Origin of the sequence: Phascolarctobacterium sp. ET69, assembly GCF_023336935.1 — a bacterium.
Lineage (GTDB): Bacteria > Bacillota > Negativicutes > Acidaminococcales > Acidaminococcaceae > Fusicatenibacter_A > Fusicatenibacter_A intestinipullorum.
Genome location: NZ_JAMBLR010000002.1, coordinates 346,030 through 403,700 on the forward strand (window position 1 = coordinate 346,030; position 57,671 = coordinate 403,700).

42 protein-coding genes, 1 tRNA gene and 1 riboswitch (2 of these 44 only partly in view) are annotated in these 57,671 nt (G+C 46.2%); of the genes, 35 read left to right on the top strand and 8 right to left on the bottom strand.

Going from position 1 to position 57,671, the window contains the following annotated elements; all coding sequences use genetic code 11:
• From M3079_RS04480 to M3079_RS04540, 13 genes are all read left to right on the top strand, one after another.
• Nucleotides 1-193 carry the end of a sodium:proton antiporter gene (locus tag M3079_RS04480; RefSeq protein WP_249077490.1) on the top strand. The gene continues 1,229 nt to the left of window position 1, outside the view, so 193 of the gene's 1,422 nt are visible here — the last part of the coding sequence; its start codon lies beyond the left edge, outside the window; it ends in the stop codon at nt 191-193.
• A 127-nt stretch (nt 194-320) separates the two neighbouring features.
• A complete protein-coding gene (locus M3079_RS04485) occupies nt 321-1,202 on the top strand; it encodes an EamA family transporter (RefSeq protein WP_249077493.1) in 882 nt (293 codons plus the stop codon).
• 166 nt (nt 1,203-1,368) lie between these two features.
• Nucleotides 1,369-1,764 carry a helix-turn-helix transcriptional regulator gene (locus M3079_RS04490; RefSeq protein WP_249077495.1) on the top strand — a complete coding sequence of 132 codons (396 nt, stop codon included), beginning with the start codon at nt 1,369-1,371 and terminating at the stop codon, nt 1,762-1,764.
• Between the two features lie 54 nt (nt 1,765-1,818).
• A tRNA-Thr gene (locus M3079_RS04495) sits at nt 1,819-1,894 on the top strand.
• Nucleotides 1,895-2,131: 237 nt separating this feature from the next.
• Nucleotides 2,132-2,566 carry a universal stress protein gene (locus M3079_RS04500; protein ID WP_021715193.1) on the top strand — a complete coding sequence of 145 codons (435 nt, stop codon included), beginning with the start codon at nt 2,132-2,134 and terminating at the stop codon, nt 2,564-2,566.
• A gap of 296 nt (nt 2,567-2,862) precedes the next feature.
• Nucleotides 2,863-3,288: a thioesterase family protein gene (locus M3079_RS04505; protein WP_249077497.1), complete on the top strand. Its 426-nt coding sequence runs from the start codon at nt 2,863-2,865 to the stop codon at nt 3,286-3,288.
• On the top strand, nt 3,288-3,932 hold the full coding sequence (locus M3079_RS04510; protein ID WP_249077499.1) for a coenzyme F420-0:L-glutamate ligase: 645 nt from the start codon (nt 3,288-3,290) through the stop codon (nt 3,930-3,932). Before M3079_RS04505 ends, M3079_RS04510 begins: the two co-directional genes overlap by 1 nt.
• Nucleotides 3,933-3,944: 12 nt before the next feature.
• The gene (locus M3079_RS04515) at nt 3,945-4,469 is read left to right on the top strand and encodes a hypothetical protein (protein WP_249077501.1); all 525 of its coding nucleotides are present in this window, start codon (nt 3,945-3,947) and stop codon (nt 4,467-4,469) included.
• A gap of 186 nt (nt 4,470-4,655) precedes the next feature.
• Nucleotides 4,656-5,339, top strand: a complete 684-nt coding sequence (locus M3079_RS04520) for a response regulator transcription factor (RefSeq protein ID WP_249077504.1) — start codon at nt 4,656-4,658, stop codon at nt 5,337-5,339.
• Nucleotides 5,329-6,597, top strand: coding sequence for a HAMP domain-containing sensor histidine kinase (locus tag M3079_RS04525; RefSeq protein ID WP_249077506.1), 1,269 nt, complete (start codon nt 5,329-5,331; stop codon nt 6,595-6,597). The genes M3079_RS04520 and M3079_RS04525 overlap by 11 nt, the downstream gene beginning before the upstream one ends.
• A gap of 100 nt (nt 6,598-6,697) precedes the next feature.
• Complete coding sequence (locus M3079_RS04530) at nt 6,698-8,308, top strand: glycosyltransferase family 39 protein (RefSeq protein ID WP_249077508.1); 1,611 nt, start codon at nt 6,698-6,700, stop codon at nt 8,306-8,308.
• 102 nt (nt 8,309-8,410) lie between these two features.
• Nucleotides 8,411-8,893 (top strand): YopX family protein, encoded by a 483-nt coding sequence (locus tag M3079_RS04535; RefSeq protein WP_249077509.1) that lies wholly within the window; start codon nt 8,411-8,413, stop codon nt 8,891-8,893.
• A 55-nt stretch (nt 8,894-8,948) separates the two neighbouring features.
• A complete protein-coding gene (locus tag M3079_RS04540) occupies nt 8,949-9,818 on the top strand; it encodes an EamA family transporter (protein WP_249077511.1) in 870 nt (289 codons plus the stop codon).
• Between the two features lie 70 nt (nt 9,819-9,888).
• On the opposite strand, the gene dtd is transcribed toward M3079_RS04540, so the two are convergent.
• The 4 genes from dtd to M3079_RS04560 form a co-directional block, all read right to left on the bottom strand.
• Entirely contained in the window at nt 9,889-10,350 is a 462-nt protein-coding gene (gene dtd, locus M3079_RS04545; RefSeq protein WP_249077513.1) for a D-aminoacyl-tRNA deacylase, read from the bottom strand.
• Nucleotides 10,351-10,379: 29 nt separating this feature from the next.
• Nucleotides 10,380-11,207, bottom strand: a complete 828-nt coding sequence (locus tag M3079_RS04550) for an alpha/beta hydrolase (protein WP_249077515.1) — start codon at nt 11,205-11,207, stop codon at nt 10,380-10,382.
• 148 nt (nt 11,208-11,355) lie between these two features.
• Entirely contained in the window at nt 11,356-12,579 is a 1,224-nt protein-coding gene (locus tag M3079_RS04555) for a dicarboxylate/amino acid:cation symporter (protein ID WP_249077517.1), read from the bottom strand.
• A gap of 135 nt (nt 12,580-12,714) precedes the next feature.
• Nucleotides 12,715-13,251, bottom strand: a complete 537-nt coding sequence (locus tag M3079_RS04560; RefSeq protein ID WP_249077519.1) for a phosphatase PAP2 family protein — start codon at nt 13,249-13,251, stop codon at nt 12,715-12,717.
• Nucleotides 13,252-14,164: 913 nt separating this feature from the next.
• Here M3079_RS04560 and M3079_RS04565 point away from each other — a divergent pair.
• The 8 genes from M3079_RS04565 to M3079_RS04600 all read left to right on the top strand — a co-directional run bounded on the left by M3079_RS04565 (nt 14,165) and on the right by M3079_RS04600 (nt 22,183).
• Nucleotides 14,165-15,829, top strand: a complete 1,665-nt coding sequence (locus tag M3079_RS04565; protein ID WP_249077521.1) for a hydantoinase/oxoprolinase family protein — start codon at nt 14,165-14,167, stop codon at nt 15,827-15,829.
• The gene (locus tag M3079_RS04570) at nt 15,826-17,145 is read left to right on the top strand and encodes a histone deacetylase (protein WP_249077524.1); all 1,320 of its coding nucleotides are present in this window, start codon (nt 15,826-15,828) and stop codon (nt 17,143-17,145) included. Before M3079_RS04565 ends, M3079_RS04570 begins: the two co-directional genes overlap by 4 nt.
• Nucleotides 17,146-17,166: 21 nt before the next feature.
• A complete protein-coding gene (rdgB, locus tag M3079_RS04575) occupies nt 17,167-17,757 on the top strand; it encodes an RdgB/HAM1 family non-canonical purine NTP pyrophosphatase (protein WP_249077526.1) in 591 nt (196 codons plus the stop codon).
• A complete protein-coding gene (locus M3079_RS04580) occupies nt 17,754-18,242 on the top strand; it encodes a YfcE family phosphodiesterase (RefSeq protein WP_249077528.1) in 489 nt (162 codons plus the stop codon). Before rdgB ends, M3079_RS04580 begins: the two co-directional genes overlap by 4 nt.
• Before the next feature lie 85 nt (nt 18,243-18,327).
• A complete protein-coding gene (locus M3079_RS04585; RefSeq protein ID WP_249077530.1) occupies nt 18,328-19,554 on the top strand; it encodes an NADP-dependent malic enzyme in 1,227 nt (408 codons plus the stop codon).
• Between the two features lie 9 nt (nt 19,555-19,563).
• Nucleotides 19,564-20,409: a fumarate hydratase gene (locus M3079_RS04590; RefSeq protein WP_249077532.1), complete on the top strand. Its 846-nt coding sequence runs from the start codon at nt 19,564-19,566 to the stop codon at nt 20,407-20,409.
• A gap of 12 nt (nt 20,410-20,421) precedes the next feature.
• Entirely contained in the window at nt 20,422-20,985 is a 564-nt protein-coding gene (locus M3079_RS04595; protein ID WP_021716126.1) for a Fe-S-containing hydro-lyase, read from the top strand.
• A gap of 202 nt (nt 20,986-21,187) precedes the next feature.
• Nucleotides 21,188-21,272, top strand: a riboswitch (SAM riboswitch).
• Between the two features lie 98 nt (nt 21,273-21,370).
• Nucleotides 21,371-22,183, top strand: a complete 813-nt coding sequence (locus M3079_RS04600) for a MetQ/NlpA family ABC transporter substrate-binding protein (RefSeq protein ID WP_249077534.1) — start codon at nt 21,371-21,373, stop codon at nt 22,181-22,183.
• Nucleotides 22,184-22,274: 91 nt separating this feature from the next.
• Here M3079_RS04600 and M3079_RS04605 read toward each other — a convergent pair whose 3' ends face one another.
• Nucleotides 22,275-23,669 carry a PAS domain-containing protein gene (locus M3079_RS04605; RefSeq protein ID WP_249077536.1) on the bottom strand — a complete coding sequence of 465 codons (1,395 nt, stop codon included), beginning with the start codon at nt 23,667-23,669 and terminating at the stop codon, nt 22,275-22,277.
• The gene (locus tag M3079_RS04610; protein ID WP_249077538.1) at nt 23,662-24,372 is read right to left on the bottom strand and encodes a response regulator transcription factor; all 711 of its coding nucleotides are present in this window, start codon (nt 24,370-24,372) and stop codon (nt 23,662-23,664) included. The genes M3079_RS04605 and M3079_RS04610 overlap by 8 nt, the downstream gene beginning before the upstream one ends.
• A 238-nt stretch (nt 24,373-24,610) precedes the next feature.
• Here M3079_RS04610 and M3079_RS04615 point away from each other — a divergent pair, with 238 nt between their 5' ends.
• From M3079_RS04615 to M3079_RS04655, 9 genes are all read left to right on the top strand, one after another.
• On the top strand, nt 24,611-26,284 hold the full coding sequence (locus tag M3079_RS04615; protein ID WP_249077540.1) for a ShlB/FhaC/HecB family hemolysin secretion/activation protein: 1,674 nt from the start codon (nt 24,611-24,613) through the stop codon (nt 26,282-26,284).
• Nucleotides 26,285-26,299: 15 nt separating this feature from the next.
• Nucleotides 26,300-43,408, top strand: coding sequence for a hypothetical protein (locus tag M3079_RS04620; protein ID WP_249077542.1), 17,109 nt, complete (start codon nt 26,300-26,302; stop codon nt 43,406-43,408).
• A 62-nt stretch (nt 43,409-43,470) separates the two neighbouring features.
• Nucleotides 43,471-43,902 carry a hypothetical protein gene (locus M3079_RS04625; RefSeq protein WP_249077543.1) on the top strand — a complete coding sequence of 144 codons (432 nt, stop codon included), beginning with the start codon at nt 43,471-43,473 and terminating at the stop codon, nt 43,900-43,902.
• Nucleotides 43,903-44,147: 245 nt separating this feature from the next.
• Nucleotides 44,148-45,836 carry a carbon starvation protein A gene (locus M3079_RS04630; protein WP_249077545.1) on the top strand — a complete coding sequence of 563 codons (1,689 nt, stop codon included), beginning with the start codon at nt 44,148-44,150 and terminating at the stop codon, nt 45,834-45,836.
• A gap of 144 nt (nt 45,837-45,980) precedes the next feature.
• Nucleotides 45,981-46,538, top strand: coding sequence for a hypothetical protein (locus M3079_RS04635; RefSeq protein WP_021715968.1), 558 nt, complete (start codon nt 45,981-45,983; stop codon nt 46,536-46,538).
• A gap of 144 nt (nt 46,539-46,682) precedes the next feature.
• Entirely contained in the window at nt 46,683-47,540 is an 858-nt protein-coding gene (locus M3079_RS04640) for a DegV family protein (protein ID WP_249077547.1), read from the top strand.
• Between the two features lie 58 nt (nt 47,541-47,598).
• Nucleotides 47,599-49,230: a DAK2 domain-containing protein gene (locus M3079_RS04645; RefSeq protein WP_249077549.1), complete on the top strand. Its 1,632-nt coding sequence runs from the start codon at nt 47,599-47,601 to the stop codon at nt 49,228-49,230.
• Nucleotides 49,231-49,280: 50 nt separating this feature from the next.
• Entirely contained in the window at nt 49,281-49,571 is a 291-nt protein-coding gene (locus M3079_RS04650; protein WP_249077551.1) for a LysO family transporter, read from the top strand.
• Complete coding sequence (locus M3079_RS04655) at nt 49,571-50,170, top strand: lysine exporter LysO family protein (protein WP_249077554.1); 600 nt, start codon at nt 49,571-49,573, stop codon at nt 50,168-50,170. Before M3079_RS04650 ends, M3079_RS04655 begins: the two co-directional genes overlap by 1 nt.
• Nucleotides 50,171-50,274: 104 nt before the next feature.
• Here the strand turns inward: M3079_RS04655 and M3079_RS04660 are convergent, their stop codons facing one another.
• Nucleotides 50,275-50,871 carry a DUF4274 domain-containing protein gene (locus M3079_RS04660; RefSeq protein WP_249077556.1) on the bottom strand — a complete coding sequence of 199 codons (597 nt, stop codon included), beginning with the start codon at nt 50,869-50,871 and terminating at the stop codon, nt 50,275-50,277.
• A 315-nt stretch (nt 50,872-51,186) separates the two neighbouring features.
• Nucleotides 51,187-53,352 (bottom strand): Tex family protein, encoded by a 2,166-nt coding sequence (locus M3079_RS04665; protein WP_249077558.1) that lies wholly within the window; start codon nt 53,350-53,352, stop codon nt 51,187-51,189.
• Between the two features lie 190 nt (nt 53,353-53,542).
• Here M3079_RS04665 and M3079_RS04670 point away from each other — a divergent pair, with 190 nt between their 5' ends.
• From M3079_RS04670 to M3079_RS04690, 5 genes are all read left to right on the top strand, one after another.
• Nucleotides 53,543-53,968: a Fur family transcriptional regulator gene (locus tag M3079_RS04670; protein ID WP_021715960.1), complete on the top strand. Its 426-nt coding sequence runs from the start codon at nt 53,543-53,545 to the stop codon at nt 53,966-53,968.
• Nucleotides 53,969-54,160: 192 nt separating this feature from the next.
• Nucleotides 54,161-55,528 carry a C4-dicarboxylate transporter DcuC gene (dcuC, locus tag M3079_RS04675; RefSeq protein WP_249077560.1) on the top strand — a complete coding sequence of 456 codons (1,368 nt, stop codon included), beginning with the start codon at nt 54,161-54,163 and terminating at the stop codon, nt 55,526-55,528.
• 14 nt (nt 55,529-55,542) lie between these two features.
• Nucleotides 55,543-56,664, top strand: coding sequence for a M20 family metallopeptidase (locus M3079_RS04680; RefSeq protein WP_249077563.1), 1,122 nt, complete (start codon nt 55,543-55,545; stop codon nt 56,662-56,664).
• Between the two features lie 165 nt (nt 56,665-56,829).
• Nucleotides 56,830-57,480: a deoxyribose-phosphate aldolase gene (gene deoC, locus M3079_RS04685; protein WP_249077565.1), complete on the top strand. Its 651-nt coding sequence runs from the start codon at nt 56,830-56,832 to the stop codon at nt 57,478-57,480.
• Nucleotides 57,477-57,671, top strand: partial view of an MBL fold metallo-hydrolase gene (locus M3079_RS04690; protein WP_249077567.1) — the beginning only. Its footprint extends 582 nt past the window's final position; only the first 195 of its 777 coding nucleotides appear in the window; it begins with the start codon at nt 57,477-57,479; its stop codon lies beyond the right edge, outside the window. Before deoC ends, M3079_RS04690 begins: the two co-directional genes overlap by 4 nt.

Here is a 57,671-nt window from a genome sequence, read left to right on the forward strand (position 1 = left end):
TTTAATGGCTATTTCCATGGGCGCGGTATTTATGGGTGCCAACAGCTATATCGGCAATGCGCCTAACTTTATGGTGCTTTCCATTGTGCAGGAACGCGGGCTGAAAATGCCTACCTTCTTCGGCTACCTGTTATGGTCTGGCTGCATTTTAATCCCAACCTTCCTGCTGCTTACCTGGCTGTATCTTTTGTAATAAAGTATTATTAACGGCATAACAAACTGCACCGCAAGGGTTATGGCAAGTAACTTTTGCAGTGCAGTTTTTGTAATTTGGCGCAATTTATTTTATAATATAGTTAAGAGAGTTAAGGAGATTAAACTTGTCATTTAAAAGCGGCGTCATATTAATTCTGCTGTCGGCAGCGGCCTGGGGGCTGGGCGGCGTATGCGGGCAGTTTTTGTACCAGTTTCACAGCGTTACGGCACCGTGGCTTATTGCGGTGCGGCAGGTGCTGGCAGGGTTCATTTTTTTAGGTTATCTGCTTTTGCGTGGCGAAAATGTTTTCCGCATTTTTGCGGATAAGCGCGATACTAAAGACCAGCTCGCCTTCAGCTTCTTGGGGCTTTTGGGCGCGCAGTTCGGTTTTTATTACACCATTTCGCTGTGCAATGCGGCAACGGCAACGGTGCTGCAATACACTTCGCCGGTGTTTGTTATGCTGTGGATGAGTTTTAAAAGCCGCCGCCTGCCGGAAGGGCGCGAATTTTTAGGCATTATTTTTGCACTTGTGGGCGTGTTTTTAATATCCACCCACGGCGATATCAATAATGTGGTGCTTTCGCCGGAGGCTTTGGTAATCGGCCTAATATCGGCCGTATCGCTGGCGTTTTATACGGTGCAGCCCATGCGCCTTCTGCAAAAATTCAGCACCACGTTGGTGGTTGGCTGGGGGCAGCTTCTTTCGGGAACACTTTTGTGCTTTTTTGTAAACCCGTTTGAACCTACCGGCAGCTGGGATACCGGCGCGGTAATTGCCTTTATTTATCTTGTTATAGGCGCTACGGTTTTAAGCTATTCGCTGTTTTTGGTGGGGCTTAAAGTTGTAGGCTCTACCAAAGCAAGCCTCATCAGCTGCGCCGAGCCGCTGGCGTCAATTATAGCCGTTGTGCTGTGGCTTAAAACTCCGCTTACGGCGGTAGATTTAATCGGCATGGCCTGCATTATTATTACCGTTATACTGCTTTCTATACCTAAAAAATAAAATATTACAACAAATTTATAAATTTATTAATTTAACCATTGCCTAATGGTAAATATTAGGGTATAATGTAATAAGCTTTAAGAATTACTATTTTACTTAAATTTAAACCACATGTTTATCCTGATAGAAGGTACGTGTCGGAATTAAATACAAAGGAGTTGGGAATATGGATATCAATTACAAAGCGATTGGGGTAAGAATTAAAGCTGCGCGTGCACGTAAAGGCGTTACTCAGGGCTACATCGCCAATCTCATTGGTCTGTCCACCCCTCATATCAGCAACATTGAAACCGGCAATACCAAACTGGGATTACCGACCATTATTCATTTGGCTAATGTACTTGATGTATCGGTGGATGAACTTTTGTGCGATAACATTAAACGCAGCGAAAAAATCTTCCAGAATGAACTGGCTGACCTCTTAAAAGACTGCTCTGCCCAGGAACTGCATTTTATTACCGAACTTATAAAAGTAGTTAAAAAGAACGGCTATGCAGGCGAACCGAAACGCCGCGGCCGCAAACCCAAAAAATTGCTTGAAGCAGAAAAAGCTGCCGAATAATTTAAAATACCGCTTGCCAATTAAGCAGTGTTTATATTATAATATTGCCGTTAAGCCATCATAGCTCAGCTGGTAGAGCATCTCATTCGTAATGAGAGGGTCGCAGGTTCGAATCCTGTTGATGGCTCCAATAAAAAATTAAGGCGTGGATTTTATCCGCGCCTGTTTTGTTTTTATAGGTAAAAATTGCAGAATATTATATTTGGCAAATCCTTTTGAAAAACACTTTATGCAAAATTAAAAGTACAAATATTTTCTTTTTATTTTTTTGACAAAAATGTAAAATGGTGTTACATTATAAGTGAAAACAGGAGTTGTCCTGTTGGGGGATTAAAAGCGCTGTACCTTTTTAAAGGAGGCATTTACTATGAAAAAGATTTTTGTTGCAATTGACGGCAGTGAACACGCATGGAAAGCACTTGATTACGCAGCAGAACTTGCAAAAGGCATGAAATGCAGCCTGTTTGTTTATACGGCTTTAAAACCCAGCGACAGCGGCGCTTTGCTTGCCATGTATGATATGGACGACCCGATGCTGGCAACAGAAGTTTCCGGCCTTGATGATTTGGGCGACAAACTTTTGGCTCAGGCTAAAGAACGTATCGGCGGTTCCGTTGAAGCAGAATATGAATACCAGGTTGGCTATCCGCCTGAAATGATTTTGAGCGCAGCCGAAAAATCCGGTGCCGGTATGATTGTTATGGGCTCCAGAGGCCTTTCCGGCATTAAAGAACTGCTGCTTGGCAGTGTAAGCAACCACATTGTACACTATGCCAAGGTGCCGGTAGTAATTGTAAAATAAATTTTGCTGTGCTGTAATAAAACGTGAAACTATTGCTGCCTTATAAAACATGGGCATAAAAACCGGGAGATATTGCTCCCGGTTTTTAATTTTGCCTGGGAGCAGATGAAAAACATATAATGAAGTAAATAATGAAGTAAAGTACAGATTTTGCTCTATATAGCAGTAAAGAACCGGTTAATTCAGCATAAGTAAATTTTTTAATACACTGCATAATTGCACCTTAAATTTAACAGTGGTATAATAAAATATCTGTAAGATGAATTTGAAATAACTGAAATATAAGGAGCGTTTATATGGTAAGAATTTGTGACCGTGTACGTTATGTAGAAACTGATATGATGGGCGTTGTGCATCACAGCAACTACTTCCGCTGGTTTGAGATGGGGCGTGTGGCCTGGCTGCGCGCTGCCGGCGTGGAGCTGTGGGAGCTGATGAACGCCAACATAATTTTTCCTATTACTCATGTAGAAGCCAATTATAAAGAATCGGCGCTGTATGATGATGAAATTGAAATTTGCGCAGAAATGACCGCTTTCAGCCGCGCCAAAATGGATTTTACTTACCGCATCGTCCGTAAAAAAGACGGCGCACTCTTGGCAGAAGGCTGCTCGCGCAATGTGTTTACAGATAATAACGGGCATATTATCCGCCTTAGCGGCGATTTTTATGACAGAATTAATGCTTTTTACCAAAAAGAGCAGGCAGAGGAGAAACACTGATGGAAGCAAAATATGAAATTATACCGGTGCCGACCCGTATTTTGACGCACCACGATAATATAGTTGACGCCATTTTGGAATATGGCAAAGACAAAATAGGCCCGCATGACGTTGTGTGCGCGGCAGAAAGCGTTGTTGCCATTACGCAGGACGGCGCCAAACGCTGCGAAGATTTTAAACCCGGCTTTTTAGCCAAAACTCTGTGCCATTTGTTCCCCGCCAAAGGCAGCATCAGCGGCTGGTACAGCATGCAGGCTCTTTTGGACGCCGAAGGCGCAATGAAAGTAATTATTGCCGTTATCTGCGGTTTTGCCGCCAAATGCGTTGGCAAACGCGGCGTGTTCTACCAGATGGCAGGCTACCAGGCGCGCCTGATTGACGATGTTACCGGCACCATGCCGCCGTACGACAAGCACATTGTTTACGGACCGTTTGAACCCCATAAAGTAAGCGAAAGCATTAAAAAAGCCACCGGCGCTTACGGTGCGGCCATTGCCGACGTTAATGACCTTAAGCGTGCCGCGGTGCTTGGCTGGAGCGAAGGCGTTGACCCAGACAAGGTTGCCAGAATTTTAATTGACAACCCGTTCGGCAACGGCAGCCAGAAAACACCTGTTGTTATTATTAAAAATTACGCCAAATAAGGAGGGCTTGTGATGCTGTTTATAATTGAAATTATCGCCGGGCTGTTCCTGCTGGGCGTTGTGGTTGTGGCAGTGTTTATTATGATGCAGCCCAAACACAGATTTGTATTTGATGTTAAAAACCGCACCAAAGCGGAACTTACGAATAAAACCGACAATAAACTTTGCTTCAGCGTTGATGTGCCGTTTACCAACGAAGGCGGCGACGAAGGGCTTGTGCTTGACGCTTTTATGCGCATTTACCTGCCGCAGGAGCAGTATGACAAAGCGTTGGTGCGCGGCAAAATTAATTTAAAAGATGTACCGCGCGACGACGATTATTTTGAAGCGCTGGTAATGCCCAAGGGCGGCAATAAAACCATGACTGCCAAATTTGAGCTTACGCCCATGTACGGAGCAAGCCTTAAAGAAGCCGTAAACGGCCTGCCCGATTTTGACGTTGCCCTGTTCTGGGAATGCCGCGGGCGCGAAAACCTGTATACCGTTAAAAAGTTTATAACCATCAGTGCGGACGAAGTAAAATCGCTGCTGAAATAATTAAAGCCCTGCCTTTTGGCGGGGCTTTAATGTTTACCGGGGGCTTTTTTGCAGTTATAATAATATTAAAATAAAAAACGGTGCTATCAGAAAGGTAAATGACGTTAAAAACGGAAAATTAAGGTTTATTTCAGTTTATTTTAAGATTATATGGTTATAGTGCTTATAAAAAGCAGGTGATATATAATGAAAATTTTACTGGCCGAAGACGATTTGCGCCTCGGAAAAATGCTGAAAACAATTTTAAGCAAAAATGGCATCAATGTAAAATGGGTTACAAACGGCGAATCGGCATACGATGAATGTTATGCCGACGGTTATGACGTTTTGGTGCTGGACTGGATGATGCCGGGCATGAGCGGCATAAAACTGTGCAGTGTTTTGCGCAGCGAAGATTATCAGGGCAAAATTTTAATGCTTACCGCGCGCGACAGCTTGGATGACAAAGTAAACGGGCTTAACGCCGGTGCGGATGATTATTTAGTTAAGCCTTTTGCCGTTGCCGAACTTCTGGCGCGTTTAAATGCGCTTGTTCGCCGCCAGGGCAGCTACATGGAAGAAAATGTTGAGTACAAGGGCTTTGTTTTAAACAGCGGCGATTACACAATCAGCTACGGCGGCAGCAAAGTGCAGCTGCGCCCGCGCGAATTTAAGCTGATAGAACTGCTTTTGCGCAACGCAGGCAAAATAATTCCGCGCGATGTAATTTTGGAACGTGTCTGGGGCATTGAAAGCGATATTACCGAAAACAACCTTGATGTGCATATTGGCGCGTTAAGGCGCAAGCTTAAGGAAATAAAGGGCGAAACACTTATAAAAACCATCCGCGGCGTTGGCTATCTGGCAGAGGCAGACGATAATGTTCGATAAATTAAAAAAACGCCTGACCCTTATTTATACAGGTATTTTCAGTTTAATAATGGTGTTTGTCGTTGCAGTAACGGTGGCTATCGGCTGTATTTCCGTTTTAAGAACGGAAAAGGACATGCTTATTGCCGATATTTACGACGAATGGCGCGAATGGATTGGCAGCGGCGAACTGCCGGTAGACCCGGCGCTTGTAAAAAAAGGCGAAATGATGTCGCTGATGTATGACGCTGACGGCAATATCATTATTGACCAGATGACGGACAGCCCTTACGCAGCGGCATTAACTGCAATCCGTGCCTCGTGGCCGGAGCCTGAGAACGAAACGGAGCTGCTGTATTTCAGGGATAAAAAGGGCACCTTGCACTTCTTTCTGGCAGGCGGCTGTACTTTTTGGGAAAACGGGCAGATTCAGGCACGCCTGTACACCTTTTTAAATTTGGAAGATTATTACGACATGGCCGTGGACGGCATGTACTTTTTATTTTTGCTGTGTGCTGTGTGCATTATGCTGGCGGCGGGCGGCGGCTATTATATGGCTGCCAAAAACATTAAGCCGCTGGAAATTTTATTTGCGCGTGAGCATGAATTTGCCGCCGACGCCTCGCATGAACTGCGCACGCCGCTTACGGTGCTGAGCCTTGGCGTGGAGAGTTTGCAGAATGACGACGAAAGCAAGCTGAGCGGCTTTGCGCAGGAGGTTCTGCGCGATATGCAGCACGAAACAAAGTATATGTCGAGGCTTATTGAAGCGCTATTGGCTTTGGCGCGCGGCGATGAAGAAAATACGCCGCTGGCCCGTGCCAAGGTAGATTTAACGGAAGTTGCCGTTAAAGTATGCAATAAAATGCGCCCGCTGGCAGCCAAAAAAGGGCTGGGGCTGGAATATGCTGCAGGTGACGCGCCGCAGGTGTTCATACTTGGCGATAAGAATAAAATGGAGCAGCTGCTTATAATTTTTATCGACAATGCTATTAAGTATTCGGAAAGCGGCACAATCACGGTTACGGTTGACGCCGATTCCATGCACGCCGTTATAAAAGTAATGGATGAAGGCATAGGCATCAGCGAAAGCGATGCGCAGAAAATTTTTGAACGCTTTTATAGAGTCGATAAGGCACGTTCGCGCGCGGCAGGCGGTTTTGGGCTTGGGCTTAACATTGCCCGCATAATTGTGGGGCGCCACGGCGGAACGGTAAGCGTTAAGCCGCGCAGCCCGCACGGAAGCATTTTTACGGTACGTTTGCCGTTGTACCGCTGAAATTTAAGATTGGTTTCATATAACTAACTCCCTGTTTCAGTTTTGTTTAATTGGCTTTAAGTACAATTAAGACAAGCTGAAGTTAGGGAGTTGATTTTTTATGAGACGTTATGGATGGTGGTTATTTTGGGGCCTGGCGGCGCTGCTTTTGTTTTTTTGCAACGGGCAGCTGTGGATTACCGATTCCGTGGAATCGAATTATGCGCTGACGGCCAAAGAAATGGTTTTGAGCGGCGACTGGATTTCGCCGCAGATTTACGGCAATTACTGGTATGACAAGCCGGTATTTTTTTACTGGCTTACGGCGGCAGGCTTTAAAATTTTTGGCTTTAACGAATTTGCCGCACGCTTTTTCCCGGCGCTGTTCGGCATGGCAGGGCTTTGGCTTCTGGTTTACGCCGCCAAAAAACTTTACGGCGAAAAAACTGCGTTCTTGAGCGGCGTTATTTTAATGACCAGCACGGAGTTTTTCCTCATCAGCAAATCGGTTATTACCGACAGCACGCTGTTTTTCTTTTTCAGTATGGCGCTGGTGTTTTTTTACCTTGGGTACAGCACGCAGCAGAAAAATTACTATTACGGAATGTATACAGGCATGGCGCTGGCAACCTTAACCAAAGGGCCGATAGGCTTTTTGCTGCCGGGGCTTATTATGGTGCTGTTTCTGGTTTTTACCCGCGGCTGGCGCGAAATTAAAAACATGAAGGTTTTCAGCGGCGGGCTGCTGTTCTTTTTAATTGCCGCACCGTGGTATGTGGCTATGTATAATTTGCACGGCAGCGCGTTTATAGACCAGTTCTTCGGCACGCATAATTTTTTGCGCGCCACTGTTTCCGAGCATCCGCGCGATAACGTGTTTTACTATTATACTCTGGTGCTGCTTCTGGCACTCTTTCCGTGGAGCGGGCTGCTGCCGCGCTTTTTGTGGCGCACCCTGCGGGAAGACGGCAAATGGCGCAGGCCGGATGAAAAAACTGGCTTTCTGCTCATCTGGGCGGCAACGGTGTTCTTTTTCTTCCAGAACATGGCAACCAAGTATTTAACTTATACCTACCCAATGCTGTTTCCGCTGGCATTGCTTTTGGGCAAATACCTGTCGGAAAAGAAATGGAACGCCGTAACGGCAGGCACTTTAATTGTGCGCGACCTTATTTACATTGCTTTGTTTGGCGGCGCGCTGTGGTGCTGGTGGAACAGTATCATCAGCATTGGTACGGTAATTTTAATCGGTGCGGCGGTGCTTGCCGTTATCGGTATCAGCTGGATAAGCATCAGTCTTGAAAACGGGCTTACGGCCGCAGGCGTTATCGCTGTAACGGCGCTTGCCTTTAACCTGCTGCTTATTAACGAAGTGGCAGTGCCGTTCAGCAGCCTGCGTTCCGATAAGGAAATTGGGCTGGAACTTGCACAGAGCTACCGTGCGGTTGATGAAATTGGCGTGTATGGCAAATATTCCACGTCGGCAGTGTTCTATTCCGGCAAAAAAATTATTAAGCTGGTGCCCGATGAAGACCTGGCAAACTTTGCGCCCAAAGCGTACAGCTGGAAGGTAAAAAACGTAATGCCCTTTGAAGGCATTAACTCGTTCGGCAGGCGCGGGCAGCTGCTTTTGGTAAAAAAGAACGAAGCCGGCAAATTTTTAAACGGCAGTAACGGCAAATGGCTGGTAACCGGCGAAAAAGGCGGCTGGTATATTTTAAAAAGCGCCTGACAGGCAAAACTTAACATTGTTTTAATATAAATTTCAGCTTTTGCCGTTACAATAAAATCGTAAAAAGATAACTTAAATTTGTTTGTGAATGGGGGAACAGCCATGGATAATTTTTACCGCGCCAAAAGAACTGACAACGGCAGCTGGGTTTACGGAATTTACCTGCCGCTGCTGGACGGAGCGTGCATGATTCCGGACGACGCTGCAATCTGCGAGATGAGTAAAAAAGTAGATGGCGTTGACATAAAAGGGCATCTTATTGAAACAGTAGGCATTGAAAGAAATACGCTGGGGCTTTGCACCGGCGTGGAAGACAGCGAAGGCATGCCGGTGTTTGCAGGTGATTATGTACGGTTTAATGTACCGGTTGCCAAAAAGCAGACGGCAGACAACGCCTGCGCGCATGACGTTGTGCTTATTGAAGAAACCCATGAAGGCTTCAGTGTGGCTGCTGACGGTATTTTTACCATTAACGCCGTGCAGTTTCTGGATAACCTGCGCGCCAACGGCAACGGCTTTACGGTTATCGGCAATATTTACGATAACCCGGAATTTGCCGAAGCGGCGCGCCACAACATAGCTTAAATTACAGGCGGGTGCGTTTTTTTGCGCACCTGCTTTTTGTTTTGGGGCGGATATTATGTGGATTTTATTTGCGGCGGCATCGGCATTGTTTGCCGGGCTTTCTGCCATTTTTGGCAAATACGGCGTGCAGGGCGCCGATTCGGATATTGCAACTGCCGTGCGGACAATAATTGTGCTTGCTTTTGCATGGCTTTTGGTTTTTATAACCGGGGCGCAAAGCGGCATTGGCGGTATAAGCTGCCGCACCTGGTTGTTTTTGGTGCTTTCGGGGCTGGCAACCGGCGCTTCGTGGCTGTGCTATTTTAAGGCGCTGCAAAAAGGCGATGTTAACAAAGTGGTGCCGGTTGATAAGTGCAGCACAGTTTTAACCGTTGTGCTGGCGGTACTTTGCTTTAATGAACCTTTTACTTTAATTACGGCAGCGGCAGTGGTTTTAACCGGCGTCGGCACGCTGCTGATGATAGAAAAAAAGCAGGTTGCAAAAAGCACGCCTCAAAATAAAAGCTGGCTTTTTTACGCCGCAGGTTCGGCAATTTTTGCCAGTTTAACCGCAATTTTAGGCAAAATAGGCATCGAAAACATCAATTCCAACCTTGGTACAGCTATCCGCACGGCGGTGGTGCTTGTAATGGCGTGTGGCATGGTTGCCGTAACGGGCAAGCGCAAACTGCTGGGGAAGATAAAAGCAAAAGAAATGGTTTTTATTTGTTTTTCGGGCCTTGCAACCGGCGCCTCGTGGCTGTGCTACTACCACGCCTTGCAAAACGGGCTGGTATCGGTTGTTGTAGCGGTAGATAAATTAAGCGTGCTGGTAACAATAGCTTTTGCGTGGCTTGTTTTTGGCGAAAGGCTGACGCTGCGCAGCATGGCGGGGCTGGTGTGCATAGTGGTTGGCACGCTGCTGCTGGTGCTGCTTCCAGCTTAACATAAAATACATACAGGCATAAATAAAAGAGGGCATATCCTTTGCGGTATACCCTCTTTTTGCTGTGTACTTATTTTGTTTTTGCCAAATCGGTATCGCTGTCCAAAATTATGGTAACAGGCCCGTCGTTGTGTATTTCTACCAGCATTTCCGCACCAAATTCGCCGGTTTGTACGTTTACGCCTTTAGCGGCGGTAATGGCGTTAAATTCATCATACAGGCGGGAGGCAAGCCCCGGTTCTGCGGCGCCGCTGAAGCTTGGGCGCCTGCCATGGCGGCAGGAAGCGTACAGCGTAAACTGCGATATGGAAAGCACGCTGCCGCCTACATCCAGCAAACTTAAATTCATTTTGCCCGCGTCATCTTCAAAAACACGCAGGTTCAGCATTTTATCTGCCATGGGCGCCAAAACGCTGCTGTCATCATTCGGGCCAAAACCCACAAGTGCAACAAAGCCGCAGCCAATGCTGCCTTTAATTTTTCCGTCAATGGCAACACTGCCTTTTTTAACACGCTGTAAAACTAATTTCATTATCAATCTGCGGCGCTGCCGCTAACCTCCTATGCGTTGCATTTAGTAACAAAATCGCGCACTAATGTGTTAAATTTAGCTACTTCTTCATAAAACAGCATATGCCCGCTTTCCGTAAAGGCTTCAAACTGGCCGTAGGGAAGCTGCGCTGCAATGTGCTGCCCCTGTTTAATGCCGGCGGTAAATACCGGGCCGTCGGCGTTCATAACAATTACGGGCACGTCAATGGTAGGCAGTACACCCGTAAAATCGCTGGAAAGGTAATCCGAATAAATTGCTGCCGAAATCCATGGCGGCAGTTTTCTGAATTCCTCAATTACCCAGTCTGTTCCGGCAGGGCGTTTGCCGTCTTTAAAAATATTGTTGGCAAAGGTTTCAAAATATGCTTCGCGGTCATAAGCAAGGCGCTGGGCAATAACGTTAAAGCCGTCCATGTTGTAGCCGTGCAGCCCCTGCGTATTCCAAGGTTCGGGGCTGAAGGGGAACGGCGTCATGTCAATCAGGCCAAGGCCTTTAATCTGTTCCTGCCCGAACTGGTCAAAATACGAAAGCACAATCGGCCCGCCCATAGACCAGCCCATAACAACGGCGTCTTTTAAATCGAGGTAGTTAATTAAGTCATAAACATCACAGGCAAACTGTTTAATGGTAATGCCGTGCAGTCCTTTGGAGGAGTTGCCGTGCCCGCGCAGGTCAAGCGTAACAACGGTAAAATCTCTGGAAAGTTCATCCACGTTGCGCTGCCAGAAAACGTGCGAGCACTGCCAGCCGTGAATTAATACCAGCGGGCGCCCTGTGCCGCGCACTTCGTAATACAAATGGGCACTGTCGGCCGTATTAAAATAACCCTGTTTCATAATTACACCTCACAATCGTAAAAATTATTGCTACTGTAATACTTCGCCGTGCGCAGCAAAAAGCCTGCCGCCGCTGCGGATGAAAATTTTGCCTGCAAACAAAAAGGCATGGACGTAAAATCCATGCCTGAATTTTTAACTTGCTGTATTAATGTACCAATTTAACGCCGGTGCGCGCTTCAATATCTTTTTCGCCCTTGTCTACAAGGAAGGAAACTACGGCGTCGCCGGTGATGTTAACGCAGGTACGCGGCATATCAAGGATACGGTCGATACCGGCGATAAGGGCAGAGCCTTCAAGCGGCAGGCCAACGGCGGTTAAAATCATGGTAAGCATGATAAACCCTGCGCCCGGTACGCCTGCGGTGCCGATAGATGCCAGTGTGCCGGTAAGCACGATGGTAAGCATTTGGGCAGAGTTAAGGTCTACGCCGTAAAGCTGGGCAACAAACAAAGCGCATACGCCCTGGTAAACTGCGGTGCCGTCCATATTAATGGTTGCGCCGAGCGGCAGCACAAAGCTGGAAACTTCTTTGGAAACGCCCATTTTCTGCACGCAGGCAAGGTTTACAGGTAAAGTGCCGTTGGACGAGCAGCTGGTAAAAGCAAGCAGCTGCGCCGGTGCAAGGCCTTTAAAGAATTTAAGCGGGCTGAATTTGCCGATAACTTTCAGCATGCCGCCATATACAAATACAGCATGCAAAAAGCAGCCAAGGTAAACGGCAACGATAACTTTTAACAGCGGCAGCAGTACGGCCGGGCCGTTGGAAGCAACTACCGGGGTAATCAGGCCGAATACGCCAATGGGGGCAAAGTCCATAATAATGCCTACAATTTTGTAAGATACTTCGGCAAGGCCGTTGATGGTGTTTTTAAAAGTATCGGCAGGTTCGCCAACCATGGAAATGCCAAGGCCGAGGAACAGTGCAAAAACGATAATTTGCAGCATATCTGCCTTAAGCATGGATTCTATCGGGTTGGTGGGGAAAATATTAACAATAACCTGCATTAAAGGCGGTGCGTCTTTGGCGGAGGCAACAAGCCCTTCGGCGGGCAGGTTCATGCCTGCGCCCGGCTCAATTACACTGCCCAAAATAAGGCCCAGCACAATGGCAAAGGCTGTTGTTACAAGGTAGTAAATAACGGTTTTCATACCGATGCGGCGGATTTTTTTAATATCGCCCAGGCTGCACATGCCCATAACTAGTGAAGCAAAAACCATCGGCACGATTGTCATTTTAATCATGTTCATAAAAATAGCGCCGAAGGGGGCAATCCACGTTTTGGCAAATTCGGCCCCGTCTGCGCCAAGCAGCAGCCCGGCAACAACGCCAAGCACCAGTGCTGCCATAATTCTTGTTGATAACTTCATTATAAAGCCTCCTAAATATGTAAAAAATATATTATAACAAATTTGTATTATATCAAAAAAATAATAAAAAACAAAATTGTATACAATATTTTTGATAGAGGAAGCCAAAATAAAAAAAGCCGCCGGAGCGGCATTTTAATTTTGTTTGAAGCGGTGCAGCGATTTAATTGCAAGCATACTGCCAAACCAGGCTGTAACAATGCCGCCCAAAACATCAAGCGGGTAATGCACGCCGAGGTACAGGCGCGAAAAGGCAACCATTACAGCCAGCAGCATAATGGGCAGGCCGAAAAATTTGGGCAGCAGTTTATAATACACAAAGGCGCAGGCAAAGGCGGCGGTGGTGTGCCCGGAAGGAAAGGAGTAGCCCGAAGCGTGCGTAATGAGCGGAATAATCTGCGGCAGCACCTCAAACGGGCGCGGGCGCATAACGGCGTTTTTTAAAATAACGTTGCTGATAAACGTGCTTAACATAAGTGCGGCAATGGTGGTTATGCCTGCGGTGCGCGTTTTGGAATTAAGGGCAAGAAGAATGCCGGTAAAAATCCAAAACCAGCCCAAATCGCCCAAAAAGCTGATGCCGCGCCAGAAGCTGTGCAGCGGTTCATAACGCAAAGCATCCTGTATGTAAAGCAAAAGGCGTGTGTCAAGTTCTGCCAGGTAAGCCATCATTCTTCCTCCTTTCCGGCTGCGCCTTGTTTTTATTTTTCTTTATTATAAGTTTAACATATAGGGATTAAAATAAAATGAGAGGGGGGAGTTTTTTTCTTTTTTTGTTTTAATTCTTTGTAGTTATGTTATTATATTTTTATTTACGGCTTTATTCATGTAACTTTTTGAAAAGACCAAAAAGTTACCAAAAAGTCTCTGCTCCGCAAAAAACTTAACGGCTCAATATTAAATCAGTTTGCCACTTGCAGCGCCTGCGGAACTCGTTTGCTGCGCAAACTCAAACAGTCCTCGGCTATTGCTGCAAGTGCCTTGTTATTTAAAGTTTTCGCCTGTTTTTTGAAAGTCGCGCTCCGCCCAAATTCGTACGTTGCTAATTTTTTAGTTAGATAGTATTGTTGCCGTAAGTTTTTATCACTGTAATAATTGTAGTTTACATATATTTTTTATAATAAGCAATCGTAATGTATGATACAAAAACAAAGTATACTGAATTAAGCAGTTAAAAAGTACGGGTTAAGTGCAATCGCGGCATTAAAAATTTAGCGGTATTTACTGAAAGAAAATAAAATTTTCCCGGTGTTTGAGCGCAGCGAGTTCAGTGGAAAATTTTATTTTTTGCTAAAGTGCCGCGTTAAAAATTTTTTCAGCCGCAAAACTTTCTTGGTTCGTTCTTTGGTTACAAAGAATGAACATGAGTAATAAAGTAAATTAGAATGATAAACCTTTAATCAAAGATGAATTGTAAATAATGAAGATAACATAAAAAGTAAATTAGAAATAATAAAGTACAATTAAAGACAAAACGTAGATAAAAACTACAACCCTATGCTCAAAAATAAAAAACAAAATGCAGGTATTTTTTGCCTGCATATTGAATTATTACACGTTGAGTCTTACGGAAAGAGGTGAGATTATGCTTTTAGGTATAGATGTTGGCGGCACTTTTACGGATGCCGTTTTGGTAGATAACGGTGCTGTGCATGCGCAGGCCAAGCGCCCTACAACGCACGGCGAGGTGCTGCGCGGCATACTGGCGGCGCTGGATGCCGTTATGGACGGCGCGGACGCGGCAAAGATTGAGCGTGTGGTTATAAGCAGCACCATTGTTACCAATGCGCTTACGGAAGGCAAAACGCAGCCGGTATTTCTGGCAGTAATGACTGGCCCCGGCATGAACGTAAAGGGGTGTTTTCCGGTAGAACCTTATCTGGTAAGCGGCTATGTTGACCACCGCGGCAAAATTGCAGCGCGTAGTGAGTTTAACAAACACTACGGGCTTTTGGATAAACCTTCCGGCGTGCAGGCAGCGGCAGTAAGCGGCAAGTTTGCGGTGCGCAACCCCGAAAACGAATATGTGCTGGCGCACGAATTAAAAAAGAGCGGTTATAAAAAAGTATTTTTGGGTTCGGAACTCAGCGGCGAGCTGAATTTTATCCGCCGCACCAACAGTGCTTATTTTGCGGCGGCGGTAGATAAAACCTTTGAAGCCTTTGGCAAGCAGGTGGAATGGGCGCTGAAGGAGCGCAATATTACCGCGCCGGTGCAGATTTTAAAGGCTGACGGCGGCACGCTGCCTTTGGAGGCGGCGCTTAAACAGCCTGTTGAAGCGGTATTTACGGGCCCGGCGGCAAGCGTGCTGGGCATTGAAGCGCTCGGCGCGGCGCCGGAGGGCAAGTGCATTTCGCTTGATGTTGGCGGCACTACAACCGATATTGCCTTTTGGGATAACGGTGAGCCTCTTTTGGCGAAAAAAGGCGCAATGATTGGCAAATACCCGACAGCGGTGCGTTCTTTCCATATGCGCAGCGTGGGCATTGGCGGCGACAGCGCTATAACCAAACTGCCGCAGGGCTTTAAGGTTGGGCCGGAACGTGCAGGGCGCGCGGCAGCGTTAGGCGGCGCGGCGGCAACTTTGGCTGACGCGCTGATTGTGCTGGGGCTTGCTTCGTTTGGTGATGCCGGTGCTTCCTTTAAGGCTTTGGGCGCATTGTGCCACGAAGGCGAATCGCCTGAGATGGCGGCGCAGGCTGTTTTGGATGCGGCACTGGACGTTATTGAAAACGCCATTAAAGATATGCTGCACGAGTGGAGCATTCAGCCTGTTTACACGGTAAGCGATGTTTTAAGCGGCAGCGATTTTGTTCCGCAGCAGCTTGTAGGCGTCGGCGGCGGTGCGCCGGGGCTTATTCACGCGCTTGGCAGGCGCATGGGGCTGCCGGTTGTAATTCCGCCCGGCGGCATGGTGGCAAATGCCATCGGTGCGGCACTGGCAAGGCCGACAGTAGCGGCAAGCCTGCGCGCCGATACTACCGAAGGTTATTATTTAATTCCGGAAAGCGGCAAACGGGAACGCCTGCCCAAACGCTTTAACATGCAGGCGGCAGAAGAAATTTTAAGCGCCTGGCTGCACGAAAAAGCAGGCGGCTGGCAGATGGAAAGCAGCGAAACCGAAGTTATCAGCCGCGAATATTTCCGCACGGTGCACGGCTATTATGATACCGGCGAAATTATTTACCTGCGCATGCAGCTTAAACCCGGCATTTTGTATAAAATTACCGGCAGGGAGGTGGCATTTTGAAACAGGCAAATTTAGGACTGATATTTTTCCCGGCTTTTGACTGGATGATCAGTCCCGGGCACCCGGAGCGCCAGGAAAGGCTGTTATATACGCGCGACCAGCTGACGGAAGAAGGGCTGTTTGACCGTCCGGAAATACGTGAATACCGCCTGCGCATGGCGGAAATTAACGATTTGCAGCGCGCCCACGTTGGCGTGCCTTCAATAGCCAAACTTATTACGCCTGCACATCTTGCCTCTGCCGGAGGGTGCATGACGGCGGCCGACGCTGTAATGAGCGGCGAAGTTAAGCGCGCGTTTGCGCTTGTACGCCCGCCGGGACACCACGCCATGCGTATTGTGCATGGCATCCGCGGTTTTTGCACCATTAATATTGAAGCCGTAATGGTTGAATATTTGCGGAGCCGCTACGGCATTAAAAAAATTGCCGTTGTCGATACGGACGTACACCACGGCGACGGCAGCCAGGATATTTTTTACCACGACCCAAACGTGCTTTATATTTCGTTCCATCAGGACGGGCGCACGCTGTACCCGGGCACGGGCTTCCCGGATGAAGCAGGCAGCCCGGCGGCGTGGGGCTATAACATCAACCTGCCGCTTTTACCCGGCAGCGGCGATAAGGAAATACACCGCCTGTTTGACGGGCTGATAAAACCTATTCTTGACGATTTTGAACCGGAACTCATCATTAATTCTGCCGGGCAGGATAACCATTTCAGCGACCCGCTCGCTTCCATGAGCGTTACGGCGCACGGCTATGCGGCACTGGCAGATAAGTTAAAGGCGGATATTGCCGTTTTGGAAGGCGGCTATTCTATCGAAGCGGCGCTGCCCTATGTTAACACCGGCATAATTCTTGCCATGGCAGAGATGGATTACAGCAAGGTTATTGAGCCGGACATCAGCGCCCTGCGCAGGCCTGACCAGCGCTGCATGACGCGCGTGGAGCAGCTTATTGAGCAGGTGGGCAACATCTGGCGTACGCGCAGGGAAGTTGGCAGAATGCTGCTTGATAAATGCGGCGGCAAATGGCAGCGGCGCAAGGGAGTTTATTATGACGAAGAAGGCATCCGCGAGGAGCAGCTGGAAACGGCGCACTACTGCAAAAACTGCAGCGGTTATATAACTGTTGCCACTAATGCGCGCGGCACCCGTTACGGCGACCAGAGCGCTTATGTGGTATGCCTTTTGCGCGATACCTGTGAAAACTGTAAAAAAGCGGCTTATGATGACGCACTGCGCGCCAAACAAAGCTGTGAATATAAATATATTTTACTGCAGCACCCCGATACGGGCGTTGTGGAAACAATTTAACGGAAGATTGGAGTTTATAAAGTGAAAGAAATTGTAATAGCTACAAGCAACCCGGGCAAACTGGAAGAATTTAAGGAAATGTTAAAAGATATGGAGGTTGAACTGCATTATCTTGCCGAATGGCCAGGCATTGAAGCGCCGGAAGAAAACGGGCGTACTTTTGCCGCCAATGCGCGTATAAAAGCAACATACTACGCCAAGGCAACCGGCATGACCTGCATTGCCGACGACAGCGGGCTTGAAGTGCAGGCGCTGGACGGCGAACCTGGCGTGCGCAGCGCACGTTACGCCGGCGAAAAGGCAACCGACAAGGAAAACAACGATTTACTTTTGGCAAACATGAAATTGCAGGTTAAACGTACCTGCCGTTTCCGCTGCGCTTTGTGCGTGGCCGACGCCGCCGGCAAGGTGCTTGTGGAAACGGACGGCATCTGTGAAGGCATGCTGCTGCACGAGCCTTTGGGCAATAACGGCTTCGGGTATGACCCGCTCTTTTGGTCTACCGAGCTGCACATGGGCCTTGGCGAAGCAACGCCGGAAGAAAAAAATAAAATCAGCCACCGCGGCAAAGCCGTTAAAAAACTTATTGCCAACTGGAAGAAAATAAAATGAAAATAGGTTTAACCGGAGATACCCACGGAAGCATGCAGAACCTGCGCCGCGTTATTGCCGCCGCCCCGCCGGTGGAACAGTGGCTGCATACCGGCGATTATGCGCGTGACAGCCTGTACCTTAAAAGCCAGACCGGGCTAGAAGTAACGGCTGTGTGCGGCAACTGCGACGCGGGCGAAACGGATTTTAACGTAGACGAATTTTTATATTTGCATGGCTTTAACATCTGGCTGGCTCACGGGCACCGCTATCTGCACGGCGGCAGCCCGCAGGAACTGGTGTGGTGGGCGCACCGCCTGGAGGCGGATATTGTTGTTTTCGGCCATACGCATGTGCCGCTTGTAAAATGGTACGGCGATGTGCTTTTGGTGAACCCCGGCAGCCCTTCGCGCCCGCGCAGCATGGACGGGCCTACCTTTGGCGTGCTGACGCTTAACGAAGGTGAAAAACCGTCCGCAGAAATAATACGCCTTGCAAAGCCGTAAATTAAATGCTTGCTCTTTTAAAAACAAAGTGTATAATATAAATATATAGTATACACTAAATGAAAACAGAGGGGAGTAATTTGTTATGTCTTTTGTAGAAGATGCGTTGAAGTTTCATGCTGAACATAATGGCATGCTTGCGGTGGCAAGCAAGGTGCCGCTTAATAACCGCGAGGATTTGGCGCTGGCTTATACGCCGGGCGTTGCCGAACCCTGCAAAGCCATTAAGGAAAATAAAGAGCTTTCGTTTGAATATACCTGCCGCGGCAATACTGTTGCCATTGTAAGCGACGGCACGCGCGTGCTGGGGCTTGGCGATATAGGCCCGGAAGCGGCAATGCCTGTTATGGAAGGCAAGGCCGTGCTGTTTAAAACCTTTGGCGATGTTGACGCCATTCCTATCTGCATTGACACCAAAGACCCGGAAGAAATTATTGAAACGGTACGCCGTTTGCAGCCGACTTTTGCAGGCATTAACCTTGAAGATTTTTCTTCGCCGAAATGCTATGAAATTGAAGACCGCCTGCGCGAAATCTGCGACATTCCGGTATTCCACGACGACCAGCATGGCACCGCCATTGCGTGCCTTTCTGCCGTTATGGGCGCTTTGCGTTATGTAAAAAAAGATATTAAAGACGTTAAAGTTGTTGTAAACGGCTGCGGCGCTGCCGGTTCTGCCATTGGCAGGCTGTTTGTAAGCATGGGCTTTCCGAATGTAATTATGGTGGAACGTGTGGGCGCCTTGTATAAAGGCATTGATGCCAAACTGGATAAAATTCAGCGTTACCTTTCGGAGGTTACCAACCCGAACATGGAAAAGGGCACTCTGGCAGAAGTTGCCAAAGGTGCGGATATTCTTGTAGGCGTATCAGGCCCGAATCTGTTTACCAAAGAAATTATCGGCAGCATGGCGGATAAAGCCATTGTTTTTGGGCTTGCCAACCCTGTGCCGGAAACGAGCTACGAAGCCGCCATTGCAGCGGGTGCGGCAGTTGCCGGTACCGGACGCAGCGACAGCCCGAACCAGGTTAACAATGTAACGGTGTTCCCGGGCGTGTTCCGCGGCGCTATTGACGTGCGTGCAAGAGCTATTAACGAAGAAATGAAGGTTGCGGCGGTTTACGCCATTGCCAACCTTATTGACGAAAAAGACCTGCGCGCCGATTACGTTGTTCCGGACGCTTTTGACCCGCGCGTTGCGCCTGCCGTTGCCGCAGCGGTTGCCAAGGCCGCTATGGAAACCGGCGTAGCCCGTGTAAAAGTTGACCCTGAAGTTGTACGCGCCAATGCTTTAAAACGCATTGGCAGATAAGGAGCGGCCATGCGCGAATTAAATGTTAAAGAAATTACGGCAGCCGTTGCCAAACTGTGCTGCGATGCCTGCTACTATCTGCCGCAGGATTTGCTGGAAAAATTTAAAGCCTCCCGCGATACGGAAGAATCGCCGTTAGGCAGGGAGGTTTTGGAAACCATTATTGAAAATGCGGAACTTGCCGCACGTAAAGATGTGCCCCTGTGCCAGGATACCGGGCTTGCAGTGGTGTTTCTGGAAATAGGGCAGGAAGTGCATTTTACCGGCGGCGCGCTGGAAGAAGCCGTTAACGCCGGTGTGGCAGAAGGCTACACCAAGGGCTATCTGCGCAAGTCTTCCGTTGATGACCCGCTGTTTGAACGCAAAAATACGCAGGATAACACGCCCGCCATTATTCATACCCGCCTTGTGCCGGGAGATAAAGTGAAAATTACCGTAGCCCCCAAAGGCTGCGGCAGCGAAAACATGGGCGCTATGAAAATGTTAAAGCCTGCCGACGGAGTGCAGGGGGTAATTGATTTTGTGCTTGATACCGTGTGCAAAGCAGGCCCGAACCCCTGCCCGCCGGTAACGGTTGGCGTCGGTATCGGCGGCAATATGGAAAAATGCGCGCTTCTGGCCAAATATTCGCTGACGCGCCCCATCGGTGAGCACAACAGTGATGAACGCTATGCAAAGCTTGAAGAAGAACTTTTAGAGCGCATTAATAAAACCGGCATCGGCCCTGCGGGGCTTGGCGGCACAACCACTGCCGCTGCCGTAAATATCGAGTATGCACCGACGCATATCGGCGCGCTGCCGGTGGCTGTAAACCTTAACTGCCACGCTGCACGCCGTGCGTATGCCGTATTGTAAGGGGGCGCAGAAATGACGGACGCAAAAATTAAACACATTACCACGCCCTTAACGGCAGAAACCATAAAAGACCTGCACGCCGGTGACGTTGTGCGCATAACCGGCCCTGTTTACACAGCGCGCGACGCTGCGCACAAGCGTATGACGGAAGCAATGGCCGAAGGCAGGCCGCTGCCGTTTGATATTAAGGGGCAGGTTGTTTATTACGTTGGCCCTTCACCAACCAAACCGGGCGAAATTGTTGGCAGTGCCGGGCCGACCACCAGCGGGCGCATGGATAAATATACGCCGGCGCTGATTGCCGAAGGTATGCGCGGCATGATTGGCAAAGGCCTGCGCGGCAAAGAAGTTGTTGAAGCCTGCGTTAAATACGGCGCAGTGTATTTTGTAGCCGTCGGCGGTGCGGCGGCGGTAATTTCCCAGTCCATTAAAGGCGAAGAAATGATTGCCTATGAAGATTTGGGGCCGGAAGCCATCCGCCGTTACGAAGTGGAAGATTTTCCCGCGATTGTGTGCATAGATGCCGAAGGCAACGATTTTTACAAAGTAGGCATTGCCAAATACAGCAAGGAATAAACAGCATATTAAACAGTAAACCGGCTTTGGCCGGTTTTTGTTTTGCGTAAATTAAGCGCGCCAATAAAATGTTAATTTATTTACAATTTGCAGTAAAATTTGCTGCGCGCAGCATAAAGCGTAAACAAAGCTGCAAAAATTGTAAAATTTTGTTGACAATATCTTGCGATTGCTGTATTATAATTTCATCTTAACAAACACACTCTTATCGAGAGCGGTTGAGGGACAGGCCCAATGAAACCCGGCAACCAGGCTGTGCTATGGTGCTAACTCCTGATAGATGAGAGGAAAGTAAAGTATATGCTCTTTCCTCGGAAAGAGCTTTTTTATTGCTTTCGTTATTGCCAGTAAGTAGTGTGTAAAATTTAAAAGGAGAGATGTAAAGATGAAAAAAATCCTGTTAGTCCTTTGCTCCGTTTTGGTGCTGGCTCTTTTAATTGCCGGCTGCGGCGGCAGCGAAACCAAATCCGAAGGCGGCAAAACCGTGCTGAAAGTTGGCGCAACCCCGGTGCCTCATGCAGAACTTTTGAACTTTGTTAAACCGCAGCTTGCCAAAGAAGGTGTTGACCTGCAAATTATCGAGTTCAGCGATTATGTAAAACCGAACCTTTCTTTGAACGATAAAGAAATCGACGCTAACTTCTTCCAGCATATTCCTTATCTTGAAGAATTTGCCAAAGAACGCAACATGCCGCTTGTTACCTTAACCAAAGTGCATATCGAGCCTATGGGCATTTATTCCACAAAATACAAATCTCTTGACGAACTGCCGCAGGGCGCAAAAATTGCCATTCCTAATGACCCGACCAACGGCGGCCGTGCACTGATGCTTCTGCAAAGCGCCAACCTTTTAAAACTTAAAGACGGCGTAACCATTACCGCAACCCCCGGCGACATTGTAGACAACCCCAAAAACATTGAAATTGTGGAAATCGAAGCAGCTCTCCTGCCGCGTTCCATGAACGATGTTGATTATTCCGTAATCAACTCCAACTTTGCAATGGAAGCAAAACTGAACCCGGTTAAAGATTCCCTCTTTACCGAACCTAAAGAATCTCCGTATGCTAACGTAGTTGCAATCCGCAAAGGCGATGAAAACCGCCCCGAACTGCAAAAACTGGCTAAAGCCCTCACCAGCCCCGAAGTTAAAAAGTTCATTGAAGAAACCTACAAAGGCGCTGTTGTACCGGCATTCTAATAGCTGTTAAAACTTTAAAAGTTAATAAGTTAAACCGTACAATAAAAATCCCACGGAATTTTCCGTGGGATTTTTGCGTATATGGGATTTATTAATTTGCATCTTGGTTGTTTGTTTTGAACAGCAATGACAGGAGGCGTGCCGTTTGTGTAATCAGGTCTTTTTCGCTTTCCGTCCAGCTGTGCGGCATGCCAAGGGATACAAAGGTGAGTACGTATTCTGCTTTGCCGCCGCACATAATGGTTTTGCTTAAATAAGCCTTAACACCAAGCTCGTCTAATTTATCTTTATATACTTTTGGCAAAATGCCGGTGTTTCCGCACTGGTTTAAACCGTGGCTGTTAAAGCGTCTGGCAATGTCTTCCGGCGTGCATTTTAAAATATTTACAAAACCGTCGCTGCCGTTAAAATATTTTGCCACTATCGGCATATATTCGCCGCTGCGGCTGATATCTTTAATAAAGGCGCCGGAAATTTGTGCCATGCTGCAGCAAAGTTTTAAAAGTTTAACTGCGGCAGTTTTTTCGTCATGCTGCTCAATAATTTTAAGCGCCGTTTTAAAGTACAGGTCCATGGGTATCTGGGCATTTTCTATTTCGCTGTAATCAAGCAGCGTGCCATAGTTAAATTCGTTCTGGTCCGGCAAAAGCGGCGCTATGGAACAGATAAAATAATCATCAGGGCCGTCGGTTGCTGTAAACTGCCCGCGTTCCAACACCCAAATGGCGGTGCCGTCCTTACGCAGCAGGCGGTAGTTAATGGTGTAGGGCACTTCGCCGCAGTGCGCCGCCATAATGCGTTTTACTTTTGGCAGGTCGGCTGCATAAATCATATTTTTAATATCGCCGCCGGTGGCAATCAGCATTTCTGTCATACTTTTATAACCGGCCAGTTTGTACAAAGCTTTATTAATGTACACTGCCGGATAATTTTTTTGTGCCAGGCAGCATTTTAAACCGTTGGGTGTGTTGGCTGCAACGAATGAGGGCGTACCAGGTTTTTCCATTTGCAGTTCGTTTTTATAAAACTCGGTGCTGCCTTTGGCAACCGGGTATACTTCGCCCGGGTTAAGTTCGTTCCATGCCGCTGAGAAATGAAGATGTACTATTTTTAACCCGTCATTTTCTTTGCGGATAACAAAAGTAAAACGTGCTGTTTCATTAAGTAAAAGGCCGGTTTGCGGTTGGGACTTTATGCTGCATGCAACAAAAACAATGCAGAAGTCTTGGCTCTCAAACAATACCTGCGAGTGCATGTCTTCGATAATATTTTGCGGAATATCGTCAACGCGGCGGATAAAGGTATTAAAAACATCATTATAAGTAGGGTAAATTTCCTCTTTACCCCAGCCAATCCAACTGCTGCAGGTGTTGGAGAAAAATTGCAGAACTTTTTCGGTGCTGCCGTCTACAAAATAAGTAATTAAGGCCTGTTCTGCAAGTTTTATTGCTTCGCGGCTAAAATTATTTCTGGTAGTTTTATCCATTGTTCCGGTTCTCCGTTTCTGGGGTATATTTTAAGGAATAACCCTTACCGTGAATATTGGCAAGCTGAAGGTATGGCAAATCGTTAAGGCGCAGTTTATGTCGCAGCTTGCTGATATGTACGCTGACTACACGGCTTGTGTACTGCATGTTTTCGGTATCGTACAGCGCCAGGTAAAGTTCTTCCAGTGTTACTGTTGTGTTAAGCTTATTTACTAAAAGTATCAGCAGTTTAAATTCGGTCGCTGTCAGCGGAATAAATTCCCCGTCCAGCATGGCCTGATTATTTTGCGGGTAAATTTTAAGTTTGCCAAGCGTAATAATCTGTATTTTTTCCATGCCGGTATCAAGATTCAGCATCCTGATAAAATTAACAAGCCGGTAATAAAATTCGCGGCTGCCGCAGGGAAGGCGCAAAAACTGGGCTGCACCGTTTTTGAGTGCGCTGATGGCAACTTCCTCATCGGCTGATTTGCTGACGGCGAAAACTGCACAGGCAGGCGCAAGGCGCTTTATAAACTTCAGCGGCCCGATATTTGTATCGCTGCATTCTACAATAAACAGCGGCGTACGGTTTTCCATAAAAAAGTTCAGTGCTTCTTCGCTGCTGCACGTAATTTTAAAACGCAGCCCGCACAAAATGCTGTATGTAAATAAATTATCAAATATTTCTTTGTTATCTGCGATGGCAATAATGGTTTGCATATTACTGTACCTTTACAAAATTATCAATTTGTAATAATACGTTTTACTATATTTACTTATAGTTTAATACAAGGTTCACTAATTTGTAAATAATATAACGCCGTGAAAGTGCAAAGAAAAAATTTGCACTTTGGAAAATGAAATTATGATAAAATTAAAATGAATATAAATGTGTATATATACGGTTAAATGCGAATTAAAATGAAACAAAAACGTACTATAAGAAAGAGGAATTGCCATGGCTAAAAGACTTGTAAAAATTTTAACGGCACTTATTTTGGCAGGGACAATTAATGTTCCAATTGTTTATGCAGTTGATTATGGAATTAGTAATCCGCCGCCTCAGTATGGTACTAATGACCCGGGCGTACAGCTTAACCGCACGCGCGAATATATGGAACGCCAGCGCGTGGCTCGTCAGATTGCCGAAGACAGAGCCAAGCAGAGTGCCGAGGTTGAAGGCAGCGGGCAGGAACAGCAGCAGGCACCGGAAAATGCTGTTAAATTTGTATTGAACGATGTAAAAATAGATAAGAGCGAAGTACTTTCCGAAACGGAAATTAAAGAAATTACCGGCAAATATATTGGGCAGGAAGTTACACTGCAAAGCCTGTATGACATTGTAAACAGCATTAACGAACTGTACAGCGAAAAAGGCTATTTAACCTGCCGGGCTTATCTGCCGCCGCAAACCATTAAAAACGGCGTGGTGGAAATTAAAATTATTGAAGGCAAAACCGGCAACGTGCATATCAGCGGCAATGAAAGCACAAATGACGGTTATATTGCCGGGCGCATCGGGCTTGACCGCGGCAGCATAAGCAATATCAACGAGTTGAACGATGACCTTCTGCGTTTTAATGCTACCAACGATGTGCAGCTGCGCATTACCATGCACGCAGGCGCAGAACCCGGAACTACGGACTATGTAATATCGGCTTATGAGCCGCAGAAAAATTATATAAATGTATATGTCGACAACGCCGGCAGCGAATCGAGCGGCGAATGGCGCGAAGGCCTGTTCTGGACGGACCGCAGCTTAACAGGCAGCCGCGATATGCTGACAATGAGCGGCATGCGCAGCGATGGTACAAAATCGTTCAGCGCCATGTACACAGTGCCGTTAGGGCGCAGCGGAACCAAACTGGGCCTTACTTACAGCACTAACAGCGTAAAAATTACGGATGGCGAACTGGAAGATTTGGATATTAAAGGCCATTCCAACGCATACGGCGTTTCGCTTATTCAGCCACTGGTGGTTACGGATACCCTGCGTACGGAAGCAACTTTGGATTACGGCTACCAAAATTCGCAAACCGACTTTTTGGGCATACACTGGGTTGATGATACTGTAAAATCTTACACCGCAGGCTTCAGCATGACTAACTACGGTGCAAGCAGCATCATTTACCAAAAGCATAACTTCCGTATCGGCGACAGCGAAGATATCGCCGGTGAAAACGAAAACTTTTCAAAGTATTTTTTTAACGGCTTCTGGCAAAAGGCTTACAGGGCCGGGCAGATGTTAAGCGCAAGGCTTGATGCCCAGTGGAGCCCGGACGATTACCTTACAAGTGCCGAACAGTTTTATATCGGCGGCATGTACAGCGTACGCGGATATGAAGAAAGCTATCTTGGCGGCGACAGCGGTTACAGCGCCAGCCTGGAATACAGCGTACCGCTTGACAAAGCCAAAACAACATCGGCCTTTTGCTTTTTTGATTATGGTGCAGTTTACGGCGACAGCGCTTTTGACGACCATGTGCTGGCAGGCACCGGCATAGGCATTAAAAGCACAATCGACCGCAAAATATATACAAGTTTAACGCTCGGCATACCGCTGATGCGTGATATTAACGGAGATGAAGTAGATAAAACCCGCATACATTTTATGCTTAACGGTCAGTTTTAACAGGGGGACGGGCTTATGAGTATCTCGAGAAAGTTTCAACGCAGCAAAAGTAAATATACGTTAAGCCAGAAAATTATTTCTGCCGTAACGGCGGCAGGGTTTATTATGCAGCCAATAGTTGGCTTTGCACAGAGCATAAATAAAATTAATAATAACGGCAGTATTGAAGTGAAAGGCAATGTTACTCATATTTGGGCAGATAAGGTTGTCAGCAATGCGGCTGTAAATGTTTTTAAAGATTTTCAGTTGGACGCTAACAATATTGCTAACATGTACTTTAATACTAAGGGTGCAAGCGGAGCTGATGTAGCTAACCTTGTTAACTTTGTTAACAGCCGTATTGATATTAACGGTACTGTAAACGCAGTTAAAGATAATAAAATCGGCGGCAATCTGTTTTTCCTGAGCAAAGACGGTATGGCAGTAGGCAAATCAGGCGTTATTAATACCGGTTCGCTGTATGTAATGACGCCTGCTACAGGAATTGATATAAATTCTACTGCAGAAGATTATAATTACACTTTCGAAGGTTTAAAGGGTGCGTTTAATAATGGAATTGCGGATGATACAACTCTTGACCGCATGAAAATGCTTAATATTCCACTTAATGCAGATGGAACAATAAGTGTTTTGGGGACTATTAACGCTGTGGCCGATGTTAAAATGGCTGCGCCTAAAATTGCTGTAGGTAAAAATATCAGCGGAGAAGATTTAAAAGACGGTGAAAATGGTGCAGTTGGCACAAAAGCAGGAGGAATTGTAAAAACTGCCGTTATAAGGACAGGCAATAGTACTGATTTTAATTTTGCAGACCTTGTAAACATCAAAGACGCTGACGGTAATATAGTAACTAAAGCAGGCCTTGACGAAAATTTAACTGCTGTTGCAAGCGGCAACGGCGATATTGTACTGGCTGCCAAAGCTGAATATGGCAACGCAAAAGACCAGGATTTTAATAATTTAGGCAGTACGTTAGGTATACCTGTAAATCTTAATGATGAGACAACTATTGAAGCCTCGGTTGAAAACTATGGCACGATTGACGCTATGGGCGACGCCGTGCTTACAGCCGAAGCAACTAACGGCAATAAAGATTGGGCTGAAGCTACTTTAGAACAAAATACCCCTAACGGCGTAAATAACCCGGATTATGTGCCTGTACCGGCAGCCGATGCCGGCAATTACATACAAACCATTGCAAGTGTTAATGTGCAGGGCGATGTAACTGCTGGCGGAAACATAGAAATTAAAGCCGATTCTGATAACACCTATGTTGATTCTGGAAAAGGTATTGTTGACAGCTTTATGAACAGCGCTATTGGTATAGTAAATCCGATGGGCGCTAATGTAATGATTTTAAAAAATGAAGCGAATGTTACTGTTGGCATAGATGCTGATATCACGGCCGGAAAAGCTATTGATGTACAGGCAAACGCTGTGCTTGACGCTACTTTAGGCGAAGCTGTAAGCGGCAGGAAATTAATTAAGAAAGTTCCTGATGCCATTCCGGCGGCTTCCGTTGGTTATGCCGATGTGGAAAATAATGCAGCAGTAACTATTGAAGGAAGGCTTACTGCTGACGGCGCTAACTCTAATATAACTGATGAAGATGGCAATGTTGTTGTTAAACCTGCGGTAAATGTATCTGCCTATGCAGAAGAAAATTTAAGCAATAATGTATCGCTTAATCTAAGTTCCGGTATGCTGGGTGCAGGCACGTCTGCACTTGCTGCGGCGGTTGCCGTAAGTGAAAGCAGCAATAATGCTGAAGTTAATGTTAATGGCGTTATTACAGCTGATAATGGTGATGCCAATATTAAAGCTGATACATTTAATTTGTTAACTGCCAATGCTTCTACAACTGCACCGGATGATTCTGTAGGTGCGACAGCAGTTAATGTTATTACGCATAATGGAGAAGCTAATATTGCCGTAAACGGTGACATTACAGCCCAAAATGTTAATATTGACGCTACAAATTATACTGATGAAAATACTATAACTGCCAATAATGCCCTTGGTATGGGTAAATTTAAAGCTAATTTAATGAACGCCGTTAATGTAAACGGTATTGTAGGCGCATTAAAAGAAAATCCGCTTGTTCAAAAAATTACCAATAAAGATGGCGAAGAAACTCCTGCCGATAAACCTGGCCTTTTTAAGCAGCTCAGCGAAAAATTAGCAGTTAGCGCTGCGGTTGTAGTAGCTGATGAAAATAATTCGGCTAATGTAACTTTTGGCAAAACGGCAGATGTTACTGCTACAAACGGTAGTATTAATGCAGATGCAGATGTTAATATTTTCGATTCTCATTTATATGCTTCAGGAACGGCAAACTCTTATAAAAAGACTGAAAGCGGCACTACCGATACAGTTACGGTTGGCGCAGGCGTTGTTTATTCCGGCATGGAAAATAATGCTTCGGTCGTATTTGCAGAAGGTGAGGCTGCTGCAGGTGATGAAAATAAAGCCACCCTTACTGCGGCAAAAGATATTAATATAACCAGCAGCACCAAAATAGAATATCATAGGCCTGAACGCATTAAACGTGGTATTGACCGCAGCATAGAAAACCTTAATTATGCTATTGAAGCAATTAAAAATTTGCCTGAATATACGGAAAGTAAGTATAAGGATGTTATAGATGGATTAAGCTCCTTGAAAGATAGTTTGGAAGGCTATGCTGAAAACTATTCAACGGAATTTATAGATGGCGTATCTAAGCCTGATGCAATTACTGCCGATGGAACAATGAACACTATTTTTGATGCTGCGGCAGGCGCTGCTGTTATTTACAATGATGTAATGGAACTGCAGCAGAACTTTAACGATATGCTTGATGTAACAAGCCCGTTTACTGAAGTAATCAGCAATGCGCTGGGCGTTGTTTCCAATGCGGTGGCATTTGCAGACCCCAATAATTATGCGAATGTAGCTGCTTCCGCTTCCGCTAAAGGCGGAACGGAAAGCACTAAGTTTGCTTTAAGCGGTTCTGTTACTGTTACCGATTACAATAACAACAGTTCTGTTAATGTTGGTAAATTTACACAGTTAAATGCAGGTGAAAAGTTAAATCTTAATTCTGCCAACAAAGTGGAGGACGTAAATATAACCGGCAAAACTCAATTTTGGAAACCAGGTGCTGAAGCTAAGGGCGGATTAGGTATTGGCGGCAGCGTAAATTACCAGAATTTCGATACCGATTCTAAAGTAGTTGTTGAAGAAGGCGCAAACCTTTCGGCAGGCGATATTAGTATCGGAAGCAATAGTGATATTTTCCATGTGGGTGCGATGCTGGGCGCCGGAAAGAGCGATGGCAGTGCTGTAAACGGCATGGTAACAATTACCGACAGTGACAGCTATAATAATGTTATTGTCGATACGAACGCTGTGCTGCAGGCTGTTAAAAGCGCAGCTAACCAGGGCAGCATTAATATTGGTGCTACAAATAATACAAGCGTAACCAATGCCATTATAAGCGTATCTGCCAGCGGTGCTAATGTTGGCGCCGGAATTGGCGTAGCACTTAACAATATTGACGTACAGAATACGGCACAGATTGTTGATAATGACGGCACAGAAGGAGAAGATGATGAACTTACTGGCAGCATTTCTGCTTCTGACCTGAATGTTAATGCCGAAACAACAGGGCTTATTAACACAGTAAGCGTTGCCGGAGGCGTGACAAGCAGCGGAGAAAACGAGGGTGAAAACGAAAGCGGAGGCTTTTTTGATAGTGTAAAAACTCCGTTTAATAAGATTGCGGACGCACAGGAGCAAATTCTTGGCGGTATTAGTAAGGTATCCAATAAGCTGCAGGATGTTCTGCGCACAATGGATTTAAATTCTTCCGGCGAAAGTTCTGTCAGTGGTAAGGAAGTGGCAGGAACTCCCAGTTTCAGCTTTGCCGGTGCCGGCAGTGTATCGCTTAACCTTGTTGATGATACCACAAAAGCAGTTATTGACGGTGCTAATATTAAGCTTGATAACGATGGAACATTAGTTGTCGGTGCGCGTGATTCTGCGTTTACCGGCGCATGGAGCGGCTCTGCCGGAATGTCGTTCCGCAAGGGCAATCAAAGCGCAACCAGTGTTGCCGTATCCGGCGCGGTTGGCGTAAACGATATTGATAATGAAATTACTGCGCTTGTAAAAGACAGCACTGTAAGCGGCGCTAAAGATGTTGACGTTGCTGCCGTAAGCGGCGGCACAACCGTTGCAGCGGGTATTGGCGCAACCTTAACAAGCGATAAAGGGCAGGCTAAAAGTTACAGCGGCGGTGCATCCGTTTCTGTAAATTTAATTGATAAAACAGTCAACTCTAATATGGAAGGAGTAAGGCTTACCGATGATGCGGCTAATAAAGCTAATGTTGATGTTGCGGCTTATGAAAGCGATGTGCAGGTTACCGGTGGTGTTAATGCCAATATTGCAACGGGCGGCGGCAGCCTTGTTGGCGGCGGTGTAACTGTTGCTGATATTAACAATAAAATAAATGCAGGTATTAGCGGCGGAAATTATACCAATGTTAACAATATAAAAGTAAAAGGACTGCTGGCCGTAACACAGGTTACGGCGGCTGTTTCTGCCGGTGTTGCTGCGGGAAACGGCAATGCGTTTAGCGGGGCTGTAGTTTATAACGGTTTAAGCAATGATCTTAATGCCGGTATTGACGGCGCTGCTATTACTGCTGACGGATTGGTGAACGTTACCGCCAAAGATACTAAAAGCAGATCAACAGAGGCAGAACCGTATCAGACCTTGCTGGGCGATTATAGCAATCACAATACTTTTGCGGCAGATAGAGGCATTGATACAACCGGCAGCAGTTATTATACGGATTTGGATACCAACGGCGAAGCTATTAACTATAGTGACAGCGAAGGCAGCACAATAGTTGGTGCGGCATTTGTTGTGGCAGGCGGCAAGGATAGTGCCGGTGGTGCAGCCGTTAATATTGCCGATATTGATAATGACTTTAAAGCAAGTATTGATAACTCTACAATTAAAGCAGGAAGCGTAAGTACTGAAGCAGATGCCGATACTTTGCTTGTTGGCGCGGCAGGCGGCGTTGCCGCAGGCGCTACAAGCTTTGGCGGCATGGGCAGCGTAAGCTGGCAGAATATTGATAATGATATAACTTCGGAAATTATAAATTCTGAAATTACAACAAATAGCGTAACAGCTAAAGCAGTAAATAAAACGCAGGCTGTTAATGTTGCCGGTTCTGTTTCGGTAGGCAAATCGGCAGCTGTTGGCGCGACATTAGCATATAATGCTTTGGATAATACCGTTGGCGCGTATATGCGCGGTAATACAATTAGTGCTTGGGATGGCGGTAACGTAGATGTAATCGTCAATGCCGATAATACCGGTAAGGTTTACGGTATTGGCGCTGGCGTTTCTGCATCAACAAAAGTTGCCATTAACGGCAGCGTTGCTGTTAACCGCGGCGGCAGCAATACAGAAGCGATTATTGATAAAAGTAAAGATGATAAAAATGAAGAAAAAGAATCTAAAATTATAGATGCAGGTTCTGTAAATGTTACGGCTGATGATAAAACTTACCGTTTGGCTGTTGTTGGGCAGGTAAGCGCAAGCGGCAAGGCAGCAGTTGGCGGCGGCGTAGCGTATAATGACATTGGCGGATCTTCCGCAGGCAGCGGAAGCAGCAGCCAGAATACCACGGCCGCTATTAAAAATACAGATATTACTATGGCGGCTAATAGTGAAAAAACTGTTGCTGCTGACGGTGAAAAAACTGTTGGTGTTAATGTTGCGGCTAACGATAGCTCTGAACTGAACACTATTGCGGTAGGTGTTGCTGCGGCGCCCACTGCAGGTGTTCAAGGGTCTGCGGCAACTGCATTAATTAATAAAAATGTAACTGCCGAAATTGAAAATACTGATATTGAAAATACTGATATTGATAATAACAATGTCAGCAAAAATGCAAATGTAATTGTTGATGCGCAAAATGACAGCAGTATTACAACTTCTGCCGATACTGCTTCCGTTGCCGGGCAAGGTGCTGGCGTAGGCGCAGGTGTTGCAGTTAACCGTATTATTCAGCAGACTAATGCGGCTGTAAACGGCGGCACTATGAACGTTAACAACCTTACCGTTAATGCTAATGGTACGCCGAGCATAGAAAATATTGGCATAGGCATAGCGGTTGCCGGACAAGGTGCAGGTGTAACCGGCAGTGTTTCCGTTAATATGATTGACAACGATGTAACCACGCATATCGGCAGCGGCGCAAACATCACTGCCGATGGCAGCGTAGGCGTTGTTGCTACCAGCGATGAGCAGATTGCCAACTATGCAGGGCAGGCTGCTGTTGCAGGGCAGGGCGCAGGCGTTGGCGTATCGGTTGCTGTTAACCAAATTGCAGGCACTACCAGTGCGACTGTTGGCGGCAAAGATGAAGCAAAAACCAGCGTAACCGCCAAAGGCAAGAGCAGTTTAAATACTAACACTTTCATCAGAGGCTATGAATATGGCTATGAAAACAAAGACGAAACAAAAAACAGCCAAATTAATAATGCTTTAATCAGCCAAGACACGGTTTCTATGAACACTACTATTAACCGTGAAAGCGAAAACCGCAGCGGCTTAGTTGTAGATGCTTCTTCCACGCGCGATATGAAATCCTTCCTGCTTACTGCAGGTGTAGGCGGCATGGGGGCAGGCGTAACCGGTACAGTTAACGTTAACATGATTAAAGGCGCTACTAATGCGGGAGTTGCTAATACAATCGTTAACGGCGGTAGTGCAAGTACAGCTGGTGCAGGCAATGTATTTGTTAACGCCGGTGATTACACCAATATGTCCGGCTTTGTAGGCAGCGGCGGTGTAGGCGGCATCGGTGCAGGCGTTGGCCTTGGCAGCGATACCAATACCTTCAGCCGCAATGTTGAAGCCGTAGTTGAAAACAGCGATATTAAGGCAAAAGCTTTAGAAGTTGACGCAGATTCTCAGCAGGGCGTATCCAGCTTTGCAGTTGGTGCAGGCATTGCAGATGTAGGCGGCGGCGTAGCCGGTATTGTAACGGTTACGGAACTTGAAAATGCAACCAAAGCGGCCCTTTTAAACAGCAATGTTAATGCAAATACCGTTAATATTAACGCTAATCATACAGGTGTTGTTAATGCAGGTAATGTCAGCGCAGGTGTAGGCGGCGTTGGTGCAGGCGTAGGCATATCTGTCGGCGTGCTTAAAGATAATTCTTCAACGGAAGTTACCGTTGGTGATGATGAAAACGCTAAAACTCAAGGAAGCACGAATATAACTGCTGCTAATGATGTGAATATTGCAGCAGAAAATACGGCTGTTGTTAAACCGATGATTTCCGCAACCGGCGGTGCAGGCGTTGGCGCAGCTGTAGCAGGCGCAACTTCTGTTAACAACCTTAACAGCGTTGTAAAAACGAATGTTAATAATGCTGTTATTACTTCTAATAACGGCAATATTAATGGTACGGCAAACAATACCTTTAACGTTGAAGCTTATAGTGGCGGCAATGCAATTGGCGGAGCCGGTATTGGTGTTGGTGCCAACGTAACGGTTAATACTATCGACAGTACCGTGCAGACTAACGTTAATGATAGTACGCTTAACGCCGAGACCGGAAATGTAACTTTAACCGCTGACGAAGACCGCAACATTGAACAGCTTGCAACCAATATTGCTGCTGGCGGTATTGCAGCAGGCGCAAATATTGCCATTACCAGTGTTGGGGAAGCAATTGGCAACGAAGACAGCGAAAAAATTTCTAATAAGTCAGATAATTATAAAGAAGCGAATGACGCTGCGGCAGATAAAATTAAAGAAGCTAATAACGCTTATGGTGCTAATGATACGAAAACTTTATTAGGCGATTCTGCCGGTGCGCTTGGAACTGCCTGTATTGATGACATAAAACTTTCTGTTGGCGCCGGTTACGGCGGCCTTGAAGATGAAAATGGTAACAAGATTTCTCAAATTACCGTTAACATAACAAACAGCGACATTAGCGCAGCAGGCAGCGTAACAGCTGATGCAGCTGAAAATGATAACATTAGCATGACGCTTGGCAGCGGCGCAGCAGGCGCGGCGGCTGTTAACGCAGGTGTAGGCATCCTTAACGTACACCGCAATGTCGGCGTAAATATTACCGGCGGCAGCATTGATGCAGGCACGGTTGATATTGGCACTGATATTACAGGCGAAGCCAAGCTTGATGTATATCAGGGCAGTGCAGGCGTTATAGGGGCAAATGCAGCGGTAGGCATAGTTAATACTACTGGCAGCAGTAAAATTAAAATCAGCGGTGCTGAATTAACTGGCAATAATATAAACATTTTAGCGGCAGATCACGGTGTTACCAAAGCGAATACATTGGGGATTACGATAGGTGCTGTTTCGGTAGGTGTTATTACTGCCGAGGCCGATAATACCGGAGCAACAAACGTGGTTATTACAGATACAGAAGCAAATGCTAAAGATAGCGGACAGGAAAGCAGCATCAGCATTGGCACGGATAAAGCCAATACCGTTGAAGCGCACGCAACGGGCGGCGCAGGCGGTTCGGTAGCAGCGCAGGGCGTAGTAGCAACGGCTGAGGACAGCGGCGTAAGCAGCATTACTTTGGGCGAGGCCGATGGCAGCGCAGGCAATACGTTTACTGTAAACAACATTACGGTTCAAGCGGCTGCTAAACCGGTTGTTAAAGCCATTGCCGATAGCTTTGCTGTAAGCATTTTTGGCACGGCAGGTGCATCCGTAGCTACGGCAAACGCGGCAGGCACCGTTACGGTTAATGTTTATAATGGCAATACTCTTGCCGGTGATGATGTAGACATCAGCGCCGAAGCTGTTACGCAGAACGGGCAAAACACTGCCGAAGCACAGGTTGTAGGCAACAGCGGAAGCGGTTATTATACGTTTGCTAACAATAATGCAACAGCTAATGTTACCACGAATGTTGATGTTAACGTAGGTGATGTTGATTATAAGACTACTACGGAACAGATATTTGTTGGATATAAAGATGTAGGGGATGGCACTACCGGTGAGCGTGAGGAAGATTATGAAGAAGTAACTGCCGGTGCAACCAATCTTAACATCAGCGGCAGCAATACTGCCAAAGCTTCTGCCAATGCTAAAGGCATAACCATTGGCGGTATATTCTCCAGCGGAAACAACCAGGCCATTACAAATAATGAAGCTGTAACCAATGTAACATTAAATAGCGGCAGCGGCAGTGAAGGTACTTTGCTGAACAGCTTGAACGTAACCGCAGCAGGAACAAGCGATAATACTGCTAAAGCGGACGGTAGCGGCGGCGGTCTTATCAGTGCCGATTTGGCTGCATACGCTGAAAATAATTCGGAAGCTGATGTTAACGTAAACGTAAGCGGCACATTGGAGGTTGAAGGCGATATTGCTGTTAACGCTTTGCAGAACGATACCGTTAACCTTAATGCCGATGCACTGAAGGCAACGGTTGTAGGTTTAAGCGCAACTGCGGCAGATAATAACATAAGCGGTACAACTAATGTTAATATCAGCAATGCCGATATTAACGGCGGCGGTAAGTTTGATGTCAGCGCGGCTAACAACATAACCTTTGGCAATACCGAAAAATACGCGGTAGAAGGCAGCGGCTACGGCGGCGTAAATGTACAGGGCGTAGCGTTTACTAATAATATTGATAAAAATACTGCCATTAACCTTAATGATGCTGATATTATAACTCTTGGCACGCAGGCGCTGGAAGCAAAAACTACCGGCAATATTAACGCAGGCGGTTATATTAAAGCTGCTGGTTTAGGTGCATTTACATGGGTTGATGTTAATAACGCAGTAACTGCATCTGACACGATTAATGTTGACGGAAGTTCTTCGCTTACAACCAAACAGGAAGGTGCAGATATTACTTTAGCAGCTGTTGATAATATGGACCTTACTGTTGCAGGTTATGCAGATGTACAAGGCGCGGCGGTTGGCGGTGCATCTTCTGATGTAACAAATAATTTGGTACGCAATAATTCGGTTACAGTAAGCGGCGATTTGTATGCTTTGAATGATGTTAACCTTTATGCCGGCAAAGATAAAACCGGAGCTAATGGCAGCCTTGATTTAGTTGCTGAATCGGAAACCTACAACTATGCGGCACTGCCTATTGCTGATCCCAAACTGGACGATAAATTTGCACAAAACAACCAGATAATAATTAACAGCGGCAGCGATATTAGCAGCGTGCGCGACATCAATTTGTATGCAGATGCAGGTAAAGAATCTGTCCGTGATACAACATTGATGTATACCTGGGTATATTCCGATAAAAAAGAGAATTATTCTAATTCTTCCGTTGGATATGCAAAGCCTAATAATAAGACTGCGCAAAACTTTGTGCAAGTTGATGGCAATTTAACGGCAGGAGTGCAGAACAAGCAGTATGTAAGTATCGGTGGAAAGTATAATGCTGAAACCCAAGAAACTAACGGTATGCAGTTAGTATTCTTTGATGATGAGACGCTTAAAGCAGTTCATGATTACGGAAATGGACAGGAAAGTGCGGTAGGTGCTGATGGACTTATTGTTGATTATTCCGAAGGTGTTGATGGAAACGGTATAGAAATTGGTACTTTTGACTATGGCACAACGCTGTTTGACCGCTATAATGAACTTGGCGAATTGATGGCAGGTTATTCTGAAGATACTTCTTCAACTGCTTATCTTGGTTACAAAGCTGAACGCCAGCGTATTTTTGAACAGCTGCAATCCATGAACCTGATAAAAGAAATGACAAATGACAAAGGGCAAAAATATTATGTTCAGGTTGAAGGAATGACGGTTGATTATATCGAATTGCCGGATATTGTTGCAAGTGGCGGTAATATTAATATTCAGTCGGACAGCCTAAGTGGCAGTGGCGGTTTAACAGCACAGGGTGCGCCGGAGGTTGTAATTAACAATAATACCAACCTTTATTTAAAGGTTAACAATGTAACTGTCGGCGAAGCAGGTGGTGAAGTTAACTTTAATAATACTGCATTAACCAGTGCTGATGGCACTAAATATGGCGGTATAACTATAGCTCCTGATAAGGAATCCGGCAGCGGCGGGGAGCTTGTTATCAACGGCAATTATGGCGGCGGTTATGTATATGCACAGGTTGATTTGCCTAAAGATCAGGATTCGACTCAATCGGTACAACAAACAATTCAATTAAAGCCGCGTGCCGATATTGAAATTAACGGCATTGTTAATAGTGAGGAAGGTACAGTTAGAATTACAAGTGCTGCCGATAATATCGTTATTCAGGGTGAATCGGCGGCAGACAGCGCAGCTGTAAAAGGTAAAACAATTGTGCTTAGTGCAAGCAAGGGATCTGTAAGTCAGGGTTTCCAGGAAGGCATTGTTAACATTGGCGGCAGCGTACAAACTCAGTACGATGATTTGTATCAGGATGCTAAAGACCATTTCGATAATAAATACGAATTTAAGCACGACAGTGTTGAAGATGAATGGTCAACTAATGATACAGCTAACGAACCAAGCGGAAATATGATTGCCGGTGAAAATGTTTACATTAATGCTTCTGATATTAATGTCAACGGTAAAATTCAGAGCGGTTATGCTGATTATGTTGTAAATATTGATGCAGGATTGCAAAAGACAATTAATCAGATGCAGCAAAACTGGCAAAATAGCGGCAGTAAGCCGCTTACCGATGCTATGGTTACAACCGGAACTACTTACCGTATAGTAGAAGGTAAAGATATATTGCAGAGCGATGGTACATATTACCGTCAGCTTGACGTTTATTATAATCCTTACACCGGGCAGATTGTAGTGCCGGATGTTGACGCTAACGGCGGGCAGGTTTATCTTACCGGGCGTATCAGCAGCACTGGCAGCGGGTCCATTAAAGTTCTGGACGGCGCGTATGACATTAACGTAACCAATAATACCAGTACAGATTTGCAGCTTGGCAAGCTGGTAAGTAATAATGTGGATGGTCTTATCAGTATAGCTGATACAGGAACTAAAAAAGTTACAGAGTTTACCCGTAATGGCACTGTTGTAAAAGATATGACCAGATTAGATGAAAACGGTAACTATATTGTTGTAAGCGAAAGTGGTGCATCTTCACAATATCAGCCGGATACAAATTTGCGTTATAATTGGACAACAGGACAGGAAACTACAACAAGTGAAACCTATCATAACACTATTAAAGCCGGGTTGTGGGGACTTGTTGAGACTATGGATGAAGATGAGCTGGTAGACTTTGAAGAATCTCATAAACCGGTAGAACCGGCAACAGAAACTAACAAAAATAAACCTAATGGTGAATACATTGGTTCTGTTGAAGGCGTTGGTAAAAACGATGACAATTTTGTAGTAATTTATGAAAATGATAAATTTGAAGAGAACCGTACACAACCGGTTAAGATTGATTCGTGGAGTTCTGGTTTCCTTGGCTGGTTTAAGTGGGAAAAATATGAATGGGAAGTAACAACAGGAACTTCTCAGCAATATGTTGCCAGCGTCAATGCAGGCAAACCTATCAGTATCGGTTTCATTGGTAATTCTGAAGGTAACAGCAATATAGGTGTTACTTCCGCAGGCAATATTAACCTGACCAATAATATTGCCTCTGCCAGCGGCGGTACTGGTTCCTTAATTGATATTAGCAGCACCGGCGGCGCAATTAATCAGCTTGGCGGTTCGCTTATTGGCGATAATATCGACCTGAGTGCGGCAAAAGGCATTAACGATGTACAAATTACATCTATCGGCGATACGGTTAACCTTAACGCGGTAAGCAGCAACGGCGATGTTGATGTAACCGTTAACGCAGCCTACGGCAAAGCGGGCAATGTAGTTATCGACAACTTGTTTGCCGGTACTGCGGCTAATCCTGCCGGTGATGTATCGCTTACGGCTTACGGCAATATTACTCAAAGCGACACAGATACTTTTGTAAGCGGCAACCGTATTGACCTTGTAAGTGCTAACGGCGCTATTGGTACAGACAAGCAGGCAATTATAGTTCATGGTGGGCAGGAAATTGTGGATGCAACTGATAGTCTTTCTGCAAGTGTTAACGCACAGGCTAAGGGCAATATTAACCTTACGCAGGATAGCGGCGATATGCGTATCGGACGTGTATACTCTGATAGCGGCAATGTTACAATTACCGTTAATAGCGGTGACCTTATAGATGCATTGCCTTCCGGTGAAACAGTAGACCGCGGCGACACCGATGAGCTGATTCAGAAGTGGATTGACCTTGGCCTTGTTGAAGGTACTGGCGATTACAGTAAAAAAGTTGAGCAGGATATTGCGGACTATAAAGAAGGCGTAAAAGATGAGTTTGAAAACTATCTTGCGCAGGAAAATTATTATGAATCTCAGACCGGCAGCGTAACACAGGAATATAAAGATGCCTACAATGCTTACAGCGAAGCCAAAACACAGTATGATGCGCTTAAGAGCGATTATGATACCTGGACGAAGGGCAAAATTTATTATACTGATGATGCTTATGTTCCTAATGAGGATAATTATCGTACTGAAGCGGAATATCAAACAGCGCTTACTGAATATAATGCAGGCAAAGCAACCTTTGAAGAACTTAATGCTAAATTTAACGGTACTGAAAGTTTCAGCGATTATGTTGCCGATAATACCGGAGATACTTATGCTGCATATCTTAATCCGTCAGTAACAATTACTGATAGCGAAGGTAAATCTCAGATTGTAGATTTGAAAGCTGAGTTTGATGGTTACGCTAATTACGAAAGCCTGAAGTCAACTTATGGCAGATATGAAAGTGTTGATGCTTATCTTGCAGGCAGCGAAGCTCAGACACATATTGCTGAACTGAGTGATAGTGGCAAAACTTACTGGGATAAAGACAGGTTGTTGTATGCTATTTCTGATACAATTACTAACCCGGGCAGCGGTTCGACTGATAATGTTGTTAAAGACCCGAACATTAAAGGCAATAATATTACAGTTAATGTTAAAGGCGGCAGTGCAGGTTTGAACAGCGAAAAAGTTACCAAATTGGAAGTTGCAGGTATAGGCGATAATATCGAGAATCTTAAGCTTCTTGCCAGTGCTGATGCTTCCACTGTTAACTGGGATAATAAAACAGGAATTATTACCATTAATGAAAAATTGCCGATTGGTATTCAAAGCACGGGCAAGGTAGATGTTGAAACAAACGGCAATGTTTACCTTTCCGGGCGTACCGAGAGTGGACCTGACGACGGTCAAAATATTCTTAATATCGGTAATATTAACGCAGGTACTGATGGCAATATCCGTCTGCAAGGACAGGATGGTATTTATAACCTTAGCGCAAGCGACCGTGCAGCCATTACAGGCAAAGATTTGCTCATTCAGGCAGGCGAAGGTTCTATCGGCAAAGATAATGCTATGATGACGACAAATCTCAGCGGCTCAATGCAGGCACAGGCCAGCGGCGGTATTTACATTAACCAGCTTGGCACTAATAACCTTGTACTTGACTCCGTTGGTGCAGGTCAGGATATTGTTTTGAAATCTGCTAATGATATTTTGATGAGCACGGATATGCAGTCCGGCGGTGCAGTAAACTATATCCGCAGCGATAATGGCACTATAACCCTTGAAGCTCAAAATATCGGCGCTAAAGATAACGCACTCCGAATTTTGAATAACGGCGTTGTTGTAAATGCCAAAGCAAATAAAGAAAATGGTGATATTATACTTGCAGGCGTAACCGGCACTGGTTTAGATGGTGAACTTGTACTTGGTGCTATTGAAGGTGCAAATCTTGATGTAACAAGTGCCGGCAATGTAAGCATTGGTAAAGATGCTTCTGAGGACGAAACACCAGTTGAAGGCAGTATTGAGGTTAACGGTGATGCTTCCATAAGTGCAGAAGACGGCAGCGTTACTCAGACGGCTGATAGTAATATTACAGCAAATGCTGTTAATGCTTCGGCAACGGAAAACATTTTGCTTAACAGCAAGAAAAATAAAGTTAACAGCTTTATTGTAAACGGCATTGGCACTGGCAACAGCATTAACGGCAGCGTTGAACTTGCTGGCAGCAAAGATAGCGGATTTACTGCTGACCTTAACGGCATTACGGTAAATAACGGTGGTGTTACTGTTACAAATTATGCTGAAAACGGAACTCTTAATATCAGCGGCGGCAGCGTAACAACAACTGACGCAGAAAAAGGCAGTGTAACCTTTAGCAGTGAGGGCAGTATTACTTCCGATGCTACGGTTAATAGCGCAGCAAATATTAATATGAATGCTGATGGAGCAATTGATAATGATGGCAGCCTGACTGCACAGAATAACGTAAATGTTGATACGACTGCTGGTGCTATTGAACTCGGCGGCAGCGTAACAGCAAATACTGGCACAGTAACTGTTCATTCTGATAAAGGTGCAATTCATATCGGCGACGACAATGGCAACGGTACTGTAAATGCCGGTACTGATGTAAGCATTACTACTAACGAAGGTAACATTACCACAACAGGCGCAGTAAGCGGTGGCAGCAATGTAAAAGTTGACGCAGGCACTAAAGGCAATATTGAACTTGGCGGTATTGTAAATGCTGAAGGCGGCAGTGTTGATGTTGATACCCATAGCGGAGATGTAACCACCAAAGGCGAAGTAACTGGCAAGATTGATGTAACTATCAACAGCGATGACGGCGATATAACCATCGGCGGTAAAGTACAGTCTGAAACCGGCAGCACGCATATTAACGCAGGCACTGAAGAAGACCCCGGTATTACTGAAGATAAAGACGGCAATGTAACTGTTAATGGTGAAGTTGCTTCCGGCAAGGAAGTAATTGTTAATGCTAACAATGGCAGTATTACTGTAACCGGCAATACAACTGCAAGCGATGGTAATGTACAAACTACTGTAAAAGGCAACGGCAATATTAGCCTTGAAGGCAGCGTAAATGCAAGTGGTAATGTAAAAGCAGAAGTAACCGGTACTGGCGATATTACAACCAGCGATAATGCAGAGGTAAATAGTACAGATATAGAATTTACTGCTAATAAAGGTAATATTACAACAGGCAGCAGCTTAACTGCCAAAGAAAATGTTGACCTTAATACCAATACCGGCGATATTACATTTGGCGGCGATGTAACGGCTAGCGACGGCAATATTACTATCAATATCAATGAAGCCGGCAATTTAAAAGATGTGCTTAATACAGAAAATACACTGTCTGCATTCTCGCAGGACGGAGACGATGCCAAAGGTAATATTTACATTAATATTAAAGGTATTGGCGATGTCGATTTAAGCGAAATTTACGCTGACAATGATGCAAGGCTTGATATTGCTAACGGTAATCTGGCACTTGGCACAATAAATGGCGAACTGGTTGCAATTCAGTTGCGCACAGAAGATAAAGACATGAATGTTGGCGAAATTATTGCAGGTACGCAGATTGTGCTTACAGGCAGCGATATGACTCTTGACCAGATTGCTCAGCGTCCGGATGCAGATGGTATGCTGGTTATTACACCTGATAATGCAGAAGCAGATAAACCGATTGATAACTTTACTATCGGCGATATTAAAACTAACAGCGACAGCGGAATCCGCTTTGACCGCCTGTGGGTAAATAACTCCGATATCCATATCAGTGAAGGTCAGCTTTGGTTTGACAAACTGTATGTTGAAGATAACGCGCACTTCAGCAATGATGAAATGACTGCAGCAATTTACGGCAAACCGCCTCTGCGTGATGGCAGCGACAGCGTTTACTGGATTAACACCGAGGAGAACCGTCCGGAAAGCAGCCTTGATATGTGGCTGAACGGCACGGGCGACTGGATGTACCTGCGCTTTACCGATGACCATATTCAGGAAAGCAATGGCATCCTGCTGACTCTGGATGAATACGATTATGTTTACAACCAGCGCTTCACGGCAGAAAACCATCTGCGCTGGCAGCATGGGCGTTACCTTGATGAAGACTGGAAACAGGCATACGGCTACGGATTATCACTGCATAACCGTTACGGCCTGATTGATTATCAGGAATTTACCGAAACAAACGCCGGTGCTGATGGAGTTGCTGTGGAAGCTTAACAAAAATTAATATCCGGGGGCTGTATGCCTCCGGATATTACAAATAATTTTGGAGGTCAGGCATGAATAAAAAAGCGGAATCTTTTAAAAAGTATCTTGATGACAAAAAAATTACCTGTTTTACTGTTGATGAAATTGCCGGTGATAATTTAAACAGCGTTGTTTTCCGTTCTAATATTGAAATTAACGGGCAGCAGCTGCCGACAATTGTAATTTTAGACAGCAGTATTTACGGCATGGTGCGTGTGCTTGTTGCACCGCGTGTTTTAAACGATGCCAACGAAGCAGGGCTTTTAAAGGAACTTAACCGCCTTAACAAAGGGTTTAAATCGTTTAAATATTATTTTGATGATAACGGCTCACTTGTTTTGGACTGCTGCGTTTTGCTGCCAGGCAGCGAAGCGGACGGCGATTTGATTTACACTATGTTTGATGTTATCATCCGCCATTTAAACGGGGAATACAAAAAACTGATGCAGCTTATCTGGCAGTGATGCTTTTGGAAAGCCTGAAAAATAAAAAGTACTAAAAAACGCCGTTTAACCCCGGCGTTTTTTTACTGTTTTAAATAAGTGTACAAACACTGATTAAGTTCACTGTTTTTATTATATTCTTTACATTTTGAAGATTAATTTGCAAAAGTTCACAAAAATTTACGGATTTTGTTGACAGAAAAGTATTTTGGTGATAAATTTCAAGCTATATTATTATTTTATTTTAAGGGAAAGAGGTAAGTATCATGACAGGATTAATGTTGTTAGGTATCGCATTAGTCGTGTGTGCATGCGGCTATTTTATCTATGGCCGCTGGCTTGTAAGACTGTGGGGCGTAGATCCCAATGCAAGAACACCGGCTTATGTGCATGAGGACGGCAACGACTACGTTCCCTCCTCCAAATTCACGGTTTTTGCGCATCAGTTTTCGTCCATCACGGGCGCAGGCCCTGTAACCGGCCCGATTATTGCCGCTATGTTCGGCTGGGCGCCGGTAATGCTGTGGCTGATGATTGGCGGCATCTTCTTCGGTGCCGTGCAGGATTTTACTGCGCTGTATGCTTCCGTTAAAAACGAAGGCAAATCAATGGGCATGCTTATTGAACAGTATATCGGCAAAACCGGCAAAAAAATGTTCCTTTTGTTCTCGTGGCTGTTTACCCTGCTTGTAACTGCCGCTTTTGCGGATATTGTTGCCAGCACCTTCAACGGCTTTAAGGCAGACGGCGGCCTTGCAACCCCTAATGCCGCTGCGGCATCCATTTCGATGCTGTACATTGTTGTTGCCATTGCCTTCGGCTACTTTTTAAAGAAATGCCCTCTGGCAGAAGGACCGAAACTGGCAGTTGCCATTGTTTTGATGATTGCCATGCTGTGGGCAGGCATTGAATACCCGCTGTATTACGATAAAACAACCTGGCTTTATGTAGTTTTTGCTTATATGTTTATGGCGGCAGTAATGCCGATGTGGCTTTTAATGGAGCCGCGCGATTATTTAAGCGTATTTTTGCTTTTAGGCATGATTGCCAGCGGCGTTATCGGTGTTATCTTTACCAACCCGTCTATCGAACTGCCGGCGTTTAACGGCTTTGTTGTAAACGGCCAGCCGCTGTTTCCGATACTTTTTATCACTATCGCCTGCGGCGCTGTATCGGGCTTCCACAGCCTGGTATCTTCCGGCACATCTTCCAAAACCGTTTCCAACGAAAAAGACATGCTCTTTATCGGTTACGGTTCAATGCTTATTGAATCCATTCTTGCAGTTGTTTCGCTTATTGTTGTAGGCGCTGCGGCAACCGGCGGCGTAATGCCCAAAGGCACGCCGTTCCAGATTTTTGCCGGTGCCGTTGGCGGCTTTATGGGCATGTTCGGCCTTTCGGCTCACGTTGCCACCTGCGTAATTACCATGTGCGTATCCGCACTTGCGCTTACCACGCTCGATTCCGTTGGGCGTATCGGCCGTATGTGCTTCCAGGAACTTTTCACCTCCGGTAAACCGGAAGAAATGAGCGGCCTGCAGAAAGTTTTAACCAACAAATATTTTGCAACCGTTATTACTCTGTTCTTCGGTTATCTGCTCTGCCTGGGCGGATATATGAACGTATGGCCGCTGTTCGGCGCAGCCAACCAGCTGTGCGCAGCACTGGTATTCATTTCGCTTTCGGTATTCCTTAAAGTTACGGGCCGCCAGGGCTGGATGCTTTATGTGCCGATGGGCTTTATGTTTGCCGCAACCATGAGCGCGCTTGCCATGAGCATTTACGGCATTGTCAATAAACTCGTTACCGGCGCACCGTTCGGCATGCTTACCGACGGTTTGCAGCTTGTTGTTGCCATTGCCCTTATTATTCTGGCACTTTTAATTGCCACCAACGGGCTTAAAACTTTGTGCGGCAGCAAAGCCGGAAGCAAAAATGAAACCGCAAACGCATAATTAAATGTAAAAATTTTGTGGCGCAGCCTGTAATACGCACGGGCTGTGCTTTTTTATGCGATTATTTTTTTACTGCATACTGTTTTTTTAATCTGAATTGTGTTAAAATTATTTCATAGCCATTTTATCTTGGGAGGTAAGAGAATGAAAAAATTATTTAATCTGTTAATGGTAGCCCTGATGGCTGTATGTTTTGCTGTTCCCGCTATGGGCAAAGCCGAAGCCGCTAAAGTTGTAGTACTTCCTCTGGTTAACAACTCCGGTTCCGAAACCGCAGGCCAGATTTATATCAGCGGCGCTATTCAGCTGTTCGATTATCCTGAATACGAACTGCTTGAAAATGACGCTACCAACGATGCTATTGCAGCTGAAAACATTGGTAAAGACGGCGCTTCCAAAGACGCTATGGTACGCATTGCCAAAGCTTCCGGCGCTGACCTTGTTGTTGGCATGGTTCTTGATACCTGCGAAGACAACCCGGTATTCCCGAGCGCAGAACGTATTTTGAAACTTGACATCACCGGCAAAACCTATGCTTACAGCGCAGTAAACGGCAAGTTCTATGAACACCGCATTTATGAGGACAAAGAAATCGACGAAACCCTTACCAGCCGCTGGGATTGGGTAAGCGAAGAATTTGGCCGCTGCGTAACCCGCGAAATGAAACGCGTTGACAAAGCATTCATGGAAAACGACTTTTAATTAACGGCTGATATTCGGGCTCCTGCTTTTGGGCAGGGGCCTTTTTATTTTGCAGATGGAAAAAATTATGTCTATATGGTAAAATTAAATGATAGAGTCAGCTTTATCTTAACGGAATTATTATATAGACAGGAGGATGGCACTTTGAATAATGACATCCATATAGTTTTGGACAGCATTGCTTCCGCCGCGGAAACGCCGCTGGCGCATGACGCACGCTGCCATATTTTGCAGCTTATTTTCCGCCATAAAGCGGTTGAGTGGCGCGATGGCGAAAAAACGCCGGAAGAAATGTTTAAAATGGTGAAGGAAAGCGGCGAACTGCCGAAAACTTCGCAGCCGCCGGTTGGCGAGTTTTTGGATTTGTTTACGAGCCTTGCCGAAGAAGGAAAGAAAGTTATAGGTATTTTTGTAGACAGCGTTTTAAGCGGAACTTACCATACCGCCTGCATGGCAGCGCGGCAGGTAATGCAGGAAATTCCCGGTGCCGATATCCGCATTTTCGACAGCCTTACGGCGGCAACGCCCATCAGCGCACTGGCGCTTGATATTTTGAAAAAGGCCGATGAAGGCGCCGGTATGGATGAACTGGAAGCGTTTATTAACGGCGCTGTTGCACGCACGGAAACCTGTTTTTCGGTAAATACGCTGGAATATTTGCAGAAGGGCGGGCGCATAGGTGCTGTTGGCGCGCTGCTTGGAAGCCTTTTGGGCATACGCCCGGTAATAACTTTGGATAAGGAAGGCAAACTTGTTGTTGCCGCCAAATGCCGTACCCGCAGCAAGGTGCTTAACACAATGCTTGAAATTTCTTCTTCGCACGGAGAGCTTGAAAGAATCTGCATTGCCCATGAAGGCGCGGAAAAAGATGCCGAATATCTTTACGGAGAAATGACTAAGCGTTATCCCGGTGTGCCGGTACTGATGACGGGCATCGGTGCTGTTTTGGCCACCCATTTGGGGCCCGGTTGCATTGGGCTTTTTGTACGTACCAAAGAATAAATCCGGCGCGGCCGGAAAATAAAAAGGCAGGGCTATCTGCCATAATCAAGGAGTGAAGATGAACTTAACACAGACGGCTGTAATTAACGGCCACGATATAAAAAACATGCTGCTGGGCGCTTATGCGGCTTTTGCCGCCGGTTACCGGCAGATTGACGAATTAAATGTGTTCCCGGTGCCTGACGGCGATACCGGGACGAATATGATGCGCACCATGGAAGCGGTGCACCGTGCACTTTTGCCGCTTGATACGAATTCTGCGGCGGAGGTTGGCGCAGCGGCTGCCAAAAGTGCCATTATGGGCGCGCGCGGCAACAGCGGCGTAATACTTTCACAGCTTCTGCGCGGCATTGGGCGCGGGCTGGCAGGCAAAGCGCGCGTTACAGGCAACGAGCTTGGCAAGGCCTTTCAGTTTGGCATTTTATATGCCTACCGCAGCGTTGCCAAACCTGTGGAAGGCACCATTTTAACGGTGGCGCGCGGCATAGCCAAAGAGGCTTACCACGCAGTGCGCCGCGGTGAGGACTTTACCGAAATTTTGACCGAAGCCATTGCCGGCGGCAAAAAAGAACTGGCACGCACGCCGGAGCTTTTGCCCGCTTTAAAAGCAGCCGGTGTTGTTGATGCCGGCGGCCAGGGCCTGATTGTATTTTTGCAGGGCTGCTTAAACGGCCTTCTGGGCAAAAACTTGCCGGAGGAAGATGAGCAGCACATATCCGTTAATAAAATTGCCGCCCTGCCGGCAGAAGAAGTTGACTTAACCAATCCGTACTGCACGGAATTTATTGTAAAAAATACGGCAGTGGATGATAAAACCGTGCGCGCTGCGTTAGCGCCGTTAGGCAATTCGCTTATTGTAGCGGCAATGGATGACGTGGTAAAAGTACATATCCATACCGCTAACCCGGGCGCTGTTTTGCAGCAGGCACTTGAATGGGGCACGCTGCACGATATTAAAATTGACAATATGGCAGAGCAGCACGAACACCGTGTATTCAATGTGGCGGCAGTGCAGCAGACGGCACCCAAAAAAGAAGGCATTGGCCTTGTAAGCGTGGCGGCAGGCAGCGGCATTGCGCAAATTATGCTGGCGCAGGGTGTCGATGAAATCATCAGCGGCGGGCAGAGTATGAACCCGCCTGTGGAAGAATTTGTACACGCCATTGAAAACGGCGCTTACAGCAAATATATTATTCTGCCAAACAATAAAAACATTGTGCTGGCAGCGCAGCAGGCGCAAAAACTGCTTGGCGCAGACCGTGTAAGCTATGTGCCGACCATTAATCTGGCGCAGGGCATTGCCGCAGTTCTGGCGTTTGATTCTTCGCAGACGATGGAAGAAAACACAGCCGCCATGACTGAAGCGGCGCAGAGCGCACATTGCGCAGCAGTAAGCATTGCCGTGCGCGACAGCGTTGTTGGCGGGCTGCCCATTATTAAGGGCGATTATATCGGCTTGTTGGAAAATAAAATAGTCTGCACAGGCTCAGGCTTAAACGAAGCAGCTGTAGGCGCGGTGCAGAAAGCCGGTACGGACTGGGAACTTTTAACCCTGTACTACGGCAGCGATATTTCCGAAAACGAAGCGCAAAGCGCAGCGGCAGAACTTGAAAAGCTGTGCCCTGGCGCAGAAGTGCAGGTGCTTGAAGGCGCGCAGCCTTTATACCCGCTGATTATAACTTTGGAATAGCATAAAATTAAGGCATGCAGGCCGCATGCCTTTTGTTTTGGAGGGGACTTATGCAGGAAATCATGCTGGCGATTGTCCTCGGCATTGCCGTGGGGCTCGCTAATTTGCTGAGTTATAAAATAAAATTTTATTTAAGTAAACTTTCTACGCTGTGCCTGTGTAGCATGCTGTTTTGCCTTGGCGCAAAAATCGGCTGTGATGATGCGCTGCTGGCAAAACTGGGCACACTCGGCGTTCAGGCCGGAGCCATTGCTTTTGGCGCGGTTTGCGGCAGCATACTTTTTTTATCTGCCGCCATTAAACTGCTGGCGCGCCCGGCAGATACAGAGGAGGGCGAGTAATGCTTAGTGTTGCCGTTTCTCTCGTGGGCGGGCTGCTTTTTGGTTATTTGTTTTTAGATACGGGCGTTAAAGACACGCTGGATTTAATTTTAATGTCGGCGCTGGACGTAATGATTTTTATTGCCGGTATCGAAATCGGCAGCAACCGCGGCATTTTAAAACGCATCTGCAACCTGCACAGCGCGCTGCTGGCGCTTGCCATACCTTTGGCGGTAGCCTGCGGCAGCATTTGCGGCGCACTGCTTTTGGGGCATATTGCCGGGCTGAGCGCGTATGATTCGCTGCTTGTCGGCGGCGGGCTTGGATGGTACAGTTTTTCTTCGGTTGTTATCAGCGCCATGTATAGTACAGAAATTGGTACAGTAGCGTTTTTGGCAAATATGATGCGCGAAATTTCCGGTTTCTTTTTAATACCGCTTTTGGTGCGCGTGCATAAATTTCTGGCGCTTGGCCCCAGCGGTGCGGCTACTATGGACAGCGGGCTGCCGGTAGTAATAAAATATACCAACCTGCATGTCGGGATGTACTCTTTCATCAACGGGTTGGTGCTTACCCTCATTGTGCCGGTACTTATTTCGTGGCTGTTGAGTTTAAGGTGAAAAATATCGTCAATATATAAAACAAAACCTGCCTTGCGCAAAAACGCCCGGCAGGTTATTTTATGTTTGTAACCGATTATACAGTTGTAATTTGTACTGCTCTTTTATATTAGCAAAGTGTTTGCACTGTTGCAGCGATGCAAAAATGCTGCTGGCACATGGCAATATGGCTCCCGAGTGAAATCAAGATTAGCGGGTTGTTCATCAACTAACTCTCCATTCCACTCAAGTCCGGTTTTGAAAGCGTTTGCAGCAGCCTTTGCTTCCATTTTTGTTAATAGCAATGCCGCATCCCGGTTTATATCTTCCTCACTGCACTTTGATGGGCTGCCGTATTTGTCGTAATAATAAGTTGGGCCGCAAAGCCAGTAGACCATTTTAGCAGTAACTATATCACAAGCGGGATTCATTACAATTTGTTCAACTGTAAACATTCCATCATCATAATTATAATCTGCAATCATGTAGTGGAGTTCTTCAGCGGATGTGATATGAGAAAATAATTCTGCAATTTCCTTTTTGTAAGCTTCAAAACCTATTTCTCTTTGACGGCAGAATCCTTTGTAAAATTCTTCTTCCTCACAGCCCTCCATTTCATCGTCAAACTCATCTTGTTCCATGTCTAAATAATAGTCATCTCCAGCACAAGACGCACGTTCCATAAGAATATCAAGTTCTTTTTTTCTTTCTTCTGACAGCATGATAATATCCTCCTTATCTAATAAATACATTGAATTGAGGTTTATTATTCTAATTATATTTTAACATAAATAATTAAGAAAAATTTTAATGTGGTATATGAATTATCAAAAATTATTAAATTTACATAGGCATCATAAGGCTGTTATAAAACTAAAATTGGCTTTGTATAAAAAGTAACAGCAGTAAAAACTAACTTAATAAATAACAAACTTAATTATAATTAAAAACGTAAATATAATCATATACAAACAAAATAACCTGCCTTGCGAAAAAACGCCCGGCAGGTTGTTTTATTTCTGCTGTAAGCAGGATATTTAATTTTTATTTCGTGCCGCTGCACGTTTTAAACTTAAGCCTATTCTATTGCGCGCTTCGTCGATGCTGATAATTTCCGCTTCTACAATATCGCCGACGGCAACAACGTCAAGCGGATGGCGGAAACGTTTATCAGACAGTTCGCTGCGGTGCGCAAAACCGCTGGTTTTTAAGCCTATATCTATAAAGGCGCCAAAGTCTACCACGTTCTGCACGCGCCCTTTAACAATGCTGCCAATGGCAAGGTCACTTAATTTGGCAACGTGTTTGCGTGTTAAGGGCGGCGGTGTGTCCTCGCGCGGGTCGCGCCCGGGGCGTGCCAGTGCTGCCAAAATATCCGTAACGGTGGGCAGCCCGGCAGCAAGCGTTTTGGCTATCTGTTCAGCATCGGCGTTTGCGGCGGCGTGTTGCAATTCTGCGCCGGTGCAGTCCTTTAAGCTAAAGCCCAAAAGTTTAATAATTTCTTCCGTCAGCTTGTAGCTTTCCGGGTGTACGCTGGTGTTGTCAAGCGGGTTTTGTGCGCTTGCAATGCGTAAAAAGCCTGCGCACTGCGTAAAGGCGGCGGGGCCAAGCCTGCTTACTTTTAAAAGTTCTTTGCGGGCGGTAAAGCTGCCGTGTTCATCGCGCCAGGCAATAATGTTTTTGGCAACGGTGGGCGAAACGCCTGCTACATAGCTTAAAAGTGCGGGTGAGGCTGTGTTAAGTTCCACACCAACGTGGTTAACGCAGCTTTCCACAACGCCGGTGAGTGTTTCGGCCAGTTCTTTCTGGTTAACGTCGTGCTGGTACTGCCCTACGCCAATGGCTTTCGGTTCAATTTTTACAAGCTCAGCCAGCGGGTCCTGCACGCGGCGTGCTATGGAAACCGCGCCGCGCAGCGAAACGTCAAGTTCCGGCAGTTCTTCGCGCGCCAGTTTGGAGGCGGAATACACGGAAGCCCCTGCTTCGCTGACAATGGTATAGGCAATGTTAAGCCGGTGTTTTTCAATCATCTGCGAGGTAAATTCTTCTGTTTCGTAAGAAGCTGTGCCGTTGCCGATAGCAACAAGCGTTACGCCGTAAGTGTTTACAAGGTTTAAAAAGCCTGCTTCGGCCTGAGCCCTTTGTTTTTCGCTGCCGGTAATGTATAAAGCAGCGGTGGCCAGTGTTTTGCCCTGCGGGCTGATGACAGCCGCTTTGCAGCCGGTACGGTAGCCGGGGTCAAGCCCGAGCACGGTATGCCCGGCAACAGGCTGCTGCAATAACAGCTGGCGCAGATTGGCCGCAAAAATGCTGATGGCCTGTTTTTCGGCCTTTTCGGTAAGTTCGTTTCTTATTTCACGCTCCAGCGAAGGGAAAATAAGGCGTTTGTAGCTGTCGGCAAGTGCCGCTGTGTACATTTCTGTCCATACGGTGTGTTGCTGTATTTTAAGTTTGCGCGCCAGTTTTTCGGTCATAATTTCGGCGGGGTATTTAAGGCTTACTTTGAGCAGCCCTTTGTTTTCGCCGCGGTTCAGTGCCAAAATGCGGTGCGGCGGCAGGCGGTGTACGGGTTCGGCATAATCCGTGTACATTAAAAAGTCTTTGGCTTCTGTTTCGTCTGTGCCAAGCGCCGATGCAAGCTCTGCGTTCTTCCACAGTTCGCGGCGTATAAAATCGCGCACGGTGGCGTTATCCGAGATGTTTTCGGCAACGATGTCCATTGCTCCCTGCCACGCTTCTTCGGCGCTGTTTACGCCTTTTTCCGCATCAATATGCAGTGCGGCAAGTTTTTCAAGCGGCAGCGGCGGCTGTACCTGCTGCGTTATAAGTTCTGCCAGCGGCTCCAGACCTTTTTCGCGGGCTATCTGAGCGCGGGTGCGCTTTTTATGGCGGTAGGGCAGGTATAAATCCTCAAGCTCCTGCATTTTTACTGCGGCGTAAATCTGCGTTTTAAGTTCCGGCGTCAGTTTTTCCTGCGCTTCAATGGCGGCAAGTATTTCCGCACGGCGTTCTTCCAGCTGGCGCAGGTATTTGGCCCGTTCTTCAATGCTGCGCAGCGCTTCTTCGTCCAAAGTGCCGGTGGCTTCTTTGCGGTAGCGCGCAATAAAGGGTATAGTGTTGCCGCCGTCCAAAAGTTCCAGTGCGGCGTGTACCTGCTGCGGTTTTACTTTCAGCTCGGCTGCTATAATTTGTTCAATAGTCATGGCGTACCTCGTTTTACAAAAATAATATTACTACATTCGCCGCGGTTAGAAAAAATCCTTGTGGCGTTTTAGTGAAATATTTTTGTCAACGGATAATGAATATTGACAGAGAAAATCTTATTTAATATAATTATTAAAAAGATTTATTAAGGCTGCATTGCTTTAAGGGCAATGCCGGAAGGAGGAGCTTATGTTAACTAACAGCGAACTTACTGCTATTTTGCGCGAAAACGGCTATAAAGTTACGCCGCAGCGCCTGGCTGTGTACGAAACGCTGGCAGCAACGCATGAACATCCCAGCGCTGAAATGCTGTACAAAACGCTGCGCCCCAAATATCCTTCCATGAGTTTTGCTACCGTATATAAAACCGTGGAGATATTAAACAGGCTGCATGTCATCCAAATCATCAATACCGGTGAGGACAGCTTCCGCTATGATGCCGACATCAGCGATCATCACCATGTGCAGTGCACCTGCTGCGGCAAGGTAGAGGATTTGTTTAATGTTGATTACAGCGGTATTATGGCACAGGCCGAAAAAGAAAGCGGCTACAAATTAAGCGGGCACCAGTTCTATTTTTACGGGGTCTGCGAAAACTGCCGCAAAAAACACTGATATTGTTAAATAGTAAACACTTTTGGAAATTTATCCGAAAGTGTTTATTTTTTTCTCCGGATTGCTTTATAAATTTGCAAAGTTTTGGTAAAATAATACACAAATAAATACAAATGTGCCATACAAATGTGCCGGTAAAGAAGGAGGGCAGCTTGTTTTTTAAAATTTATAATTTGTCTGGAGGAGATATTTGTGTTGGGTTTAATTATTGCAATTATTGTTACGGTAATAACAGGTTACCTTATCATCAAAAAGTATAAAGCACAAACTGTGCTGATGGTTGCCGGCAGTATTTTGATGGCCTGTTCAGTTTTTATTGTAGGCAAACCGCTTCTGGCAGAAAAAGCGGCAACCGGTTTTGCCGGGTTTGATATTTTTAAATATATGACCACAATTTTCCAGTCGCGTACGGCCAACCTTGGCATGATTATAATGGCTGTTGCCGGTTTTACAAGATATATGGATAAAATCGGTGCCAGCAAATCACTGGTTAAAATCTGCATCAAACCGCTGCAAATGTTTCATGCGCCCTATATTGTGCTGGGCTTTGGCTATATTGTAGGGCAGATTCTGAATATCTTTATTCCCAGTGCTTCCGGGCTTGGCCTTTTGTTAATGCTTACTATGTATCATATTCTTGTAAGCCTTGGCGTGAGCAAAGAAGCCGCAACGGCAATGATTGCCACTGCTTCCTGCCTTGACCTTGGGCCGGGCAGCGGCAATGCAACACTGGCAGCCAAAAATGCCGGGCTTGATGTAGCCATTTATTTTGCGCATTACCAGATTCCGGTAGCTGTTTGCGTTATGGCGGTTGTTGCAGTTTCGCACATGATAATGCAAAAATATTTTGATAAAAAACAGGGCCACGTTGTAGAGAAAAAAGTAATTGAAAGCAGCGGTGAAAACGGAGATGAACCGGGCAAAATTTATGCAATTCTGCCGGTACTGCCTTTGATTTTAATTCTGGCGTTCAGCAAGCTGTTTATTTCCAGCATTAAAATGGATGTAATTACGGCCATGATTTTGAGCGTTTTTGTAAGCATGGGCTTTGAACTTGTACGCCACGGCAATCTTAAGGAAGTTATGAAAAGCATTCAGACCTTTTTCGACGGCATGGGCACGCAGTTTGCCACTGTTGTAACGCTGGTTGTTGCCGGTGAAGTTTTTGCCAAAGGCCTTACTTCTATCGGCGCTATTGATACTATCATCAGCTATGCCGAACATTCCGGCTTCGGCGGTTTTGGCATGACGGTTGTTATGACAATGGTAATTGTTGTTTCCGCAATCGTTATGGGCAGCGGCAATGCTCCGTTCTTTGCTTTTTCGGCACTTGCCCCTGCGGTATCCGAAAAACTTGGCATGCATGCCGTGTTAATGCTTTTGCCGATGCAGTTTGCGGCAGGCATTGCCCGCAATGTGTCGCCTATTACCGCAGTAGTTGTAGCTGTTTCCGGCATTTCGCAAATCAGTCCGGTTGAAGTGGCAAAGCGCAGCGCAGTGCCCATGGCTTTGGCAATTATTACTACTTTGGCATGCACTGCTTTGTTCTGGCAGTTTTAAGGGGGTAATGTAACATGGCGTTTAACGAAAAGGATTTTTTAAAGGAACTGGAAACGGTTGTTAATATTGATTCGCACAGCAAAATGCCGGAAGGTACGGCTAAAGTTGCAGAATATATAGAAGAACGGCTGCAAAAAGCCGGGTGGCTTACGGAAAAAATCAGTGTTGGGCCTGAGGTTGGGCCTTGCCTGAAAGCCGTTAACAAGCCTTGTGAAAAGTATGATGTAATGCTTATAGGCCATATGGATACAGTGTTTCCTGCGGGTACTGCCGCACAGCGGCCTTTTGCGGTAAAAGACGGACATTTTACAGGGCCGGGTTCAGCAGATATGAAAGGCGGGCTGATGTATATGTGCAGCCTTGCAGAGTATGTTGCGGAAGAAAATCTTGACGGCAGTATCTGCCTGCTGTTTAATTCTGATGAAGAAATCAGTTCCGTTGCTTCACGCCCTGTTATTGAACGCGAAGCCGTTAAAGCCGCTAACGTGCTTGTGCTTGAGCCTGCGAGGGCAAGCGGCGCACTTGTTAACAAGCGCAAAGGCATTGTCAAATATGAACTTACTTTTAACGGCATTGCCGCACATGCCGGTGTTGACCCGGATAAAGGGGCGAGCGCCATTAATGAATTTATCCGCTGGGGAGCGGAAATAATTAAACTGGCTGCGCCGGAAAAAGGCACGACAGTGAATATAGGCCTTGTAAACGGCGGCACAGGTGCCAATGTTGTTGCCGAGAAAGCCGTATGCAGCATAGATATACGCATAACCGATATTAAAGAGGCTGAACGCATTGATAAAAAATTAAAAGAAATGCAGGCAGCACCGTTTGACAGCCGTGTAAAGATTGACATCAGCGGAGGGTTGAAACGCCCGCCGTTTAATACAACGGAAGCCTCCAGAAAGCTGTGTGCCGTGGTTGACGAAGCCGCTGCTGAACTGGGGCTGGCGCTGGAATGGGTTGCCACGGGCGGCGGCAGTGACGGCAACTTTACTTCTGCGCTTGGCGTGCCGACTGTTGACGGAATGGGTCCGATTGGCGGCGGCGCTCATTCTGACAGGGAATATGGTGAAGTGGTAAGCATTGTTCCGCGTTTTAATCTTTTAACTGCCGTTGTAAAAAAACTTGTGCAAAAATAAAAATATATATGGACACCGGGAAGGCGAACTTTCCGGTGTTTTTTGTATTTATTACAATTTTGTTACAACTAATTTTAAATTTTGACTTTTTTACAGCACATAAATTCTGAACTTTTGGTATAATATATAAGTAATTCCGATATAAAATTATGGGGAGGATTAACTATGGAACTTGCCCAAAGAATTGAACATACATTATTAAAACCCGAAGCAACCGTTAAAGATATTATGCGCCTTTGCGATGAAGCGCAGAAATACTACCTGTACGCCGTATGCGTAAATCCGTGCTATGTGCCGCTGGCAAAGCATCTTTTGCAGGGCACGGAGGTGAAAGTTGTAACAGTGGTTGGTTTTCCGCTGGGCGCAACTTTCAGCAGCGTTAAAGCGCTGGAAGCCAAAACGGCAATGGAAGAACATGCCGATGAAATTGATATGGTAATGAATGTTTCGGCCTTTAAAACAGGCGATTATGCTGCCGTAACGGAAGATATCCGCCGCGTGGTGGAAGCAGCGGCGCCCTGCCCGGTAAAAGTTATTATCGAAGCGGCGTACCTTACTCCGCGTGAAAAACGCACTGCCTGCCGTATTATTGCCGATGGTGGCGCAAAATTTGTAAAAACCTCAACCGGTTTCGGCAAAGGCGGAGCAACTGTGGAGGATGTAAAACTTTTGCACGAAGAAGCAGGCAAATATGGTTTAAAAGTTAAAGCCGCAGGCGGAATCCGCAATGCGGAAACTGCCAAAGCCATGGTTGAAGCAGGTGCCGACCGCATAGGAACCAGCGCAGGTGCAGCCATTGCCGCAGGTGAAGCATGACGGGCGAGTTTAAAATTTCCGTGCTGGCCAGCGGCAGCAAAGGCAATGCCACCATTATTACAGCGGGCGGCAAAAACTTTTTGATAGATGCCGGTATCAGCTGCCGTCAGCTTACGCAGCGCATAAAAGAAACCGGCATGCAGCCGGAGGATTTGGACGGCGTGCTTTTGACGCACGAACACCGCGACCAC

Coding starts and splice junctions, on each gene's coding strand:
- deoC (WP_249077565.1), top strand. CDS start 56,830: ATGGAACTTGCCCAAAGAATTGAACATACATTATTAAAACCCGAAGCA.
- M3079_RS04625 (WP_249077543.1), top strand. CDS start 43,471: ATGAATAAAAAAGCGGAATCTTTTAAAAAGTATCTTGATGACAAAAAA.
- M3079_RS04670 (WP_021715960.1), top strand. CDS start 53,543: ATGTTAACTAACAGCGAACTTACTGCTATTTTGCGCGAAAACGGCTAT.
- M3079_RS04560 (WP_249077519.1), bottom strand. CDS start 13,251: ATGATGGCTTACCTGGCAGAACTTGACACACGCCTTTTGCTTTACATA.
- M3079_RS04650 (WP_249077551.1), top strand. CDS start 49,281: ATGCAGGAAATCATGCTGGCGATTGTCCTCGGCATTGCCGTGGGGCTC.
- M3079_RS04525 (WP_249077506.1), top strand. CDS start 5,329: ATGTTCGATAAATTAAAAAAACGCCTGACCCTTATTTATACAGGTATT.
- M3079_RS04505 (WP_249077497.1), top strand. CDS start 2,863: ATGGTAAGAATTTGTGACCGTGTACGTTATGTAGAAACTGATATGATG.
- M3079_RS04635 (WP_021715968.1), top strand. CDS start 45,981: ATGAAAAAATTATTTAATCTGTTAATGGTAGCCCTGATGGCTGTATGT.
- M3079_RS04590 (WP_249077532.1), top strand. CDS start 19,564: ATGCGCGAATTAAATGTTAAAGAAATTACGGCAGCCGTTGCCAAACTG.
- M3079_RS04535 (WP_249077509.1), top strand. CDS start 8,411: ATGGATAATTTTTACCGCGCCAAAAGAACTGACAACGGCAGCTGGGTT.
- M3079_RS04500 (WP_021715193.1), top strand. CDS start 2,132: ATGAAAAAGATTTTTGTTGCAATTGACGGCAGTGAACACGCATGGAAA.
- M3079_RS04580 (WP_249077528.1), top strand. CDS start 17,754: ATGAAAATAGGTTTAACCGGAGATACCCACGGAAGCATGCAGAACCTG.
- M3079_RS04660 (WP_249077556.1), bottom strand. CDS start 50,871: ATGCTGTCAGAAGAAAGAAAAAAAGAACTTGATATTCTTATGGAACGT.
- M3079_RS04615 (WP_249077540.1), top strand. CDS start 24,611: ATGGCTAAAAGACTTGTAAAAATTTTAACGGCACTTATTTTGGCAGGG.
- M3079_RS04600 (WP_249077534.1), top strand. CDS start 21,371: ATGAAAAAAATCCTGTTAGTCCTTTGCTCCGTTTTGGTGCTGGCTCTT.
- M3079_RS04605 (WP_249077536.1), bottom strand. CDS start 23,669: ATGGATAAAACTACCAGAAATAATTTTAGCCGCGAAGCAATAAAACTT.
- M3079_RS04550 (WP_249077515.1), bottom strand. CDS start 11,207: ATGAAACAGGGTTATTTTAATACGGCCGACAGTGCCCATTTGTATTAC.
- M3079_RS04665 (WP_249077558.1), bottom strand. CDS start 53,352: ATGACTATTGAACAAATTATAGCAGCCGAGCTGAAAGTAAAACCGCAG.
- M3079_RS04540 (WP_249077511.1), top strand. CDS start 8,949: ATGTGGATTTTATTTGCGGCGGCATCGGCATTGTTTGCCGGGCTTTCT.
- M3079_RS04595 (WP_021716126.1), top strand. CDS start 20,422: ATGACGGACGCAAAAATTAAACACATTACCACGCCCTTAACGGCAGAA.
- M3079_RS04510 (WP_249077499.1), top strand. CDS start 3,288: ATGGAAGCAAAATATGAAATTATACCGGTGCCGACCCGTATTTTGACG.
- M3079_RS04680 (WP_249077563.1), top strand. CDS start 55,543: ATGGCGTTTAACGAAAAGGATTTTTTAAAGGAACTGGAAACGGTTGTT.
- M3079_RS04520 (WP_249077504.1), top strand. CDS start 4,656: ATGAAAATTTTACTGGCCGAAGACGATTTGCGCCTCGGAAAAATGCTG.
- M3079_RS04645 (WP_249077549.1), top strand. CDS start 47,599: ATGAACTTAACACAGACGGCTGTAATTAACGGCCACGATATAAAAAAC.
- M3079_RS04585 (WP_249077530.1), top strand. CDS start 18,328: ATGTCTTTTGTAGAAGATGCGTTGAAGTTTCATGCTGAACATAATGGC.
- M3079_RS04530 (WP_249077508.1), top strand. CDS start 6,698: ATGAGACGTTATGGATGGTGGTTATTTTGGGGCCTGGCGGCGCTGCTT.
- M3079_RS04610 (WP_249077538.1), bottom strand. CDS start 24,372: ATGCAAACCATTATTGCCATCGCAGATAACAAAGAAATATTTGATAAT.
- dtd (WP_249077513.1), bottom strand. CDS start 10,350: ATGAAATTAGTTTTACAGCGTGTTAAAAAAGGCAGTGTTGCCATTGAC.
- M3079_RS04565 (WP_249077521.1), top strand. CDS start 14,165: ATGCTTTTAGGTATAGATGTTGGCGGCACTTTTACGGATGCCGTTTTG.
- M3079_RS04515 (WP_249077501.1), top strand. CDS start 3,945: ATGCTGTTTATAATTGAAATTATCGCCGGGCTGTTCCTGCTGGGCGTT.
- M3079_RS04655 (WP_249077554.1), top strand. CDS start 49,571: ATGCTTAGTGTTGCCGTTTCTCTCGTGGGCGGGCTGCTTTTTGGTTAT.
- M3079_RS04620 (WP_249077542.1), top strand. CDS start 26,300: ATGAGTATCTCGAGAAAGTTTCAACGCAGCAAAAGTAAATATACGTTA.
- M3079_RS04555 (WP_249077517.1), bottom strand. CDS start 12,579: ATGAAGTTATCAACAAGAATTATGGCAGCACTGGTGCTTGGCGTTGTT.
- M3079_RS04630 (WP_249077545.1), top strand. CDS start 44,148: ATGACAGGATTAATGTTGTTAGGTATCGCATTAGTCGTGTGTGCATGC.
- M3079_RS04490 (WP_249077495.1), top strand. CDS start 1,369: ATGGATATCAATTACAAAGCGATTGGGGTAAGAATTAAAGCTGCGCGT.